At 71.9% G+C, this 42,042-nt stretch carries 37 protein-coding genes; 24 read left to right on the forward strand and 13 right to left on the reverse strand.

Features of this window, described 5'->3' with window-relative positions; all coding sequences use genetic code 11:
• Window positions 1-866: DUF2252 family protein (locus QYS60_RS18095; protein ID WP_371383832.1), on the reverse strand; the 866-nt coding region annotated here is incomplete at its 3' end.
• A gap of 32 nt (window positions 867-898) precedes the next feature.
• Between QYS60_RS18095 and QYS60_RS18100 the strand changes: the two genes are divergently transcribed.
• Complete coding sequence (locus tag QYS60_RS18100) at window positions 899-1,543, forward strand: alpha/beta hydrolase (RefSeq protein ID WP_371383833.1); 645 nt, start codon at window positions 899-901, stop codon at window positions 1,541-1,543.
• Between the two features lie 57 nt (window positions 1,544-1,600).
• Here the strand turns inward: QYS60_RS18100 and QYS60_RS18105 are convergent, their stop codons facing one another.
• The 4 genes from QYS60_RS18105 to QYS60_RS18120 form a co-directional block, all read right to left on the reverse strand.
• The gene (locus QYS60_RS18105; protein WP_371383834.1) at window positions 1,601-3,403 is read right to left on the reverse strand and encodes a long-chain fatty acid--CoA ligase; all 1,803 of its coding nucleotides are present in this window, start codon (window positions 3,401-3,403) and stop codon (window positions 1,601-1,603) included.
• 156 nt (window positions 3,404-3,559) lie between these two features.
• Entirely contained in the window at window positions 3,560-4,189 is a 630-nt protein-coding gene (locus QYS60_RS18110; RefSeq protein WP_003936142.1) for a phosphoribosyltransferase, read from the reverse strand.
• A 62-nt stretch (window positions 4,190-4,251) separates the two neighbouring features.
• The gene (locus tag QYS60_RS18115) at window positions 4,252-4,683 is read right to left on the reverse strand and encodes a hypothetical protein (protein ID WP_040781965.1); all 432 of its coding nucleotides are present in this window, start codon (window positions 4,681-4,683) and stop codon (window positions 4,252-4,254) included.
• A gap of 126 nt (window positions 4,684-4,809) precedes the next feature.
• Complete coding sequence (locus QYS60_RS18120; RefSeq protein ID WP_371383835.1) at window positions 4,810-6,084, reverse strand: TrpB-like pyridoxal phosphate-dependent enzyme; 1,275 nt, start codon at window positions 6,082-6,084, stop codon at window positions 4,810-4,812.
• Between the two features lie 121 nt (window positions 6,085-6,205).
• Between QYS60_RS18120 and QYS60_RS18125 the strand changes: the two genes are divergently transcribed.
• The 3 genes from QYS60_RS18125 to QYS60_RS18135 all read left to right on the forward strand — a co-directional run bounded on the left by QYS60_RS18125 (window position 6,206) and on the right by QYS60_RS18135 (window position 9,799).
• On the forward strand, window positions 6,206-6,778 hold the full coding sequence (locus QYS60_RS18125; protein WP_258913667.1) for a TetR/AcrR family transcriptional regulator: 573 nt from the start codon (window positions 6,206-6,208) through the stop codon (window positions 6,776-6,778).
• A complete protein-coding gene (locus tag QYS60_RS18130; RefSeq protein ID WP_371383836.1) occupies window positions 6,775-7,815 on the forward strand; it encodes an SDR family oxidoreductase in 1,041 nt (346 codons plus the stop codon). Before QYS60_RS18125 ends, QYS60_RS18130 begins: the two co-directional genes overlap by 4 nt.
• 70 nt (window positions 7,816-7,885) lie before the next feature.
• Window positions 7,886-9,799 carry a DEAD/DEAH box helicase gene (locus QYS60_RS18135; RefSeq protein WP_289380609.1) on the forward strand — a complete coding sequence of 638 codons (1,914 nt, stop codon included), beginning with the start codon at window positions 7,886-7,888 and terminating at the stop codon, window positions 9,797-9,799.
• Window positions 9,800-9,845: 46 nt separating this feature from the next.
• Here QYS60_RS18135 and QYS60_RS18140 read toward each other — a convergent pair whose 3' ends face one another.
• From QYS60_RS18140 to QYS60_RS18150, 3 genes are all read right to left on the reverse strand, one after another.
• Window positions 9,846-10,649, reverse strand: a complete 804-nt coding sequence (locus QYS60_RS18140) for a DUF1206 domain-containing protein (RefSeq protein ID WP_371383837.1) — start codon at window positions 10,647-10,649, stop codon at window positions 9,846-9,848.
• Between the two features lie 109 nt (window positions 10,650-10,758).
• A complete protein-coding gene (locus QYS60_RS18145; RefSeq protein WP_371383838.1) occupies window positions 10,759-11,274 on the reverse strand; it encodes a DUF664 domain-containing protein in 516 nt (171 codons plus the stop codon).
• Entirely contained in the window at window positions 11,271-13,172 is a 1,902-nt protein-coding gene (locus QYS60_RS18150) for an ABC transporter ATP-binding protein (RefSeq protein ID WP_289380612.1), read from the reverse strand. Before QYS60_RS18150 ends, QYS60_RS18145 begins: the two co-directional genes overlap by 4 nt.
• Before the next feature lie 199 nt (window positions 13,173-13,371).
• Here QYS60_RS18150 and QYS60_RS18155 point away from each other — a divergent pair, with 199 nt between their 5' ends.
• A complete protein-coding gene (locus tag QYS60_RS18155; protein ID WP_289380613.1) occupies window positions 13,372-13,833 on the forward strand; it encodes a PPOX class F420-dependent oxidoreductase in 462 nt (153 codons plus the stop codon).
• A 9-nt stretch (window positions 13,834-13,842) separates the two neighbouring features.
• Here the strand turns inward: QYS60_RS18155 and QYS60_RS18160 are convergent, their stop codons facing one another.
• Both QYS60_RS18160 and QYS60_RS18165 read right to left on the reverse strand, forming a co-directional pair.
• Complete coding sequence (locus QYS60_RS18160) at window positions 13,843-14,451, reverse strand: hypothetical protein (protein ID WP_003936169.1); 609 nt, start codon at window positions 14,449-14,451, stop codon at window positions 13,843-13,845.
• Window positions 14,452-14,498: 47 nt separating this feature from the next.
• Entirely contained in the window at window positions 14,499-15,269 is a 771-nt protein-coding gene (locus tag QYS60_RS18165) for a deoxyribonuclease IV (protein WP_371383839.1), read from the reverse strand.
• A 127-nt stretch (window positions 15,270-15,396) separates the two neighbouring features.
• Between QYS60_RS18165 and QYS60_RS18170 the strand changes: the two genes are divergently transcribed.
• The 5 genes from QYS60_RS18170 to QYS60_RS18190 all read left to right on the forward strand — a co-directional run bounded on the left by QYS60_RS18170 (window position 15,397) and on the right by QYS60_RS18190 (window position 22,041).
• The gene (locus QYS60_RS18170; protein ID WP_003936171.1) at window positions 15,397-16,155 is read left to right on the forward strand and encodes an ABC transporter ATP-binding protein; all 759 of its coding nucleotides are present in this window, start codon (window positions 15,397-15,399) and stop codon (window positions 16,153-16,155) included.
• A 12-nt stretch (window positions 16,156-16,167) separates the two neighbouring features.
• Window positions 16,168-18,690, forward strand: a complete 2,523-nt coding sequence (locus QYS60_RS18175) for an ABC transporter permease (RefSeq protein WP_371383840.1) — start codon at window positions 16,168-16,170, stop codon at window positions 18,688-18,690.
• A 182-nt stretch (window positions 18,691-18,872) separates the two neighbouring features.
• A complete protein-coding gene (locus tag QYS60_RS18180; RefSeq protein ID WP_371383841.1) occupies window positions 18,873-20,456 on the forward strand; it encodes an alpha/beta hydrolase in 1,584 nt (527 codons plus the stop codon).
• On the forward strand, window positions 20,453-20,932 hold the full coding sequence (locus QYS60_RS18185) for a hypothetical protein (protein WP_371383842.1): 480 nt from the start codon (window positions 20,453-20,455) through the stop codon (window positions 20,930-20,932). Before QYS60_RS18180 ends, QYS60_RS18185 begins: the two co-directional genes overlap by 4 nt.
• Window positions 20,933-21,054: 122 nt before the next feature.
• Window positions 21,055-22,041, forward strand: a complete 987-nt coding sequence (locus QYS60_RS18190; RefSeq protein ID WP_371383843.1) for a hypothetical protein — start codon at window positions 21,055-21,057, stop codon at window positions 22,039-22,041.
• Between the two features lie 24 nt (window positions 22,042-22,065).
• On the opposite strand, the gene QYS60_RS18195 is transcribed toward QYS60_RS18190, so the two are convergent.
• Genes QYS60_RS18195 through QYS60_RS18205 form a run of 3 tightly spaced genes read right to left on the reverse strand, consistent with a single transcriptional unit; the run spans window position 22,066 to window position 25,201 of the window.
• The gene (locus QYS60_RS18195; RefSeq protein WP_371383844.1) at window positions 22,066-23,043 is read right to left on the reverse strand and encodes a glycerate kinase; all 978 of its coding nucleotides are present in this window, start codon (window positions 23,041-23,043) and stop codon (window positions 22,066-22,068) included.
• A complete protein-coding gene (locus QYS60_RS18200) occupies window positions 23,025-23,978 on the reverse strand; it encodes a hydroxymethylglutaryl-CoA lyase (RefSeq protein ID WP_371383845.1) in 954 nt (317 codons plus the stop codon). Before QYS60_RS18200 ends, QYS60_RS18195 begins: the two co-directional genes overlap by 19 nt.
• On the reverse strand, window positions 23,975-25,201 hold the full coding sequence (locus QYS60_RS18205) for a CaiB/BaiF CoA-transferase family protein (protein WP_003936178.1): 1,227 nt from the start codon (window positions 25,199-25,201) through the stop codon (window positions 23,975-23,977). The genes QYS60_RS18200 and QYS60_RS18205 overlap by 4 nt, the downstream gene beginning before the upstream one ends.
• 241 nt (window positions 25,202-25,442) lie before the next feature.
• Here QYS60_RS18205 and QYS60_RS18210 point away from each other — a divergent pair, with 241 nt between their 5' ends.
• The 14 genes from QYS60_RS18210 to QYS60_RS18275 all read left to right on the forward strand — a co-directional run bounded on the left by QYS60_RS18210 (window position 25,443) and on the right by QYS60_RS18275 (window position 41,994).
• Window positions 25,443-25,634 (forward strand): hypothetical protein, encoded by a 192-nt coding sequence (locus QYS60_RS18210; RefSeq protein ID WP_003936179.1) that lies wholly within the window; start codon window positions 25,443-25,445, stop codon window positions 25,632-25,634.
• Window positions 25,635-25,795: 161 nt separating this feature from the next.
• Window positions 25,796-26,038: a helix-turn-helix transcriptional regulator gene (locus QYS60_RS18215; RefSeq protein ID WP_371383846.1), complete on the forward strand. Its 243-nt coding sequence runs from the start codon at window positions 25,796-25,798 to the stop codon at window positions 26,036-26,038.
• Window positions 26,039-26,043: 5 nt separating this feature from the next.
• Window positions 26,044-27,279: a type II toxin-antitoxin system HipA family toxin gene (locus QYS60_RS18220; protein WP_371383847.1), complete on the forward strand. Its 1,236-nt coding sequence runs from the start codon at window positions 26,044-26,046 to the stop codon at window positions 27,277-27,279.
• Between the two features lie 105 nt (window positions 27,280-27,384).
• The gene (locus QYS60_RS18225) at window positions 27,385-29,469 is read left to right on the forward strand and encodes a hypothetical protein (protein ID WP_371383848.1); all 2,085 of its coding nucleotides are present in this window, start codon (window positions 27,385-27,387) and stop codon (window positions 29,467-29,469) included.
• 4 nt (window positions 29,470-29,473) lie between these two features.
• The gene (locus QYS60_RS18230) at window positions 29,474-31,129 is read left to right on the forward strand and encodes an NERD domain-containing protein (protein ID WP_371383849.1); all 1,656 of its coding nucleotides are present in this window, start codon (window positions 29,474-29,476) and stop codon (window positions 31,127-31,129) included.
• Window positions 31,126-31,749, forward strand: a complete 624-nt coding sequence (locus QYS60_RS18235; RefSeq protein WP_371383850.1) for a hypothetical protein — start codon at window positions 31,126-31,128, stop codon at window positions 31,747-31,749. Before QYS60_RS18230 ends, QYS60_RS18235 begins: the two co-directional genes overlap by 4 nt.
• A gap of 12 nt (window positions 31,750-31,761) precedes the next feature.
• The gene (locus QYS60_RS18240) at window positions 31,762-32,757 is read left to right on the forward strand and encodes a hypothetical protein (protein WP_371383851.1); all 996 of its coding nucleotides are present in this window, start codon (window positions 31,762-31,764) and stop codon (window positions 32,755-32,757) included.
• Between the two features lie 34 nt (window positions 32,758-32,791).
• Window positions 32,792-33,715 (forward strand): LysR substrate-binding domain-containing protein, encoded by a 924-nt coding sequence (locus tag QYS60_RS18245; RefSeq protein WP_289380454.1) that lies wholly within the window; start codon window positions 32,792-32,794, stop codon window positions 33,713-33,715.
• Window positions 33,716-34,036: 321 nt separating this feature from the next.
• Window positions 34,037-35,224, forward strand: coding sequence for an acyl-CoA dehydrogenase family protein (locus tag QYS60_RS18250; protein WP_371383852.1), 1,188 nt, complete (start codon window positions 34,037-34,039; stop codon window positions 35,222-35,224).
• The gene (locus QYS60_RS18255; protein WP_371383853.1) at window positions 35,221-36,474 is read left to right on the forward strand and encodes a CaiB/BaiF CoA transferase family protein; all 1,254 of its coding nucleotides are present in this window, start codon (window positions 35,221-35,223) and stop codon (window positions 36,472-36,474) included. The genes QYS60_RS18250 and QYS60_RS18255 overlap by 4 nt, the downstream gene beginning before the upstream one ends.
• Window positions 36,471-37,652 (forward strand): mandelate racemase/muconate lactonizing enzyme family protein, encoded by a 1,182-nt coding sequence (locus tag QYS60_RS18260; protein ID WP_371383854.1) that lies wholly within the window; start codon window positions 36,471-36,473, stop codon window positions 37,650-37,652. Before QYS60_RS18255 ends, QYS60_RS18260 begins: the two co-directional genes overlap by 4 nt.
• A gap of 71 nt (window positions 37,653-37,723) precedes the next feature.
• Window positions 37,724-38,863, forward strand: a complete 1,140-nt coding sequence (locus QYS60_RS18265) for a CaiB/BaiF CoA transferase family protein (protein ID WP_371383855.1) — start codon at window positions 37,724-37,726, stop codon at window positions 38,861-38,863.
• Window positions 38,864-39,156: 293 nt separating this feature from the next.
• Window positions 39,157-40,617 (forward strand): benzaldehyde dehydrogenase, encoded by a 1,461-nt coding sequence (locus QYS60_RS18270; protein WP_371383856.1) that lies wholly within the window; start codon window positions 39,157-39,159, stop codon window positions 40,615-40,617.
• Between the two features lie 51 nt (window positions 40,618-40,668).
• Window positions 40,669-41,994: an MFS transporter gene (locus QYS60_RS18275; RefSeq protein ID WP_371383857.1), complete on the forward strand. Its 1,326-nt coding sequence runs from the start codon at window positions 40,669-40,671 to the stop codon at window positions 41,992-41,994.
• The last annotated feature ends 48 nt before the right edge of the window (window positions 41,995-42,042 follow it).

Consider the following 42,042-nt stretch of genomic DNA (forward strand, 5'->3'; position numbering starts at 1 on the left):
CCCGCTGCTGCAGCGGCTTGACAGCAAACATAGGGACACCCCCCGATCCGCATCGCGAAATCCACGACGCGGTACTGGGAGAGCAGGAGCTGGACATCCGCCCGTACCGTCGCCCGGTAGGACGCGACGATCCCCTCGATGACCTCGAGCGGCCCGATGTCGAGGTGCCGGACGATCGGGGGTTGGTCGACGATGCGCGGAACGCCGTCGGCCGTGGTGACCGTCAGCTTCCTCAGGACCTGTTCGGAGGTGCGGCCCCGCGCCTTCTGCACGACGGCGCGTATCGCCTCCGGATTCCGCGACGCCTGCTCGATCTCGTCCGCGTCGACCTGGAAGTAGAACCGCTCGGTGGCCGTCAGGCCGGACAGGAACCGGATCGTCTCGCGGTACGAGCGCACCGTCGTGAGGGTCGCGTCCCGGCACTGCTGCTCGGTGCAACCGGTCTGACGGCCGGCCAACCACACCGACGCGGCCAGCCGTTTGACGTCCCATTCCCACGGCGCCGGATACGCCTCGTCGAAGTCGTTGAGGTCGAACAGGACTCGGCGCTCCGGGGAGGCGTACAGGCCGAAATTCGCCAGGTGCGCGTCGCCCGAGCCCACCACGTGCGGTCCCGTCACCGGCTCGGTGGACAGGTCCTTCGCCATCGCGGCGGCGCTGCCGCGGTAGTAGGCGAACGGGGACTCCGTCATCCGCTCGTACCGGATCGACACCAGTTCCGGCAGCCGGGTGCGGTTCTGCTGCTCGAAGATCGCGACCGGATCCCTTTCGGGACAACGGAATTCGCCGTGCGCACTGCGAGGCATGCGGGTGCGGGCGGCACGCCCCTCGGCTCGACTGCGCTCGGCGACGGTAGTCGGTGTCACCCCGTGATTGTGCACCGGCGCACAATGACCGCATGCCCTTTTTCGACGGCAGCACCGGCCGCATCCACTACCGGCACTGGTCCGTCGACGGCGCGACAGCCGCCGTCGTCTTCGCCCACGGGATGCGTCAGCACACCGGCCACTACCACCGCTTCGCCGCGGGTCTGGCGCCGCACGGCATCGCGGTGTGGGGGCTCGATCTCGCCGGGCACGGCCTGTCCGAGGGCAGCCCCGGTGAACCGGGTGCCGTCGACGACCTGGCCGCGGACCTGCTGCGCGTCGCCGAGGTGGCCGAGCGTGCCGAGCCGGGGATGCCGCTGGTGGTGATGGGGCATTCGCTGGGCGCGGCGACGGCACTCACCTTGTTACGCACCGACGCCGGCCGCTTCCGCGGCGCCGTGCTGTGCGGGACGCCCCGCTCGGCGGCCGTGCCTGCCACGGCCGAGATCCTCGAGCAGGCGCACATACCGCTGCTCGCGGTGCACGGCGCCGACGATCGGCTGGCCCCGATCGACCCCGTCCGGACCTGGGCCCGGGCGATCCCGGACCTGGAGCTGCGCGAGTACCCGGACGCGGGGCACGATCTGCTGCACGAGCCGGTGCACCGCGCGGTGACCCGTGACGTCGCCGAGTTCGTTCTGGCCGTGACGGACGTGCCGGCCCCTCGGCACGGGTGAGCGAGTGCATCCCTCCTGAGGAGAGGAGGGATGCACTCGCTCAGCCAGGGGGTGGCCCTACGAGTAGATGGCCTCGATCGCCGTGCCGTGCGCCTCGTGGATGACGTTGCGCTTGAGCTTGAGCGTCGGGGTCAGCTCGCCGGTCTCGATGGTGAAGTCCACCTCGAGGATCCGGTACTTCTTGATCTGCTCGGGGTTCGAGACCTTCTTGTTGCCCTCGGCCACCGCGGCGTCGATCTCCGCGATCAGGTCGGGGTGCTTGAGCAGCTCGGACACCGGAGCGTCGGCCGCGATGCCGTGGCGATCCTTCCAGCCGGGCAGGGCTTCCGGATCGAGGGTGATCAGCGCGCCGATGAACGGCTTCGCATCGCCGACGACGAGGACCTGACTGATCAGCGGGTGCGCCCGGAGCGCGTCCTCGAGCACGGCCGGGGCGACGTTCTTGCCGCCGGCGGTGACGATGAGTTCCTTCTTGCGGCCGGTGATGTGGACGAACCCGTCCTCGTCGATCGTGCCGATGTCACCGGTGTGGAACCAGCCGTCGACGATCGATTCGGCGGTGGCCTTCTCGTTCTTCCAGTAGCCGCCGAACACCGCGGGACCCTTGAGCAGCAGCTCGCCGTCCTCGGCGATCCGTGCGGCGTGCCCGTTGACGGGCCGGCCGACGCTGCCCACCCGCTGGTGCTCGGGGGTGTTGAGGGTGACGCCGCCCGTGGTCTCGGTCAGGCCGTAGCCCTCGTAGATCGGGATGCCGACGCCGCGGAAGAAGTGGCCGAGGCGCGCGCCGAGGGCGGCGCCGCCGGAGACCGCCTGCTCGCACTCGCCGCCGAGGGCCGCGCGCAGCTTGCTGTACACCAGCTTGTCGAAGACGAAGTGCTTGATCTTCAGGCCCAGGCCGGGCCCGCCCTTGTCCAGCGCCTCGCTGTACGCGATGGCGGTGTCGGAGGCCTTCTCGAAGATCTTGCCCTTGCCGCCGTCGTACGCCTTCTGCTTGGCCGAGTTGTAGACCTTCTCGAACACGCGCGGGACCGACAGGATGAAGTTCGGCTTGAACTCGCCGAGCTGGTCGAGCAGCGTGGTGAGGTCGGAGGTGTGCGCGACGGTCACGCCGTGCTCGAAGGCGCCGAACGAGATCTCGCGGGCGAACACGTGGGCGAGGGGCAGGAACAGCAGGGTCCGTTTGCCGCTCACCATGGAGTTCGGGAGGGCGAGCTTGACGGCGGCGGCCTCGGCCCACAGGTTGCTGTGGGTCAGCTGCACGCCCTTGGGGCGGCCCGTGGTGCCCGAGGTGTAGATCAGGGTGGCGGGGGACTCGGCCCGCACCTGGTGACGCCGCTCCTCGAGCTGCGCGTCGGTGATCGCCGCGCCCCGGGCGATCAGCTCGTCGACGGCGCTCTTGGCTCCCGGTGCGCCCTCGATCTGCAGGACCTCGCGCAGGGCCGGCGCGGCCTCGGCCACTGTCGCAACCGTGCGCGCGTGCTCGTCGTTCTCGACGATCAGCAGTGAGGTCCCCGAATCCTCGAGGATCCACTGGGCCTGGTCGGCCGACGAGGTCTCGTAGATGGCGACGGTGCAGCCACCGGCAGCCCAGATCGCGTAGTCGATCAGGACCCACTCGTAGCGTGTGCTCGACAGGATCGCGACCCGGTCGCCGAGCTCGATCCCGGAAGCCATCAGGCCCTTGGCGACCCCGCGGACCTGGGCGGCGAACTCGGCGGCGGTGACGCTGACCCACCGGCCGTCGATCCGGCGCTCGAACGGCACCCAGGTCGGCGATTCCTTCTCGTGCCGGAAGACGGCGTCCGCCATCGATGCGTCCTCGGGGATCGAGAACGACTGTGGCACGGCAAACTCTTTCACGGTGACCCCTCCATCAATTTTCCACTTGTGGATGTGCATTGCATCACACGAGGGTGGAAAATGCAGCAGCGGGGGTGTCCGATTTGTAGCCTTTCGCGCTGACCTGTGGGGATAGCTGTGAATGGGGGAAACGGGCACCGGCCGGCGCAGGGGTGCTCAGGCGGATCCGAGCAGGCGAGCGGCCTCGTCGTCGGAGAGCTGATGGAAGTCGTCGTACGCGGCGCCGACGCTGCCCAGGTCGGCCGGCGTGAACGGGCACACCACCTCGTCGGCCACCGCTCGGACGCGTCGCGCGGCCTCCGGGGAAGCGACGGGAACTGCGAGCACCACCCGCTCGGCGCCGGACTCGCGGGCGGCCAGGCAGGCGACAGCGGCGGTCGCACCGGTGGCCATGCCGTCGTCGACGAGGACGACCGTGCGTCCCGACAGCGACGTGCGCTCCTTGCCGCCGCGCAGCAGCCGGGCGCGACGGTCGAGTTCGGTGCGTTCTCGGGCCTCGATCCGTTCGATCGAGTCCTCGGCCACCCGGCCGATGCGGATGACGTCCTCGTTGAGCACGCGGAAGCCGCCCTCGGCGATGGCGCCCATCGCCAGTTCCGGCTGCCACGGCACGCCGAGTTTGCGGACGACGAGGACGTCGAGCGGGGCGTCGAGCGCGTGTGCCACCTCCCGCGCGACGGGGATCCCGCCACGCGGCAGCGCGAGCACCACGGGGTTCGCGTCGCGCAGGTGGGCAACCGAGCGGGCCAGCCGCCGCCCGGCCTCCGGACGGCCGGAATAACGCATACGTCGAGTATGCGCTCGGCCGTCGGGCGGCCGGGCGGGTTTGCGGCCGGATCCGGGCCGGGTCAGGCGACGCCGGACAGGGCCCGGGCCGGACGCAGGGCGTCGAGGAGGGGCTGCCAGACGGCCGGGTCGCCCCCGGCCCGCTGCCAGTCGTCGGCGAGGGTCGTGTCGTCCGTGCCGGCGAGGTCGTCGACGGTGTCGACCCCGTGGCGGTACAGGACGTCGGCGGCCAGTTCGACGGTGTCGGCGGCGATGGGCGCGTCCTCGGGACTGTAGCGACGACGGTAGTGCCCGACCTTGCCGGCCCACTGGGCGCTGCCGCCGGTCTCCTCGAAGGTCCGCAGGAGGGCGCGGATCCCGTCGTGGCCGGCGTCCGCGCCCTGCGCCGCCCGGTAGGCCCGGTAGCGATCGGTGACGATCCCGGGGTCCACCCCTCGGGTGCGGTGCACTGCGTCGAGCAGGCGCAGGGCCAGGTTGTCGGCTGCGTCGGGCATCGGGGCCTCCCGGTGGTGACTCGGAGCGGTTCCACAGGTGTATCGCCGATCACCGGGCGTGTGTTGCATCACAGAATTCCTCGGCGTGTCTTCCTCCCCACCACAGAAGGAAGACACGCCCGGGCGCTACCCGAGTTCGCCGTGCAGATAGGCGGCGTAGGCCGGCAGGTCGAGCTGCCCGTGCCCCGATAGCCCGATCACGATCACCTCGGGTTCGGTCACGGTCCGCGCGTACTCGGCGGCCGCCGCGATCGCGTGGGCCGACTCGGGGGCCGGCACGATGCCCTCGCTGCGGGCGAACTCGACGGCCGCCGCGAACGCGTCGGTCTGCGCCACCGCGGTGCCCTGCACGTAGCCCAGCTCGACGGTGTGGCTCAGCAGGGGCGCCATGCCGTGATAGCGCAGCCCGCCGGCGTGGATGGGATCGGGGATGAAGTCCTGGCCGAGGGTGTGCATCTTGAGCAGCGGGGTCAGGCCCACGATGTCGCCGTGGTCGTAGCGGTACTCGCCGCGCGTGATGGACGGGCACGCGGCCGGCTCGGCCGCCACCACGCGGGTGGTGGCACGGCCGTGCAGCACCTCGCGCAGGAACGGGAACGACAGGCCTGCGAGGTTGGAGCCGCCGCCGGCGCAGCCGAACACGACGTCGGCCTGTTCCTCGCCGGCGGCTCGCAGTTGCTCGACGGCCTCGAGGCCGATCACGGTCTGGTGCAGCACGACGTGGTTGAGCACGCTGCCGAGCGCGTACCGGGCGGCGGGGTCGCCGGCCGCGACCTCGACGGCCTCGGAGACGGCGATGCCCAGCGAGCCGGGGGTGTCCGGCTGCTCGTCGAGGACCTTGCGGCCGGACGCGGTGAGGTCCGACGGGCTCGAGTGCACGGTGCCGCCGTACACCTCGATGAGGTGCCTACGGTACGGCTTGGACTCGAACGAGGCACGCACCTGCCACACCTCGAGGTCGATGCCGAACTTGGCGCATGCGAACGACAGGGCGCTGCCCCACTGGCCGGCGCCGGTCTCGGTGGTGAGCTTCTTCACGCCGTCGACCGAGTTGTAGTACGCCTGTGCGAGAGCCGAATTCGTCTTGTGGCTGCCCACCGGGCTCACGCCCTCGTACTTGACGTAGATGCGGGCGGCGGTGCCGAGTGCCCGCTCGAAGGACCGGGCCCGCAGCAGCGGCGTGGTGCGGTAGGTCGCGTACGCCTCCCGGACGGGTTCGGGGATCGCGATGTCGGTCTCGGTGGACAGCTCCTGCTCGATCAGCCCCGCGGCGAACAGCGGTTCGAGATCGGCGACCGTGACCGGTTCCCTGGTGCCGGGATGCAGGTGCGGCGGCGGGGCGTCGGGCAGATCTCCCGCGATGTTGTACCAGTGGGTGGGAATGCTGACGGGCTCCGGCACCGGACGGTCCTTTCGTCTTACGAGAGTGGAACGAGTTCAGTGTGCCCTCCGTCGCATGCGGGCTGCCCCGCCAGGGCGGTCGGGGTCGACAGAAATATGTAGACCGGTCTATTATTTCGCTGTGACTACCAAGGGAGCGCGCACGAAAGCACGCATGATCGACACCACGCTGGAGCTGATCCAGTCCCGCGGCTACCACGGCACCGGTCTGGCCCGCATCACCGACGCCTCCGGAGCGCCGCGCGGCTCGGTGTACTTCCACTTTCCCGGCGGCAAGGACGAGCTCGTTGCGGCGGCGCTGGACCGGGTGGGGGAGGAGTTCGCCGGCCTCCTCGAAGGGCTGCTGGCCGAGGGGCGGACCGCCGCCGAGATCGTCGCCGCGGTGTTCGACGACCTCGCGGCCCGGCTCGAGGAGGCCGGGTTCGCGGCCGGCTGTGCCGTGGTCGCCGTCGCCGTCGACGCCGCCGCCGACAATCCCGTGCTGCAGCAGAGCTGCGCCCGCGTCTACGAATCGTGGCGGGTGATCCTCGAGCGCGTGCTCGCCCGCGACGGGATACCCGATGCCGCCCGGCTCGCCGGAGTGATCGTCAGCCTCGTCGAGGGCGCGACCACCGTCGCCCGGGCCCGGCACGACGTGGCCCCCCTCGCGGACGCCCGCGCGGTCGCACTCGGCCTCGTCGGAGCCGGCCGATGAGCGCCGCGGTGGTCTTCGGGGCGACGGGGTTCCTCGGCCGCGGGCTGCTGCGGGAACTGCTCACCGGCGACGACGGGGACGTCCTCGTCGTCGCCGCGGTGCGTTCGGCGGAGTCCGGGGCACGCCTGCGCGACCGGCTCGTCTCCGACGGGGTGCCGCTCGACCGGCTCTCGGTCCACGTGTTCGACCCGGACGCCGCCGAGCTCGCCCTCGATCCCGTGCCGGCGGACGTGCGTGACGTCTACAACCTGGCGGCCGCGTTCGCCTTCGGGATGACCTCGCATGCGGCGCGGGAGGTGAATGTCGTTCTGGCGGAGAAGATCACCCGATTCGCGGCGGGGATGGGCGCGCGCCGGCTCGTGCACGTCAGCGGGTATCGGGTCGCGGCGTACCCGGCCGTGCCGGCGCCGTGGCCCCAGCGGCACCGGCGCCGCACCTACCGCCGGTTCGGCGCGTACGAGGCGTCCAAGATCGAAGCCGACGCGGTGGTGCGTGCACTCGCCGACCGCCTCGGGGTTCCGCTCACGGTCGTCAACCCCGGGACGGTGATCGGCGACTCCCGAACCGGGGCGGCCGACCAGTTCCTCGGTCTCGCGGAGCTGGTCGTGCAGCTCGCCCGCGGGCGGCTGCGCGCCGTGCCCGGTTCCCGGCGCACCGTGCTGCCCGTCGTCACCGTCGATCATCTCGCGCGTTTCCTGGCGCTGGTCCCGCGCGACCCGGAGACGGTGAGGCAGGCCTACTGGGTGCTCGACGAGACCACCCCGCCGCTGCCCGAGCTCGTCGCCCTGGTCGCCGACGAACTCGGCGTTCGTGCACCGCGCCGGCGGATCCCCGTGGCCGTCCTGCGGGCGCTGCCGTCCCGCCTGACCGGTGCGGAGAAGGAGACCCTGAGCTTCCTCAGTGCCGACACCTACCCGACGGCGTCCGCCACCGCCCTCGCCCGCCGGCACGGACTCGAGTACCCGCCGGTGCGGCCGGCGCTGCGGCTGTGGGCCCGCCATCTGGCGGCGACGGCGCCGGATCCGGCGGACGGCTAGGGTGGTCGGGGACCCTCGCCCGGGCGCCGTGGAGGGGCCATGACCGTCCATCCGATAAACTGCAGGTCAAATGAGTGATACTGTGCAAGACCCCGAAGCCGACACCGCCACCCCCACGTTCGCCGATCTCGACATCGACGCCCGTGTGCTGCAGGCGCTTTCGGATGTGGGCTACGAGACCCCGTCGCCGATCCAGGCGGCCACCATCCCGCCGCTGCTGGAGGGACGCGACGTCGTCGGTCTCGCGCAGACCGGTACCGGCAAGACCGCCGCGTTCGCGGTGCCGATCCTGTCGCGGATCGACACCACGGTGAAGCGGCCCCAGGCGCTGATCCTGGCCCCCACCCGCGAGCTCGCCCTGCAGGTCGCGGAGGCTTTCGGCAAGTATTCGGCGCACATCCCGGGGCTGCACGTGCTGCCCATCTACGGCGGCCAGAGCTACGGCGTGCAGCTGTCCGGGCTGCGCCGGGGCGCGCAGGTCATCGTGGGCACGCCCGGACGTGTGATCGATCACCTCGCCAAGGGCACCCTCGACATCTCCGAACTCGAGTTCCTCGTACTCGACGAGGCCGACGAGATGCTCACCATGGGCTTCCAGGAGGACGTCGAGCGGATCCTCGCCGACACCCCCGAGAGCAAGCAGGTCGCGCTGTTCTCGGCGACCATGCCGGGCGCGATCCGCCGGTTGTCCAAGCAGTATCTGCACGACCCGGTCGAGATCACGGTCAAGTCGAAGACGACGACCTCGGCGAACATCACCCAGCGCTGGGTGCTCGTGTCGCACCAGCGCAAGCTCGACGCCCTGACCCGGATCCTCGAGGTCGAGCAGTTCGAGGCGATGATCATCTTCGTCCGGACGAAGCAGGCCACCGAGGACCTCGCGGAGCGGCTGCGGGCCCGGGGCTTCTCGGCGTCCGCGATCAACGGCGACATCGTCCAGGCCCAGCGCGAACGCACCATCGGACAGCTCAAGAGCGGTGCGCTGGACATCCTCGTCGCGACGGACGTGGCGGCCCGCGGCCTGGACGTCGACCGCATCAGCCACGTCGTGAACTACGACATCCCACACGACACCGAGTCCTACGTGCACCGCATCGGCCGCACCGGCCGTGCCGGGCGCAGCGGTGACGCGCTCCTGTTCGTCGCCCCCCGCGAACGGCACCTGCTCAAGGCGATCGAGCGGGCCACCCGGCAGCCGCTCACCGAGATCCAGCTGCCGTCGGTGGAGGATGTCAACGCCCAGCGCGTCGAGAAGTTCAACGACTCGATCACCGAGGCGCTGGCATCCGACCACCTGGCGTTGTTCCGCCGATTCGTCGAGGACTACGAGCGCGAGCACGACGTGCCCCTCGCCGACATCGCGGCAGCGCTCGCGGTGCTCTCCCGCGACGGGGAGTCGTTCCTCATGGAGGCCGAACCCGAGCCCGTGGCACCGCCGCGGCGCGACCGCGAGCCGCGGGAGCGGCCGCCGCGCCGATTCGACGACGACGGTGCGTCCCGCGTCGGGCGCGACGGGCAGGAACTGGTCACCTACCGCATCGCCGTGGGCAAGCGCCACCGCGTGGTGCCCGGCGCGATCGTCGGCGCCATCGCCAACGAGGGCGGCCTGCGCCGCAGCGATTTCGGGCACATCAGCATCCGCCCGGATCACAGCCTCGTCGAGCTGCCGAAGGACCTGTCGCCGGAGACGCTCGAGGCGTTGCGGGGCACCCGCATCTCGGGTGTGCTGATCCAGCTGCAGCCCGACAGCGGGGCACCGTCGGGCCGACCGTCGTCCTATCGTCCGCGCGACGACCGGGGGGAGCGCCGCCACGGTGAGCGCCGGGAGTACGGCGGCAAGAAGGACTGGGGCGACCGGGGCGGCCGCGGCAAGGACTTCGGTGGGCGTGGCGACAAGCCGCACCGCGGCTTCCGCGAACGGTCCGGCGAGCGCGGGCAGTCCGGTGGACACGGTTCCGGTGGCGGGTATCGCGGGCGCGACTGAGCGCGCCGGTGGCGATCGCGGGCGCGCCTGAGCGCGCCCGCGGCACTCACATCTTCCCGTACCGCGCGAGGACGAAGCAGTACACGCCGTACGCGGCGATGCCGAGGCCGGCCGCGACGAGCAGGAACTGACCGAACGGGGCGGTGCCCAGCGTCTTGAGGGCACCGTCCAGTCCCGTCGCCTTGGACGGGTCGGCGGTGAACGTCGCGACGAGGACCAGGACGCCGGCGCCGGCGATCGCCAGGCCCTTCGCGACGTACCCGACGACACCGAGCGGCTCGGCGTAGCGGGGCAGTCGCCCACGGTGCAGGTCGTCGAGGAACTTCTTCGCCGCGCCCTTGTAGACGTGGTAGGCGCCGATGCCGATGATCACCAGACCGGCCGCGACGAGCAGGAACTTGCCGCCGCCGGACTGCATCAACCGGGCGCTTATTCCGGCGTTCTGCTCACTGCTCGACTTGCCGCTGCCCCGCGCGAACTGGAACGCGGTCAGAGCCAGCGCCAGGTAGGCCACGGCGACACCGAGGGTCTTGACCCGGTCCAGCGCCGAGGGCTGCTCGACCTCCGAGCGTTTGCCTACCGCGGCCTCCACCAGTCGCCACAGCGCCAGGGCGGTGAGCGTCACGGCCAGGACCCACAGGACGATCCTGCCGCCGGGCTGGGCGGCGAGTTCGCGGAGCGCGCCGGACTGGTCGGCAGTGGCCGGATCACCGAACGCGACCTGGATCACCACGTACGCGATCAGCAGGTGCACGACGCCGCTCGCCGCCTGCCCGACCCGCGCCACCTTCTCGAACATCGGGTGCTGCGCGGCGCCCGCAGGTCCCGTGCTGGTCTGTTGTCCGGTCACGCGACGGCCTCCAGGATCTCGCGGCGACGGCGCCGGGGGCGCCCGGGCATTGGTGCCTACGGGGAGCCTATCGCGGCTGCGGTGTGCCGTCCGGGTTCGCCGATCCCGGTTACCAGGCCCCGCCCGCCAGGACGTCGGCGGTGGCGCCGTCGACGGATTCGCGGATGATGTCGGCGTGGCCGGCGTGCCGGGCCCATTCCTCGATCTGGTGCAGGACCAGGAAGCGGACGCTGAGCGGCACGCCCTGGTCCAGCCATCGGGCGATGCTCTCGGGCAGGTCCACCACCCGGTCGAGATCCGGCTCCGCCCGCAGCACGTCGGCGAAGCGGGCCGCGACGGTGTCGAGCCGGGCGAGCTGGTCCGCGACGGTCTCGTGGTCGCGCACCGCCCACCCGGCCGTCCACGCCGCGACGGGGTCGGGGTCGCGGGACTCGGTTCCCGAGATCCGGTCGGCGGCCGCGACCTCGCCGTCGATCACATGGTTCAGCAGGGAGGCGAGGCTCATCGCCGAGGCGCTGGGCGTACTGCGGGCCTGGTCCTCGGTCAGGCCGGACAGCGCATTGCGGAACGCGGTGCGCTGAGTGTCGAGCAGCAGGAGCAGCAGGTCGGTCTCGTTCGTCGTCATGAGCCCAGTGTGGGCGCCATTGCGGACACCTTCGGTCCTGAATCGGCGAACTGGGTGCGGTACAACTCTCCGTAGCGGCCGTCGGCGGCGAGCAGTTCGGTATGGGTGCCGCGCTCGACGATGCGGCCGTTCTCGACCACGAGGATGAGGTCCGCCGCGCGGACGGTGGACAACCGGTGCGCGATCACCACCGCGGTCCGGCCGGCCAGCGCCTCGGTGAGCGCCTCCTGCACGGCGGCCTCCGAGGTCGAGTCCAGGTGCGCGGTGGCCTCGTCGAGGATCACCACCCGCGGATGGGCGAGCAGCAGCCGCGCGATGGTCAGCCGCTGGCGCTCACCCCCGGAGAGCCGGTAGCCGCGCTCGCCGACGACGGTGTCCAGGCCGTCGGGGAGGGAGCGGATCAGCTCGGTGAGCCGGGCCCGGCGCAGTACGTCCCACAACTCGTCCTCGGTCGCCTCCGGGCGGGCCAGGAGCAGGTTGGCCCGCACGGTGTCGTGGAACAGGTGCCCGTCCTGGGTCACCATGCCGACGGCGCCGCGGATCGAGGCGGTCGTCAGCCGGCGCACGTCGACGTCGCCGAGCAGTACGGAGCCGGCGTCGGTGTCGTAGAGCCGCGGCACCAGCTGCGCGATCGTGGACTTGCCGGCGCCGGAGGAGCCCACCAGAGCCACCATCTGCCCGGGCTCGGCCCGGAAGCTCACGTCGTGCAGGACCGGTGCGCCGCCACGGGTGTCGAGGGTGGCCACCTCCTCGAGCGACGCCAGCGAGACCTTGTCGGCGGAGGGGTACGCGAAGTCCACGTGCCGGAACTCGACGGCGACCGGACCGTCGGGGACGGGGCGGGCGTCGGGCGCCTCCTCGATCAGCGGCCGCAGGTCGAGCACCTCGAAGACCCGCTCGAAGCTCACCATCGCGCTCATCACGTCGACGCGGGCGCTCGCGAGTGCCGTCAGCGGCGAGTACAGCCGCGTGAGCAGCATCGCCATCGCCACGACGGCGCCCGGCTCGAGTTGCCCGCGCAGTGCGTAGAAGCCGCCGAGTCCGTAGACCAGGGCCAGAGCCAGAGCGGACACGAGAGTCAGGGCGGTGACGAACACCGACTGCAGCATCGCCGTCTTCACCCCGATGTCGCGCACTCGGCGGGCCCGGACGGCGAACTCCGACGACTCCTGCGACGGGCGCCCGAACAGCTTCACCAGCGTTGCGCCGGGCGCGGAGAACCGCTCCGTCATCTGGGTACTCATCACCGAATTATGGTTGGCCGCTTCACGATTCAGTCGGGCCAGTCGCACGCCCATGTGCCGGGCGGGGACCACGAAGATCGGCAGCAGCAGCAGCGCGAGCAGCGTGATCTGCCACGAGATGCCGACCATCACCACCAGCGTGATCGCAAGGGTGACGAGGTTGCCGACCACCCCGGACAGGGTGTCGCTGAACGCCCGCTGGGCGCCGATCACGTCGCTGTTGAGTCGGCTGACCAGAGCGCCGGTGCGGGTGCGGGTGAAGAAGGCGACCGGCATGCGCTGCACGTGGTCGAACACGGTGGTGCGCAGGTCGAGGATCAGGTCCTCGCCGATGCTCGCGGACAGCCAGCGGTTCAGGATGCCCAGGCCGGCCTCGACGAGCGCGATCGCGGCGATCAGCACCGCCAGCCAGGTGATCACCGAGAGGTCGGCGCGGTCGACGATCGCATCGATCACGCGGCCGGCGAGCACCGGGGTGGCCACCCCGAGCGCGGCGATCACGACGCTCAGCAGCAGATACATGCCGATGTTGCGGCGGTGGGGGCGGGCGAATTCGGCGATGCGGCGCAGACTCGCGCGCGAGAACGGGCGCCGGTCGCTCTGCGCGTGCATCGCGTTGTACATCGCGTTCCACGCGGTCACTTCCATGCTCATTCGGGAGCCTCCTGAAGTCGGTCGCCCGACCGTAGAACCTCGAGTGGACTCGAGGTCAAGGGTAGGTCGCGCAGCGTCACGCGGCCGTGTCGTCACCACCGGATCCGTCGGCGCGGTCGCGTCCCGCCGGCGAATTCTGCCCGGCCACTCCGACAGGAATGTTCGTCGCCGTCACGGCCGTGCACGTAGGGTCGGGAACATGGCACCGAAGATCGCAACCGCAGACCGCGTGGACCGCGACCGGTTGCTCGAATTCGTCCGTCCCCGCCACCGCGGCACCCTGGTGACCGTGCGGTCCGACGGGCGGCTGCAGATGTCTCCGGTCACGTGCGGGCTCGACGACGCCGGCCGCATCGTCGTCGCGACCTACCCGGAACGCGCCAAGGTCGTGAACATCCGCCGCCACCCGGCTGTGTCGATCCTGATCCACTCCGACGACTGGAACGGCCCCTACGTCCAGATCGACGGCACCGCCGAGGTGATCGACCTGCCGGATTCGGTCGAGCCCCTGGTCGAGTACTTCCGCGCGGTCGCCGGGGAACACTCCGACTGGGACGAGTACCGGGAGGCGATGCGCAAGCAGGGCAAGTCGCTGATCCGCATCACCGTCGACGACTGGGGTCCCGTGGCGACGGGCGGCTTCCCGCCCGGCCGGGTCTGAGCCGCGCGGTCAGCGAGCGACGTCGACGACCAGCCGCGTCGGGTTCGTCAGTGCGTACACGTCGAACGGTGTGTTCGGCTCCGCGACGCCGACGAACGACTGGGTCACGCCCTCGAAGACACCGGAGCCGGTGACCTCGACGACCGATCCGCCCGGCTGCGCGAGCACCGGGTCGGGCCCGGAGTAGGGCTCGACACCGCTGTCGAACGGGTACGCCGATCCGTCGATGAGCACCTGCAGGATCGCGCCGCCCGCGACGGTCACGTCGTTGCCGCTGCCGTCCTGCACCGCCCGGTCGACGTAGCCGACGCGCCACCCCGGGGTGCCGGTTCCACCCATCTCGTACACGACCCGGTCGAAGTTCTCGTGCCGGCCGGTGCGGATGTCGGTGACGGTCAGCTTCGCGTCCGCCGAGGCGGGTGACGTCTTGTCCGACGCGTCGGTGGGGGCGGGCTCGTCGCCCGGCGAGTCCGACGAACCCGACGACCCCGACGAGGACCCGGACGGGACGGACGAGGTGGCGGTGCTCGCCGACGCGGACGGAGCAGGACTGTCGGAGTCCGAGCAGCCCGCGAGGACCAAGGCGAGGGCGACGACGGCGATCCGGGCGTGCTTCATGGGCAAGATGTTACGGCTGTGACGGAGCGGTGTGCGGGAGGCGTGCGTCAACCGAGCAGTTCGCGCAGGTAGGCGATGTCGTCGGCAATTCCCTCCGCGGGGGTTTCGAGGACGACCGGCGCGTCCGCCGCCCGGCACACCGCCACCAGCAGGTCGGGGTCGATCGTGCCGGAGGTGATGCCGGCGTGGCGGTCCCGGCCGGAACCGAAGCCGTCGCGGGAATTGTTCAGGTGGACCAGGTCGATCCTGCCGGTCGCGGCCCGTACCCGTTCGACGACGTCGACGAGGTCCTCGCCGCCCGCCCACGCGTGGCAGGTGTCCAGGCAGAAACCCACGTCGTAGTCGCCGACGGCGTCCCACAACCGCGCGATCGCGGCCACGTGCCGCGCCATCGCGAAGTCGCCACCCGCGGTGTTCTCGATCAGGACGGGTACCGCGAACCCGCCCTTGTCCTCCTGCCGCTCGAACAGCTTGCGCCAGTTCTCCACGCCCGCCGCGACCTCCTCCCCGGACCGGACGTGACCGCCGTGCACGACCAGACCGAAGGCGCCGAGTCGGGCGGCCGCCTCCGCGTGCTCGGCCACGGCCTTGCGCGACGGCATCCGCAGCCGGTTGTTCGTGCTGGCGACGTTGATCACGTAGGGGGCGTGCACCACCACCGCGACGTCGGACGCACGGATCTGCTCCTGCCGGGGGTGCGTGCCCGGTCTCGTCCACCCCTGGGGATCGCCGAGGAACAGTTGCACCAGGTCTGCGCCGTATCGTTCGCCGCAGCCGATCGGATCGTCGTCCTGCCGGACGTGTGCTCCTATCCGCATGATCTCGACGGTAGCGCCCGGCGGTGCCTCGCCGGCGCCTCGCCGCGCGTCACCCTGAGATCCGGCCGCGAGGAATCCGGGACGTCCCCGATGGTGCCCCGTCGGAAAAGTCAGGAAGATGGTGGGCATGCCAGCCCACACCGCCACCGCCGCGCGCGCTATCGACCTGATCAAGATCTACGGAACCGGTGAGACCGCTGTCCACGCCCTCGACGGCGTGAACGCGGAGTTCGCGGCGGGGGAGTTCACCGCCATCATGGGCCCCTCGGGTTCGGGGAAGTCGACACTCATGCACTGCCTCGCCGGCCTCGACACCGCCACGTCCGGTGCAGTGGTCCTCGGTGACACCGATCTGACGGACCTGTCCGACAAGCAGATGACCCAGTTGCGCCGCGACCGGATCGGCTTCGTCTTCCAGGCGTTCAACCTGGTGCCCACGCTCACCGCCCTCGAGAACATCACGCTGCCCGTCGACATCGCCGGACGCAAGGTCGACCGGGAATGGCTGGACACCGTCGTGACCCGTCTCGGGCTCGGCGACCGGCTCGATCACCGGCCGGGGGAGCTGTCCGGCGGTCAGCAGCAGCGGGTGGCCTGCGCTCGCGCACTCGCCGGCCGGCCCGACATCATCTTCGGTGACGAGCCCACCGGAAACCTCGACTCCCGCTCCTCGGGGGAGGTGATGTCGATCCTGCGGGCCGCGGTCGACGAGTTCGGGCAGACCGTCGTGATCGTCACCCACGACCCCCGGGCGGCCAGCTACGCGGACCGCGTGGTGTTCCTCGCGGACGGGCGCATCGTCGACGAGATGCGCGATCCGACCGCAGAGTCGGTCCTCGACCGGATGAAGCAGTTCGACGCCGTCGCCGTTCCCACGGCGAAGTAGGGCGAGCCGACCATGAGCGCGAATCCCGTCCGCAGGGTTGCCCTGCGCAACCTCGCCGCCCACAAGGTGCGGCTGCTGCTGACCGTTCTGTCCGTGGTGCTCGGCACGGCGTTCGTCACCGGCTCCTTCGTCTTCACCGACACGCTGCAGCGCACGTTCGACGGCCTCTTCGCCGACGCCGCCCAGGGCGTCGACGTCCGCGTCAGCAGCGAACAGCAGGGCTCGAGCGGCGTCCCCGACTCCGACGTCGCGGTCGTCTCCGCGGTCCCCGGTGTGCGGACCGTGGTGCCGGCGTTCGGGGGGCCGGTCATCGTCCTCGACTCCGAGGGGGCGGCCATCCAGACCGGCGGTGCCCCCAGCGAGGGGACCGCCTACCTGCCGCCCGACCAGCAGCTCGGTGATCCGACCGAGTTCGTTGCCGGGCAGCCGCCCACCGCCGACGGCCAGATCGCGCTCAACTCGAGCGCCGCCGAACGTGCCGGTCTGTCCGTCGGTGACTCGACGAAGGTCCTCGCCGCGTCGGCCGGGATCCTTCCGGTCACGGTCAGCGGCATCTACGACGTCGAGACCGACACCGGCGGATACGTCGGGGCGATGTTCACCGAGAACCAGGCCCGTGCCCTGTTCACCGACGGCACCCACGTGCAGTACATCGACGTCGCCGGGGACGGGGTCCCCGCCGACGAGCTGCGGGACCGGATCGCCGTCGCCGTGCCCGACCAGAAGGTCCAGACCGGCGCCGAGGTGAGCGAGGAGATCAAGTCCGAGATCGAGGAGGCGCTGAGCTTCCTGAACTACTTCCTGCTCGCGTTCGGCGCGATCGCGCTGCTGGTGGGCACCTTCATCATCTACAACACCTTCTCGATGATCGTCGCGCAGCGCCTGCGGGAGCTCGCGCTGCTCCGGGCGATCGGCGCGAGCCGCGGCCAGGTGGGCCGGTCGGTGACCCTCGAGGCGCTGGTCGTCGGGGTCGTGGGCAGTGCCCTCGGCATCGTCGGCGGCGTGGCCCTCGCCTACGGGCTGCGCGCCGCGCTCAACGCGTTCGACGTCGGCCTGCCCTCGGGTCCCCTGCAGCTCGCGCCGCGCACCGTGCTCGTGGCCCTGCTCATCGGCATCGTCGTCACCGTCGTCAGCGCCTACGCCCCGGCCCGTCGGGCGAGCAAGGTCCCGCCGGTCGCGGCCATGCGGGAGGAGTCGACCGCGACCGTCGAGTCGCTGCGCCTGCGCACCGTCGTCGGGGCGGTCGCCGCCGTGGTCGGTGCCGCTGTCGTCGTCGTCGGCGCCCAGGGCACCGGCGGGGGCGCGGCCTCCACCGTCGGCATCGGGGCGTTCGCCCTGATCATCGCGGTCCTGCTCGCGGCGCCCGCGCTGTCGCGGCCCTTCGTCGCGGGGCTCGGCGCGGTCGTCGCCCGCCCGTTCGGAGCCGTGGGCCGGCTCGCCCGCACCAATGCGGTGCGCAATCCCCGCCGCACCGCCGCGACCGCGTTCGCCCTGACCCTGGGCCTGATGCTGGTGTCCGTGATCGGGGTGTTCGGCGCGTCCGCCAAGGCGAGCGTCAATTCGCTCGTCGACACCGGCGTCAAGTCCGACTTCATGCTCACCGGACCGCAGATGATCGGCGTGCCCGTGGGGGCGGCTGCGGCGGCCGCCCGCGCCGAGGGCGTGGAGGAGACCGTCGCGATGCACGGTGTCCCGGCGCGCATCGGCGACGAGGACACGTTCGGCGTCGCGCTGTCCGGGCCCGTCGCCGACGTGCTCGAGGTCGACGTCGTCGAGGGACGCGAGGACGTCGCCGGTACCGACCTGCTCGTGTCGCAGACCACGGCCACGGAGAAGGGCTGGCGGGTCGGCGATGCGGTCACCCTCACCAGCCGCGACGGTGAGGACGTCGCCACGACGGTGAGCGGCATCTTCGCCGACAACCAGTTGCTCGGCTCGTGGGTCGTCTCCGAGGAGGTCTACCAGCAGTTCACCGCACCGGCATCCCGCGCGGACTTCGTGGTGTTCGTCAACACCGCGGCCGACAGCGACCCGGAGACGATCCGCACGGCCCTCGAGGACGCCACCAAGCAGTTCGTCGTGGTCCAGGTGCTCGACCGGGAACAGTTCAAGGGTCAGCAGGCCGCCCAGATCGACACCCTGCTCGCCGTGCTCTACGGGCTCCTCGCGCTGGCGGTGGTCATCGCGGTCCTGGGCATCGTCAACACTCTCGCGCTGTCCGTCGTGGAACGCCGCCGGGAGATCGGCATGCTCCGCGCGGTGGGCATGCAGCGGGTCCAGGTCCGCCGCACCATCTACCTCGAGTCGATGCTCATCGCGGTGTTCGGGGCGGTCGTCGGCCTGGTGCTGGGTCTGGCGTTCGGCTGGGGCTTCGTCCGGACCCTGGCCGATCAGGGCCTCGATCAGATCGCCGTCCCGTGGGGGCAGGTGCTCGGCATGCTCGTCGGCTCCGCCGTGGTCGGGGTGCTCGCCGCCCTGTGGCCGGGCGTGCGCGCCGCACGCACCCCGCCGCTCGAGGCGATCTCGGACATCTGACGCGGCAGTCCGCGACATCCGCCCCCGGTGCCACGCGCCGGGGGCGGACCGCGTCCAGCCCCTCGTCCCGGTCACGAGTTGTCCACAACCGGCCCGTTTCTCCACAGGTCGGCACCCACAGCGTCGCATCGTGCCGCGGCGGGCGCCCAGCCGGTTACGCTGCCGCGCCAGGGGGTGGGTCGATGGATCTTCGGCAGTTGCAGCGTTGGGACCCGGATGCGCTGGACGGTCTCGGCACGGTGCTGGACCGGCACGCGGAGGAACTCGAGCGGATCGGCGCGCAGATCACCGGGCGGTTCGGCGGTCGGTGGTCGGGCATCGCGCATGCCGCCGCCGAGCGGCGGATCGGTGACGTCGCCGAGCAGATCGCGCGACGGTCCGACGCGTATCGGGGGGTGAGCCGCTGCGCGACCCGGTGCGCGCCGCGGCTGCGGGCGCTGCGCGCGGAACTCGACGACGCGACCCGCTGGGCCCGGGAGCGGGCGCTGACCGTGCGGGACGACGGAACCGTCACCGCCGGCCCGGCCCCGGGCGCCGACCTGCACCGCTCCGAGGCCCAGGCCCGCATTCGTGCGGTCCTCGACCGGGCCGAGGCGCTGGATCGGTGGGCCGCGGCCGATCTCGGTCGGACGGTGTACGACCCGGCTGCGCGTCCGCTCGGTTTCGGGGGTGTGCGCGCTGCGCCCGCACCCACGGCGGCGGTGCCGCCGGCCGGGGCGGCTGCGGCGGAGGTGGCGGCATGGTGGGCCGGACTCGACGACGGCGAGCGCACGTGGATCGTCACCTCGGCGCCGGAGCTGATCGGCAACCTCGACGGGGTGCCCGCCGCGGTGCGGGACCGTGCCAACCGCGCGCAGCTGGCGGCCGAACGGCGCCGGCTCGAGGCGGTCGCCGCCCGCCTGCAGGCCCAGCTCGACGCCGCTCCGCTCGGCGGACTGGCGAGCAACGCCGACGCCGGGCTCACCCAGACCCGCAACAAGATCGCCGCGCTCGACGCCCTCGGAGTGACGCTGGTCCGCCCGGCACGACAGCTGCTGAATCTCGATCTCTCGGGCCGCGAAGCGATGGCTGCCGTGGCGGTCGGAGATGTCGACACCGCCGACCACGTCACCGTCTTCACTCCGGGCGCCGGGTCCACGGTGCAGGGCAATCTCGCCGGATACGACAGCCGGATGGCGGCGCTGAAGGACGAGGCCGAGCGCCAGCTGCAGGCAGCGGGCCGGGGCGCCGAATCGGTCGCCGCCGTGACCTGGCTGAACTATCAGGTGCCGCAATGGGGCTGGGGCCTCGCCCGCACCGAGTCGAGTCCGGTCTCCGACCTCGCCGCGGTCCGTGCCGCCCCGCGGCTCGCCGGTTTTCTCGACGGCCTGCACGCCGAGCGGGATCCGCACGTGACCGCCGTCGGTCACTCCTACGGCGCGCTCGCCACCGGACTGGCGCTGCAGCAGGGCGGCGGCGTGGACGCCGCGGTGTTCCTCGGCGCCCCGGGAATCGGCACCGACGACGTCGCCGAACTCGGGGTACCGCCGGGCGCGGCCTACCTCGTCGAGGCCGACCGCGATCCGGTCGGGGACCTCGGCACGTTCGACGGCGATCCGAGCTTCCTCGACGGGGTGACCCAGCTGTCGAGCGACGCCGGGCCGGACGCGGCCGGACGGCCGCGTCTCGGCTCGACCGGGCACAGCGAGTACCTGAACGACGGCACGATGAGCCTGTACAACGTCGCCGCGGTCGCCGGCGGACTCACGGATCGAGTGGTGCGATGAGGCGGCTCGGCGTGCCGATGCTGACGCTGGCGGTCGCCGGGTGCGCGGGCGCACCGTTCCCCGTCGCCGTGCCCGAGCCGGTGGCCGCGGACCGCGCCGGTGCCGTCGAGTACTACACCCGGATCCGGCACGACGCGACCGCCGCCCTCTCCCGCGAGTTCCCGGAGATGCAGTTCCGGCAGTCGAGTCGGGGGACGACGGGTTACTGCGAACTGCCCGACGGCTCGGCGGGCACCACGGTGTTCCTCCCCACCCAGCTCTCCGATCGGCCCGTGCCGGCCGGGCAACCGGAGCGGGCGGCACGGGTGTTCGAGGAATCGCTGGCGGGCAGCGGTTTCCACGGCTCCCGGTCCATACCGGTCGGCACCGGGCTCGAGATCCGGATGTTCGCGGCGGACGGTTCCGTCATCTCGTTCGGCAGTTATGTCGCCGCGACCGTGGGGCTGACGGTGGGCTGCTACCCCGAGCCGCCGTAGTCCGGGGTCCGCCGGCGCCGAGTGCACGAGTGCTCGACCGCGGCGTGTCTGTTCCCGCTCGCCGTGTCCTCGCCTCGCCGTGCGTTACGCTCGGGCCTCGTCCCGTCGGCGAAAGGGCAGTGATGCGTGCGGTGCTCGGCGTCGCGGTCGATGCCGGTGAGGTCTGTGCGGTGCTCGTGGATGCCGACGTCCCGGCCCTCGGCCCGTTCGACACGCAACGCTGGCCCGTGGGGGACCGCACCGAGGCGGAGGCGGTGGGCCACGCGTTCACGGCGATGACCGGGCGCGCCGCGCGGGCGGAGGTGCGCTTCACCCGGGCCGGACTGGTGGCGGCCGGGACTACCGTGCCGGACTCCGTGCTGGACTCCGGGGCGACCGAGGTGCGGATTGTGGGGACCGACGAGGCCCGGCTGGCCTTCCTCGCCGCGGCCCCGGAGCTCGACGGTGTGCGGACGGTGGTCCTGATCGGCCGCGACGATGCCACCGGCCGTGTGTCGGTCGCCGACATCCGCTCGGGTGCGGTGCTCGCGTCGGTTGCCGTGGCGGAGGACGACTTCGGTCAGATCGCGCCCGCCCTCCCGGGGGCCGCCGACGAGGCCGTGGCGCTCGCCGGTGTCGGTCCGGAGGCCCTGGTGTTCCCGGACCTGCGCCCCGGCGACGTCGCCGTCGCCCGTGCACTGGCGGCGGCGCTCGACGTGCCGTTCGTGACCCCGCACGGCGGGCCGTGGCACCGGGCCACCGGAGCCGCGCTCGTGGCCGCACGCACCGAACCGTTACCGGCGGTGCCGTCGCCGTCGTCGTCCCGGCGGGTCGCGCTGCTGGTGGCGGTCGTCGTCGCGCTGGCCGTCCTGCTCGGCGGCGGGCTGGCCGTCGCCATCGGTGGGGCCGGCCCGTCCGAACCGCCGCGCCCGGCCGACGCCGCCCGGTCCGTGCCCGTCCCCCCGGCCGGCCCCACGCCGGACACCGGGGCGCCGACCGCGGTTCCGTGCCCGGAGCGCGACACTCCGCAGGTCCGGCCCGCGGGCTGGTCGATGCGGGCGTCCGACCCCGATCCCGGCCCCCACCCCGACCCGACGCCGCCGTCCGTCACCGCACCGCCGTGCGAATGACGTCCCTTCCTGTCCGCGACCGGGTCAGCCGAGACGTGCGAGCCGGGCGCCGGCCGCGCGCAGGGCGTCGAGATCGGTGGCGACCATGATCTCCGCGAACCGGTCGCGGTAGTCGCCGAGATCGTCGCCCACGGATCCCACCACCGCCACGACCGGCGCCGCGTGGACCCGGGCGAGGATCGCCGAGACGATCTTTCCCGAGCGGGACTGCCCGTCGAGGCGTCCTTCGCCGACGACGACGAGGTCGGCTCCGGCGAGTGCGGCGTCGAACCCGAGCGCGTCGAGCACGAAGTCGGCCCCCGAGCGCAGGTCCGCACCGAACTGCGCCCACATGCCGCCGGCGAAACCTCCGGCCGCGCCGGTCCCGTCGACCTCCCGCGGATCACGCGGCAACGTCACGGCCGCGTCCTCGAGGCGGCGGGTGAGCCGTCCCACGGTCGTCTCGTCCGCGCCCTTCTGCGGGCCGAACACCCGAGCGGCGTCGGTGTAGCGGGTGGTCACGTCCGTCAGCACCGTGACGGTGGCGGTGCCCAGGCCGCCGGCGTCCACGACGGCGGCGATCGCCCCGAGCCCGCCGTCGGTCGTGGCCGATCCTCCCGCCGCGACGACGACGTGCGTGGCGCCGCGCCGCACGGCCTCGGCCATCGCCAGGCCGGTGCCGTAGGTGTCCGCCGTCATCGGATCGCGGAAACCCTTGTGCGGGGTGGTGATTCCGCTGAAGGTGGCGAGTTCGACGACCGCGGTGCCGTCCTCGCCGAGCCCGAACGAACCCGAACACGGGGCGCGCCAGGGATTGACGGAGTCGATCTCGATCAGCTCGAGACCGAGCGGACCGGTGAGCACCTCGAGGGTGCCGTCGCCGCCGTCGGCGACCGGCATCCGGATCGTCTCGAGCCCAGCCGATTCCGCGCCGTCCGCCACGGCGTCGGCCACCTCGGCGGCGCGGTACGTGCCCTTGAAACTGTCCGGGGCGATCAGCACCCTCACCGCTGCACCACCCATTCGAACGCGGCGGCCTCGGATCGGGCGCCCTGCGCGGCGCGGGAGCGGTTCGGCTCGCCCAGCTCGGCGACGACGGACTCGCCCAACCGGACCAGGTCGGCGAACACCGGCGGCGTCAGCCACGCGGGCCGGGTGGCGAAGAGCAGGTCCTCGCTCGCGGTGTTGCCACTCGCGCCGGGCGCGAAGGGGCAGCCACCGAGTCCGCCGAGCGACCCGTCCACCACTGCGGCGCCCGCGCCGATCGCAGCGAGGCTGTTGGCGACGCCCAGCCCCCACGTGTCGTGGCCGTGGAAGACGATGCGGCGGGCGGGGGACTGCTCGCGTACCCGGGCGACCAGCGCCGCGACCTGCGCTGGCACGGCCTGGCCGAGGGTATCGGCGAGAACGATGTCGGCGGCGCCGTCGGCGCGCGGGTCGCACGCGATCTCGAGCACCCGGTCGGGGTCGACGGGCCCGTCGAACGGGCAGGTGAACGCGGTGGCGAGGCAGAGCTGGATGGTGCCGCCCGCGGTGCGGGCATGTTCCACCGCGGCGGGCATCGCGGCGAGGCTTGCGTCGGTGTCCCGGCCGATGTTGGCGCGGTTGTGGGCATCCGACACCGACAGGCAGTACTGGAAGTGCTGGGCGCCGGCGGCGGCCGCCTTCTCCACGTGCCGCGGCGTGGCCACCCAGATGTAGCAGCGGTCGAGCTCTTCGGGGGTGAGCATCCCGATCAGCTCGACCGTGCCGGCCATCGGTGGGACCAGGTCGGGCCGGGCCATCGAGCCGATCTCGAGTTGCGGCACGCCCGCGGCCAGCAGCGCACGGACGATCTGCGCCTTCCGCTCCGTGGGCAGCACCTTGCCGGTCAGTTGCAGCCCGTCGCGCAGGGTCACGTCGCGCAGCTGCGGTGCCGCGGCACCTACGACGTCACCGCTTGCCACACCACCGCTCACGACACGACCTCCAGTAGTTCGTCGATCTCGGCTTCGGTCCGGCCGAGCAGGCCCCCGAGCACCTCGCGGGTGTGTTCACCCAGATCCGGTCCGACGTTGCGGATGGGCAGTGACCGCCCGCCGAGCACGGGCACGATGCCGGGGAACCCGACCTGCTTCGGCTCGTCCTCGCCGACGTCGACGGCGAAGTGCTGGATCATGTTCCGGGCCCGGTACTGCTCGTCGTCGACGATGTCGGCCGCCGTGTAGATCGGCCCGCACGGCACGCCCGCGGCGTCGAGGATCTCGAGCACCTCCCCGCGCGGCCGTCGCCGGGTCCAGTCGGCGATCGCGGCGTCGAGTTCCTCCCGGCGGGCCCAGCGGCCGGCGTTGGTGGCGAGATCGGGATCGTCGGCGAGATCGGGTCGCTCGATGGTGCGCATGTAGCGCTGGAAGATGGCGTCCGCGTTCCCGGCGATGATCACGGAGGTGCCGTCCGAGCAGGGATAGGCGTTGGAGGGGGCGATGCCCTCCATGCGGCCGCCCACCCGTTCCCGCCGGACGCCGTAGGCGAGGTAGTCGGGAATCAGCGACTCCATCATCGACAGCATCGACTCGTTCAGTGCGACGTCGACGACCCGGTTCGCCGGCGGCAGCGACCCGATCAGCTGGCGCTGCAGCAGCGCCGTGACCGAGCCGAAGGCCGCGTACAGCCCGGCGATGGAGTCGCCGATCGACACCCCGACCCGCACCGGCGGCCGGTCCGGATCTCCGACGAGTTCCCGGAACCCGCCCACGGCCTCGGCGACGGCCGCGAATCCGGGACGCTCCGCGAGGGGGCCGGTCTGGCCGAACGCGGAGATCCGGGTGACCACCAGGTCCGGCTTGATCTGCGCGAGCACCTCGGGCCCCATTCCCCACTTCTCCAGGGTGCCGGGCCGGAAGTTCTCGAGCAGCACGTCGCAGTGACGCACCAGATCCAGGATCACGGCCCGGCCCGCCTCGGTGCGCAGGTCCACCACGATGGACTTCTTGTTGCGGTTCACCGTGCGGTACAGCATCGACGTGTCCCCGGCGTACAGGCGCCAGTTGCGCAGTTCGTCGCCGGTGCGGGGCCGTTCGACCTTGATGACCTCCGCGCCGAAGTCGGCGAGCAGCCGGCCCGCGGTGGGTGCGGCGATGTAGTTGCCGAGTTCGAGGACGCGGATGCCTTCGAGAGGGCGCAGGATCTCCTCCGAGTTCATGGGCAACAGTGTGCCCTGTGCTGCGCCGCAGCGGTGTGCCCTGTGCTGCGCCGCAGCGGTGTGCCGTGTGCTGCGCCGCAGCGGTGTGCCGTGTGCTGCGCCGCAGCGGTGTGCCCTGTGCTGCGCCGCAGCGCGAGCGAGGCGTTCCCGGTGGTGGACACGCCGCGACCTTCCCGTGCTCGTGTGACGTGGCGCACTATCCTTCCTCTCGGGCAGGGGGCCTCGGGAAGGTGCTTGGGTCATGGTGGTCGCGAAAGTCGTTCTGTGGTGTGCGCTGCTGGTGGGTCTGGTCGGTGCCGGGATCGCCGTCAATGCGCTGCATGTGCACGGCGCCGTCGGGTCGCTGATCGTGGCGTCCGTCGCGGGTCTGGTGCTGCTGCGGCTGCGGCCTGCCGCTCAGCTCGAGGTCGAACCGGATCACGCCACGCCCTGACTCTTGGGCTTGCGAGGGCATGCCGAAGCTGCGGACGCGTCGCGAGAGGCGAACCTCTGCGTCCTTGAGCTTGTCATCACAGGCATAACCCTGGACAACCGGGCGCAGCGCGGGCACACTCGGATCAATGCCTGCCGTCGCAAGCACAGAGAGGAGCCGCTGTGGCCACGCCCCGCCGTCGCGCCCGCACGGAACGCGGCGGTCTCGGCGAACACTTCGTGGACCGTCGGCACCGGCTCGGCCTCACCCAGTCCGAGCTCGCCGATCTCGCGGGGGTATCGCGCTCGAGCGTGCAGTCGCTCGAGTCCGGCCGCGCCACCGTGCAACTCGACCTCGTCGTGGCGATCGCCGACGCACTGGGCTGCGACCTGGAGCTCACCCCGCGCGGCGACCGGACCGGGTGAGCCCGGTGGTCGAACGCCTCGTCGCCGTCGACAGCGCCGACGTGTACAAGGGCGACCGTCTGGCCGGCCACCTCACCCGGGACGGTCACGACGTCGTGTTCCGATACGAGCCGGACTACCTCGACGATCCGGCCGCGCCCGCGCTCGCGTGGACGGTGCCCAAGACGGGGGAGGAGCTCCGCGCCGGCGGCGGCAGCGTCCCGCCGTTCTTCGCGGGTCTGCTGCCGGAGGGCATCCGGCTCCGCGGCGCCGTCGCCGCCACCAAGACCTCCGAGGACGACCACCTCACCATCCTCATGGCCGTGGGCGCGGACACCATCGGCGACGTGCGGGTGTTCCCCGCCGGCGCCCGGCCTCCGACGTCGACGCTTCTGCTCGACCCGGAGGCCGTCCGAAGCGAGGACCTGCACGAGCTGTTCGACCGGATCTCCGGCCACGAGTCCGTCGCTCTCGATCCCACCTCTCTGCCAGGGGTGCAGGCGAAGGTGTCGGCCCGGATGTACTCCGCTCCCGTCGCGACGGTGCAGGGTCCCGCCATCCTCAAACTCGCCCCGCCGCGCGGCTACCCGCGGCTGGTCGAGAACGAGCACTTCTTCATGGGTCTCGCGTCCGCCTGCGGTCTGGCCGTCGCCGGACACCAGCTCGTCTACGACCGCCGGGGCAATGCGGGACTGCTCGTCGCACGCTTCGACCGGTGGGTCGGCCCCGGCCACACCCTCCACCGCACCGCCCAGGAGGACGCCTGCCAGGTCCTCGGCGTCTACCCGGCCGCCAAGTACCGGCTGAAGACCGAACGGGTCGTCGAGGCGCTGGCCGGGGCGTGCGAGCGCGGCGGTGGATCGGCCCGCGTAGCCACCCTCGAGCTGCTGCGCCTGGTGGCCTACTCCTATGCCGTCGGCAACGGCGACCTGCACGGGAAGAACTTCTCGATCCGCCTCACCGAAGCCGGGCTGTGGGCCGTCACCCCGGCCTACGACCTGCTGTGCACCCAGCCCTACCTCGGGTGGCGCGACCCGATGGCCCTCGACCTGTACGGCAAGGCGAACAAGCTCACCCGCCGCCACCTCGTCGAGTCCGGTGGCCGGCTGGGGGTACCCGAGCGTGCCGTCACCCGGATGCTCGACGGGATCCGGCGGGGGATCGCCGGGGGCCTGGACCGCCTCGCCGAGATCGGGTTCGGCGAGCGGGACACGGCGCGCCTGCGGGACCTGCTGGTCCGGCGCGCCGACGAACTCGGCTGATCCGGTCGTCGTACGACGGCCGGACCCCCGGCCGGTAGAGTCCCCGGCGGGCGTCCCGCACGAGACCGCGGTCGCCAGTCGCGCATCGAAGAGGAGCACCGGGTCGTGTCGCTGTGGTCGACTGCACTGTCTCCCGGGATGCTCAGCGAGTACGTCTGGGTCGACCTGATGCCGTGGCTCGACCGGTACGGCTCGGCCCGCAACGCGCAACTGGCCGCCCTCGCGCCCGACGAGCGCTGGTGGGAACGCCGGTCCCCGGCGGAGACCGCCGCCTCCGCCGACGTCGTGGCGATCTGCGGGGAACTGGCCCGCATCTACGTCACCGAGCATCCCGACCTGGTGTTCTCCGCGGGCATCGCCGACACCGTCGACGTCCCCGTCGCCGCACTCGGTCTCGGCACCCGGGCCGCCGCGACCGTCGCGCGGCTGCCCCGCGCGGCGACCACCGCCGGTCTGCTCGGCTACACGCCCGCCGCCCTCTTCTCCGTGCGCGGCGCGGGCCCGGAGACCGTGCACCAGATCGTGCAGGCCGTCCTCGTCCTCGCCATCCTGCGGGATCCGGCGTCGCTGCGGGTGGCCACCGACGCCCCCACCCTTCCGCCCGCGCTGTCCCTGCTGCTCGACGACCTCGTCGCACTCGCGCGGTGGCGCGGGCTGCGCGCCGACCCGGACCGGCCGCTGGTGCGGGTCGAACTCGAGGACGGCGCTCCCGAGGAGATCCAGCAGGTCGCCGCGCGCATCGCCGCCCTGACCGCACGGGACCTGCCCCTGCCCGCGCCGCCGCGTGCCCTCGACGAACTCGCCGCGTACGTGGCCGGGCTGGCCGCACCCGAGCGAGACGCGATCCGCCGCCGGGTGCTCGGCGACGAACCGCCGGACCCGGACGCTCCGTCGACCTTCGCGTTCGGCACCGCCGTCGGCGATCTGCTCGCGGCGCTGCGCGTCGACGTCCGTCCCGTCGCCGCCCTCGAGCGGATCCTGGCGTCGCGACCGGAGCTGGCCCAGCCCGTCCCGGGGCTCGACGTGCCGCTGTGGCGGGCTCTCGCGCGCCTCGACGATCGCTTCGAGGTGGTCGACGGGTGGGTCGCGGTCCCGGGCATCGCCGAAGCCGAGCGCCGGACCCATGCATTGCTCGCCGAGTTCGAATCCCCGAACGGGGTCGTCGAACCCGCAGCCGTCGCCGTCGTGTGGAACCTGCCCGCCGCGGAATTCGCCGCGTGGCTGCGCCGGTGCGGAGTCCCGATGTTCGAGGGCCGCGCGCTGACGCGGCGGTCCGCGTTCGCCGATCACGCCGCCGCCGTGCTCGAGGTGATCGGGGATCCGCTCACGGCCGCGGAACTCGTCGACCGCATGGGCACCCCCGCGGGTCCCGCCGCTGTGATCGACGCGATGGGCGCCGACGAGCGGTTCTCGCTCGCCGAGGACGACCGGTGGGCGCTCACCGAATGGGAGACCGACGAGGAGAACGCGGTGCGCGGCCGCATCGCCCGGATCGTCGACGCCGACGGCGGAGCCGCGGACCTCGGCCGCGTCGTCGACCGGCTGGTCGAACGCTTCGGGGTGTCGCCGACCAGCGCCCGGATCTTCGCCGGCAGTGGTGACTTCGAGATCGTCGACGGCCGGGTGCGCCGGCGCCGGCGCACCCACGTGAGCATCAAGCCCCCGCACCGCACCCGTCGTCTCTACCGTCTCGGGGACGTGTGGCGGCTGCGGGTCACCGCCACGCGGGACCACTTGCGCGGCGCCGATTTCCCGGTGCCGTCCGCGGTCGCGGGCGTCGTCGGCTGCGTCCCGGGACGCGAGGTCGCCCTGTCGTCCCGGCTGGGCACCCAAGTCGTGCGCTGGACGGGTGCGTCCCCGCATCTCGGCAGCGTGCGACGGTTCCTCGAGGATCTCGGAGTCGACGAGGGCAACGAGATGTTCCTCGAGTTCCACCCCGGCGGACGGTTCGACGTGCTGCCGCTGCGCACCGTCGCCGACAACGCCGAGCCGCTGCGCAAGGCACTGGCCCTCATCGGCCATTCGGCCCCGGAGATCGTGCCGGAGGACGGCGTCGCGCCGGCCTTCGCGGCCGCCGTCGGTCTGGGCGACGAGACCCGCCCGCGCCGGGTGCTCAGTGCCTACCGGGCCCGGCACGAGGCCGAAGTGACCGCATTGCTCGAGCAGGCGTGGGTGCGCGTGCCAAGCTGAGCGCATGCCGATCCGCAGACCCGAGCGTCCGCTGCTGGCGAACGACGCCGAACGCCTCGTCTGGGAGGCCCTCGTCCGGCAGCTCGGCGACGGGGACCTCGTCGCCGCGGGCCTGCGCGTCACCGACCACCTCAAGGACCACGAGATCGACTTCGTCGTCGCGCTCGAGGGCCACGGCGTCGTGTGCCTCGAGGTCAAGGGCGGTCAGGTGTGGCACGACGGCTTCCAGTGGGTGCAGGCCCGGCAGGGCAAGGACCGCGAGATCGATCCGGTCCGGCAGGTGCTGCAGTCCTGCTACGCGCTGCGCCGCTACGTCGAGGCCGATCCTCGCTGGACGCAGGGCCGGCTGCGCTGGGACCACTTCGTCGTCCTGCCCCACACCGAGGTCCGCGCCGACTTCGCCCTGCCCGAGTGCCCTCGCTGGAAGGTGATCGACCGCAACGACCTCGGCAGCATCGCCGAACGGCTGCGCGCGGTGCTCGACAAGCAGGAACTCGACCGGCCGGCCCTCACCGCCGACGGCGTCGACCGGTTCGCCGAGGTGCTCGCGGGCCGTGGCCTGCCGCAGCGCGACGTGGTCTCGCGCGCCGTCGCCAACGAGGATGCCGCGGACCGGCTCACCGAGCAGCAGGCCGTCATCCTCGACGCGACGCGCCTGCTCCGCCGCGTCGAAGTGCGAGGCGGCGCCGGCACCGGGAAGACGTTCCTCGCGCTCGAACAGGCCCGGCGCCTCGCCGAGCAGCAGCAGCGGGTCGCGCTGATCTGCTATTCGCACGGCCTCGCGTCGTACCTGCAGCGGATCACCGAGACATGGAACCGGAAGAAGCGGCCCGCCTACGTCGGCGAGTTCCACGCCCTCGGCCGGCTGTGGGGTGCGGCCGAAGGCCCCGACGAGGCGCTGCGCACCGCCGACACCGTGCGCTTCTGGGAACACGACCTGCCCGCTCAGATGACGGAACTGGCCCGGTCCCTGCCGGAGGGGCAGCGTTTCGACGCGGTCGTCGTCGACGAGGCGCAGGACTTCGCCGACGCCTGGTGGGATCCGATCATGGCCGCCCTGCGCGACGAGGAGACCAGCGGCATCTACGTGTTCACCGACGAGGCGCAGCGGGTGTTCGACCGGGAAGGCCGGCCCCCGGTGCCGCTGGTCCCGCTGGTGCTCGACCACAACCTGCGCAACACCCGGCAGATCGCGGGGGCCTTCGGTCCCCTCGTCGGGCAGCGCATGCGGCTGCTCGGCGGGGAGGGACCCGACGTGCAGTTCGTCGCGTGCCGCGGCGACGAGGCGCTCGCCGTGGCCGACGACCGGATCGACGCCCTGCTCGACGAGGGCTGGCGGCCCGGCGACGTCGCGCTGCTCGCCACCGGCAGCCGGCACCCGGAGCAGGTGGCGCGGCAGGCCGAGGGCAACGCGGCGTACTGGGACAGTTTCTGGGACACCGAACAGGTCTTCTACGGACATGTTCTCGGCTTCAAGGGTCTCGAGCGCCGGGCGGTGGTGCTCGCGGTGAACGAGACGCAGCCGCAGGAGCGTTCCCGAGAGCGGCTGTACGTCGGGCTGTCCCGGGCCCGCGACCAGCTGGTGGTGTGCGGGGACCCGGACTTCGTCCGGCAGGTCGGCGGACCGGAACTGGCGGTCCGGCTGGGGCTGGGCCGATGAGCCTGCTGCGGGACTGGACGGTGTCGGCGACGGTGGGGGAGTTCGCCGGCTTCCTCGTGCCCGCCGTCGTCGGGGCCGTGCTGTTCGACAGCGCCGCCGCGTTGCCGGCGTTGATGGCCGCCGGTGTCGTCGAGGGCTCGGTGCTGGGATGGTCGCAGGCGCGGGTGCTGCGGCACCGGCTGCCGGCGATGTCGGTGCGGCGCTGGGTGCTGGGCACGGGCGTCGCCGCGGCGTGCGCCTACTTCCTGGGGATGTCGCCCTCGGCGTTCTACGAGACGTGGTCCGCGTGGCCGGTGGCGCTCCCGGTCGCGCTCGGAGTCGTCTTCGGCGTGGCGCTGCTGGCGTCGATCGGGTTCGCGCAGTGGCTCGAGCTGCGTCGGCACGTCCCCCGCGCGGGCCGCTGGATCGCGTGGACCGCCGCCGCGTGGCTGGCCGGCCTCACCGTGTTCCTCCTGGTGTGCACCCCGCTGTGGCAACCCGGTCAGCCGTGGTGGCTCGTCGCGGTGATCGGGGCGCTCGGCGGCCTGCTGATGGCGCTCGTCACCGCCCTCGTCACCGGCTACGGTATCCGTCAGCTGCTCACCGCGAAGGATCCTGCTGCGTCCGTCCCGCGCACGTAGCACCATGGAGCCATGACCGACGACGTGCACCTCGAGGAACCGGCTCCCGCCGACGACGCCGTCGCCCGCGCCCTGCGGGAGGCGATCGTCTCGGTGGAGGCCGCCGTCGCGCGCGTGCACGAGCTCTCCGCGGAGATCTTCGAGCTGGTCGGTGCGCCCGAGGGTGGCGACGCCGTCGACCACCACAACGCGCTGACCCGGGTGGCGGGGATCCTCGACGGCACCGGCCGGCTGCGCGGCGCCGACTGGGAATCGGTGCGCGGGCTCGGCGACGTCCTCGCCGATCGAGGCGAGCGGCTCCGCGCCCACGCCGGGCGGGTGCTCGACGGGCTCGCCGTCGACGCACCCGCGCAGGACCGGGTGGCCTGCCTGCAGCAGGCCGTGGAGACCGACCGGCTCGGGGAGACGGTGCAGCTGCTCGTCCTCGTCGAGGACTCGCTGAACCTGTGGCAGCGGCTGCGGCTCGAGCAGGTACGTGCCACCGAACCGGACCGGCTCGAGGACGCACGCGCGGCAATCGGCGCGTCGCTCGCCGGGCGGGTGGAGCGGGACGTTGCGCTGCTGCTGCGCGCCCGCGCGCGGCTGGCGAGCTACGCGGTGCACACGCCGTTCGAACTGGTGCGGTGGCTGTCGTCCGCCCGGGTGAAGCGGGACATCGCCCGGCTCCGCGCGGACCTGGACGATGTCGCCGCGGCGTTCGGCAGCGCCGCGCAGCGCGCTCTCGAGGCCGAGGACCCGGCGGTGGCCGAGAACCTGGCGGAGCTGGGCAATCCGGTCCGGGCCGTGGGCGGGGCCCTCGGCGAGAGTGCCCGCACCCTGGGTGACAGTGCCCGCACTCTGGGCGAGAGTGCCCGCACCTTGAGCAACAGTGCCCGCACCCTCGGCGGCCGGGCGGTCGGGGCGGGCACCACCGGGGTGGGCAAGCTGGGGCGGGGGTTGCACCGGGTTGCTGAGCCCCGCCGGCGGCCCGACGGCGACGTGCCGCTGACGGCCGCCCCCGACGCCTGAAATCCCTGGTGCCGGCCGCCCATATGATCGATCGATGAGCAGCGACCGGGCGCCGGCCTTCACCATGCGGCAACTGGTCGCCTTCGTTGCGGTCGCCGAGACCGGCACGATCAGCGCGGCCGCCGACCGGCTGCTGGTCTCGCAGTCGGCCGTGTCGCTGGCGGTCACCGAACTCGAGAAGGCCCTCTCGACACAGCTGTGCGTGCGCCGCCGCGCCCACGGCGTCCAGCTCACGCCGGCCGGGGAGTCGCTGCTGGCCCGGGCGCGGGCACTGCTGCAGCAGGCGAGCGAGATCGAGGACGAGATGCTCGGTGCGGGCGGCGAGCTCGCCGGCCGTCTCGCCGTCGGGTGCTACACGACGGTCGGGCCGACGATCCTGCCGCCGCTGCTGTCCGAGTTCACCGACCTGCATCCGCGGGTGTCGCTCGAGTTCCGGGAGGCGATGGCCGACGAGCTGGCCGAGCGGCTCGAAGGCGGGGCGCTGGACGCGGTGATCACCTACGACCTGGAGCTGCCGCCGGCGTGGCGCACCGCCACGCTGATGACGAGGCGACCGGCCCTGGTCGTCCCGGCGGGCCACCGGCTGGCGACGACGCCCGGCCCGGTGGAGCTGGCGGCGGTGCGGGACGAACCGATGGTGCTGCTCGATGCGGCCCCGGCGTCGACACACGCGCTGCAGGTGTGCGCGCGAGCCGGGTTCACGCCCCGGATCGAGTACCGGTCGGCGAACTACGAGACCGTGCGGGCGTACGTCGGACGGGGCCTGGGCTGGACGATCATGCTGCACCAGCCGCAGCTCAACCGCACCTACGGCGGACTGAAGATCGTGCTGTTGCCGATCGACGTCCCCGAACTCGATCCCGTGCGGCTGGTCATCGCCTGGCGCCCCGACGTGGTGCTCAGCCGGGTCGTGCGTGAGTTCATCACGTTCGCGACCGCTCGCGTGGGCCGGCTCTAACGGCACTGTCGGCCGCACGCGAGCGGGAGGATGTCGCGGCCACCGGGCGGTCTCTGCGCCATCCGTCGAGTGACGCCCACGGCAACCTCCCGCTGGACCCGTAAAGCTCCCGCTCGGACGGGGCCACGACCGGCAGGTCGGGGCAGAGCGCCCCTGCTTCCTGAGTTTTTCTCATATCGATCAGCAGATTCCTGTTCTTTTCTGAGGTTGTGACTGCGGACATACTGGGTTCCGACGCGCTGATCGGCAGCGCGCGGCCCGGGTCTTCTGTCCGGCGCCGACGACAAGCGCTGATTCACAACCACTTCGAGGAGATCGATCATGTCTGCCACGGACGCCCTGCACCCACCGGTCCTCTTCGCGCCGGAATACGAGGAATTCGCCCAGTGGGTCCGCGAGTTCGCGGCACCGCACGCCGAGAGCTACCTCGAACGCGCCCACCGCGAGGAGTTCCCGTGGGATCTCGCCGAGAAGATGGCCGCGCAGGGCCTGCTCGGGCTGGGCGTCTCCGAGGAGAACGGCGGCCAGGGCCGCATCGGCGAGGTGCTCACCAAGACCCACCTCGGCATCGCCCACGAGGAACTGGCCTACTCGAACTTCTACCTCACCCAGCTCGCCTACACGAACAACCTCACCGGCCCGCTGCTCGAACGCTTCCTCGCCCCCGAGGTCGCGAAGGACTGGGTGCGCGGCATCGTCGAGGGCCGGCACGTCGTCGCCCTCGGCCTGACCGAGCCGGGCAGCGGCTCGGACGCGATGGCCATGCGCGCCAAGGCGGAGAAGGTCGACGGCGGTTGGAAGCTCAACGGCGAGAAGACCTCCATCACCTTCGCCCCGCACGCCAAGGCGATGATCACGTTCGTCAAGGCCCGCGGCGCCACCCCGGAGGAATCCGGCGTCACCGCCTTCCTCGTGCCCCTCGACGCCGAGGGCGTGAGCATGCAGAAGTTCCCGGACGCCGGCTGGAAGCCGCTCGGCCGGGCCGGGGTGTTCCTCGACGACGTGTTCGTCCCGGACGAGTACGTCATCGGTGGTGTCGGCAACGGATTCCGGCTCGTCATGAGCGAATTCGACTACACCCGCTCGGTCATCGGCCTGATGTCGACCGGCGTCGCCCGCAAGGCCCTCGACATCACCATCGACTACGTCAAGTCCCGCAAGGCATTCGGCAAGCCGGTGTCCTCGTTCCAGGGCGTGTCCTTCCCGATCGCCGAGAACGCCACCAAGCTCGAGGCGGCCCGCTGGCTCACCTACCGCGCCCTCTCGCTCGCCGACGCCGGCAAGCCTTTCACCAAGGAGGCCGCGATGACCAAGCTCTACGCCACCGAGGTTTCGCTGCAGACCATCCGGGACTGCATCGTCGCCCACGGCCACAGCGGCTTCGCCGAGGAGCTGCCGCTGCAGGCCATGCTGCGCGACGTCTCCGGCCTCGAGATCGGCGAGGGCACCCCGCAGATCCAGAAGGTCGTCATCGGCCGCGCGCTGCTCGGGCGGGAGGCCACCGCATGAACACCGCTGCCCGCCGCGCCCTCGACGGGGTGCGGGTCGTCGACCTGACCCAGGCTCTGGCCGGCCCGTTCTGCACGTCGCTGCTCGCCGACCAGGGCGCCGACGTGATCAAGGTGGAGCCGCCGCGTGGCGACTTCCTCCGCTACGCCGGCCCGTTCGCCTCCGACGACGAACCCCGCGACTACGGCGGGGTGTTCCAGTCCGCCAACCGCAACAAGCGGTCGCTCGTGCTGGACCTGAAGAAGCCCGAGGCGCGCGAGGTGCTGCTGCGCCTGATCGACGACGCCGACATCGTCGTCGAGAACTTCAGCGCCGGGGTCATGGACCGCTTCGGTCTCGACTACGACACCCTCGCGGCCCGCAATCCCCGCCTGGTCTACGCCTCGATCCGCGGCTTCGGCGACAAGACGGGCGGGCACAGCCCCTACCGGGACTGGCCGGCGTTCGACATCGTCGCGCAGGCCATGGGCGGTCTCATGTCCATCACCGGCACCGACGCCGCGCACCCCGTCCGAGTGGGATCCGGTGTGGGAGACACCGTTCCGGGACTGTTTGCCGCGTTCGGGATCCTCGCCGCGCTGCGGGACGCCGAACGCACCGGGCAGGGCCAGTACGTCGACGTCGCCATGGCCGACGCCGTGCTCGCGGTCTCCGAGGTCGTGGTCAACACCTACGGCCACACCGGTCAGGTGCCCGGCCCGCTCGGCAACCAGCTGCAGGGCTTCGCGCCGTTCGACACGGTGCAGGCGAAGGACGGGGTCCTCGCGCTCGGCGCCCCGCACAATCCGCAGTGGGCCAAGCTCGCCGCCGTCATGGGTCAGCCGGAACTCGTCGACGACCCCCGGTTCGCCACCGACCACGACCGGTGGCTCAACCGCGAGGCCGTCTACGAGGTGGTCAACGCCTGGACCCGCACCCACACCGTCGCCGAGCTCGTCGAGGTGCTCGGCGGGAAGGTGCCGCTCGGCCCGATCCTCGACGCCGCGGACATCTTCGCGGACCCCCACTTCCGGGCCCGCGACATGCTGCCGACCGTCACGCACCCGCACAACGGCCGCGCGGTCACCGTCCCCGGCATTCCCGCCAAGCTCTCCAACACCCCCGGCACGGTCGAGCGCCGCGCCCCGCTCGTCGGCGAGCACACCGTCGAGATCCTCCGCGAGGCCGGTCTCCACACCGCAGAACTCACGGCTCTGGCCGACGCCGGCGCCACCGTCATTCCTTCGTCCGCTCAGGAGCACGTCGCATGATCATCACCAAGGTCGAACTGATCCCGGTCTCCACCCCGCTCGTCAAGCCGTTCATCATGCCGGGAACCCGGATCACCCACATCCACTCCGTCCTGCTGAAGCTGCACACCGACGAGGGGATCGTCGGCTACGGCGACAGCGGCGACACCTCCACCTGGTACCGGGGCGAGACCCAGGAATCGATGACGGCGATGATCGCGAACCACATCGCCCCGGCGTTCCTGATCGGCCAGGACCCGCTCGCCATCGAGAAGATCGTCGGGCAGATGGACACTTTCGTCCGCGACAACAACCAGGCCAAGGCGCTCGTCGACTTCGCGCTGCACGACCTCAAGGGCAAAGCGCTGGGCGTGCCGGTGTACCAGCTGCTCGGCGGCAAAAACGCCGAGGCCTCCGTCCAGGGCTGGGTCGCGTCCGCCGGACCGGTCGACCAGGTGGTCGCCGAGGCCGTCCAGGCCCACGAGAACGGCTTCTGCCTGATCAAGCTCAAGTCCGACGGCAACTCCGACCACGACGTGGACAATGTCCGCGAGGTCCGGGCCGCCCTCGGCGACTCGGCGCGGATCGTGGTCGACGCCAACGGATTCTGGAACTACGACCAGGCCCTGAAGACGATGCGCCGGCTCGACCGGTACGGCATGGAGTGCATCGAGCAGCCGGTTCCGCACTGGGACATCGAGGGCATGGCGCGCCTGCGCACCCGCATCGAGACGCCGATCTTCGCCGACGAGTCCGCGCAGGAGCTGCACAACATCCGGGAGATCATCGAACGTCGCGCCGCCGACGGGTTGTTCATCAAGATGCAGAAGGCCGGTGGCCTGCTCAAGGCGCAGCGCTGGCTGACGATGGCCCGCCTCGCCGACATGGCCGTCATGAGCGGGTGCATGATCGGCTCCGGCCTCGAGGCCAGCCCGTCGGCGCACCTGATGATCGCGAACAACTGGGCGTCGCAGTTCACCCACGAGAACCTCGGCCCGCTGATCATCAACAACCAGTGGGAGAACGCCGAGCAGAAGATCACGCAGGACATCGCCCTGAACGTCCCGGTCTTCGCCGACGGCAAGCTCTACCCGAACGAGGGGCCCGGCTTCGGGATCGAGCTGAACGAGGAGTTCATCGCCACCCACATCACCGAGGGCAAGCAGACCGTCACCGTCGGCGAACTCGTCGGCGTCTAGACGGCAACGGACCCCGGCCGGCGGCCGTCTCGTGCCGCCGGCCGCGCCACCACCCGTAGGAGAAGATCACGATGACCGAATCCCGACAGGGCCCCCTGGCCGGACTGAAGGTCGTGGAACTGGCGGGACTCGGTCCGGCGCCGTTCGCCGCGATGTTCCTCGCCGACCAGGGCGCCGACGTCGTGCGCGTCGAGCGCACCGGAGCCGGGTTCACCATGCCCATCGACCCGCGGCTGGACACCCTCCAACGCGGCAAACGGATGATCGCCGCCGACCTGAAGGACCCCGACGGGCTCGCCACCGTGCTCGCGCTGGTCGAGAAGGCCGACGTGCTCATCGAGGGCTACCGGCCCGGCGTCACCGAACGCCTGGGTCTGGGCCCCGAGGACTGCTGGGCGCGCAACCCGGAACTGGTCTACGGCCGGATGACCGGCTGGGGGCAGGACGGGCCGCTCGCACAGCGTGCCGGGCACGACCCCACCTATCAGGCCCTGGTCGGATCGCTGCACGCGATCGGCCGGGCCGGGGGACCGCCGCAGCTTCCGCTCAGCCTGGTCGGTGACTTCGGCGGCGGCGCAATGTATCTCGTGTCCGGCATTCTCGCCGCCCTGTGGGAGGCGCAGCGCTCCGGGCGCGGTCAGGTCGTCGATGCCGCGATCGTCGACGGCGTCGCGCACCTGATGGCCAACCCGTACTCGATGCTCGCCGGGGGCGCGTGGAACGACGAGCGCGGCACCAACCTCATCGACTCCGGGGCACCGTTCGTCGACGTGTACGAGACCTCCGACGGCGGGCACGTCGCGGTCGCGGCCCTCGAACCACCGTTCTACGCGCAGCTTCTCGCGGGACTCGGCCTCGACGCGGACGACGCGCTGCCGGGGCAGTGGGACCGCCGGCGCTGGCCGGAACTGCGCGCGCGGATCGCCGGCGTGTTCGCCACCCGCCCCCGTGACGAGTGGGGGGCGATCTTCCGGGACACCGATGCGTGCGTCGCGCCGATCCTCTCGATGAGCGAGGCGCCCGCGGACGCCCACCTCACCGCCCGGGGCACCTTCCTGTACCGGGACGGTCACCCCGAACCTGCTCCGGCGCCCCGCTTCTCGCGTACACCGGCGGGCCGGCCCACGGCCCCGCCCGTGCCCGGGCAGGACGATCCGGACGAGATCCTGCGCACGTGGGGCGTTCTCGGCGCGGCCGTGCCGCACCACTGACCTGCTGCGCTGTCCGCGGGCGGCGACCGGCTCCGGCGCCGCCCGGGTCCCACATGCCGCCATTGTTGAGCAGACCTGTGGAATATCACCGGCTAATTCTGCTTTTCACGCGAATGTGACGTGACCCATACTTCAGGGGCCGAACGGAGGGCCCACTCCACAGAGCGAGCGCCCAGCCCGCACCGCGCGGCCCGCACTGTCCGGCCGTCTCGGCCGTCCCTTCACCCGATCGCGCTCGCCGCGACCCGCTTCGCCCGCCGGCCGGTCCGGCACCCGTACACAAGGAGTTCGTGATGGCACTTCTCGACGAATCCATCTGGCAGGGAAAGATCTTCACCGGGGACTGGACCCCCGGCGGGGCCGGTGAGATCAAGGTCGTCGAACCGGCGACCGGCGCGACACTCGGCAGCGTCGGCCTCGCTGACGAGGGCGACCTCGGGCGCGCCGTCGACCGTGCCGTCGCGGCCCAGCGCGACTGGGCGGCCCGCCCGCACACCGAGCGTGCCGCGGTCATGCGCCGCGCCGGCGACCTGTGGCAGCAGCACGCCGACGAGATCGAGCGCTGGATCATGCGCGAGTCCGGGTCCCTGCGTCCCAAGGCGCAGCTCGAGACGCACGTCGCGGCGCAGGAGTGCTACGAGGGTGCCGCCCTCCCCTCCCATGCGCTCGGCGAGATCCTGCCCAGCGAGGCGCCGCGCCTGAGCATGTCGAAGCGGGTCCCGGTCGGGGTCGTCGGGGTCATCGCGCCGTTCAACTTCCCGTTGATCCTCGCGATCCGTTCCGTCGCGCCGGCGCTGGCCCTCGGCAACGCCGTGATCCTCAAGCCCGACCCGCGTACCGCGGTCTGCGGCGGCGTGGCCCTCGCCCGCATCTTCGAGCAGGCGGGTCTGCCCGCCGGGGTGCTGTCCGTGCTGCCCGCCGGCGCGGACGTCGGCGCCGCCCTCGTCGACGACCCGCGGGTGCCGGTGATCTCCTTCACCGGCTCCACCCCGGCCGGCCGGGCCGTCGGCGCCGCCGCCTCCCGCAACCTCAAGAAGGTCCACCTCGAACTCGGCGGCAACTCCGCGATCGTCGTCCTCGACGACGCCGACCTCGCCGCCACCGTCTCGGCCGGTGCCGCCGGATCCTTCCTGCACCAGGGCCAGGTGTGCATGACCACCGGCCGGCACATCGTGCACGAGTCCGTCTACGACGAGTACGTCGCCCAGCTCGCCGCCAAGGCCGAGGCGCTGCCCGTCGGAGACCCGGTCACCGAGCAGGTCGCGCTCGGCCCGATCATCGACCGGGGCCAGCTCGAGAAGATCCACGCCCTGGTCACCGCGTCGGTCGACGCCGGCGCCCGGCTCGTCGCCGGTGGCACCTACGAGGGCCTGTTCTACCGGCCCACCGTCCTCGCCGACGTCCCCGCCGGCGCGCCCGCCTACGCCCAGGAGGTGTTCGGGCCCGTCGCTCCTGTCGTGAAGTTCTCGACCCTCGACGAGGCGGTGGCGCTGGCCACCGACACCGAGTACGGGCTCTCGCTCGGCATCTTCACCCGCGACGTCGGCAAGGGCCTCGCGCTCGCGGACCGGATCCCCACCGGCATCGCCCACATCAACGACCAGACCGTCGGCGACGAAGCCAACATCCCCTTCGGCGGTCTCGGCGCCTCCGGCAACGGGGCCCGCTTCGGCGGTGCCGCCAACAGCATCGAAGCGTTCACCGAGTCGCGCTGGATCACCGTCAGCCGCGACGTGCCCGCCTACCCCTTCTGAGCGGCCCCGCCGACCGGATCTAGCATCGTCCTCGCAAAGTAAGGACCCACCATGACCCTCGCAGACCCAGAACGCACGGCCGTCGCCGCACCGGCGGAGCGGAACAAGGACATCCGTCGCGTCGTCTTCTCGAGCTACCTCGGGAGCACCGTCGAGTTCTACGACTTCATCCTCTACGCGACCGCCTCCGCGCTCGTGTTCGGCCCAGTGTTCTTCGCGAACCTCAGCCCCGGCCTCGCGCTGATCGCCTCGTACGCGACGTTCGCCATCGGGTACCTGTCCCGTCCGCTCGGCGGCATCGTCTTCGGCCACTTCGGCGACCGCGTCGGCCGCAAGAAGATGCTCATGCTGTCGATGACGATCATGGGTGTCGCCTCCTTCCTCATCGGTCTCGTCCCGGCGATCCCCACCTGGGGCGCGGTGATGCTGATCCTGCTGCGTGCCGTGCAGGGCATCGCGATCGGCGGCGAATGGGGCGGGGCGGCCCTGATGTCGCTCGAACACGTCAAGGGCCGCAACCGCGGTTTCGCGGCGGCGTTCACCAACGCCGGCGGCCCCACCGGCGCCGTGCTCGGCACGGTCGCCCTCTCGCTCGCCGCCCAGCTGCCGGAGGACGACTTCCTCTCGTGGGGCTGGCGCGTCCCGTTCCTGTTCTCCGCGGTCCTGCTCGCCGTCGGCCTGTTCGTCCGGGCCCGGATCGCCGAGAGCCCGGTCTTCGAGGAGGCACTGCGCGCCGCCGAGGAGAAGAAGTCCCGGACCAAGGAACCCATTCCGCTGCTGACGATCGTGCGGGCCCCCCGCACTCTGATCCTCGCGGGACTGGTGTGCACCGCACCGTTCGTGATCCAGGCGTTGTTCTCGACGTTCGTCATCAGCTACGCCGCCGAGAACGGCGTGTCGCGCTCGGCCGGCCTCAACGCCTTCGCGATCTGCCAGTTCGTCGCGATCTTCGGCATCCTCGGCGCCGCCCGGCTGTCGGACATCTACGGACGCAAGCCCGTCATGATGACCGGCTTCGTCGGCATGGTCGTCCTGGCGTGGCCGCTGTTCCAGCTCGCCTCGTCCGGCAACTTCCTGCTGGTCGTGCTGGCCTTCGTGATCGCCTGCTCGGTCCTGCAGTCGCTGACGTTCGGTCCCATGCCGGCGTTCCTCGCCGAGCAGTTCGGCACCCGCGCCCGCTACACCGGTGCGTCGCTCGGCTACCAGATCGGCAGCCTGCTCGGCGCCGGCTTCACCCCGGTCATCGTCGCCTCGCTGTACGCCGGTTCCGGCTCCATCGGCAACGTGATCGTCTATCTGGTCGCCGGGTGCGCCCTCAGCGCCGTGGTCCTGGCGCTGTTCGTCAAGGAGAGCAAGGACGTCGACCTGACCGCCTGATCCGCGTCACCGGTGGGGCCGGGCCCCCCACAGGTGCCCGGCCCCACC

It is taken from the genome of Rhodococcus sp. GXMU-t2271 (assembly GCF_041414735.1).
Taxonomy (GTDB): Bacteria; Actinomycetota; Actinomycetes; order Mycobacteriales; family Mycobacteriaceae; genus Rhodococcus; species Rhodococcus indonesiensis.

Coding starts and splice junctions, on each gene's coding strand:
- QYS60_RS18100 (WP_371383833.1), top strand. CDS start 899: ATGCCCTTTTTCGACGGCAGCACCGGCCGCATCCACTACCGGCACTGG.
- QYS60_RS18110 (WP_003936142.1), bottom strand. CDS start 4,189: ATGCGTTATTCCGGCCGTCCGGAGGCCGGGCGGCGGCTGGCCCGCTCG.
- QYS60_RS18115 (WP_040781965.1), bottom strand. CDS start 4,683: ATGCCCGACGCAGCCGACAACCTGGCCCTGCGCCTGCTCGACGCAGTG.
- QYS60_RS18130 (WP_371383836.1), top strand. CDS start 6,775: ATGAGCGCCGCGGTGGTCTTCGGGGCGACGGGGTTCCTCGGCCGCGGG.
- QYS60_RS18135 (WP_289380609.1), top strand. CDS start 7,886: ATGAGTGATACTGTGCAAGACCCCGAAGCCGACACCGCCACCCCCACG.
- QYS60_RS18145 (WP_371383838.1), bottom strand. CDS start 11,274: ATGACGACGAACGAGACCGACCTGCTGCTCCTGCTGCTCGACACTCAG.
- QYS60_RS18150 (WP_289380612.1), bottom strand. CDS start 13,172: ATGAGCATGGAAGTGACCGCGTGGAACGCGATGTACAACGCGATGCAC.
- QYS60_RS18155 (WP_289380613.1), top strand. CDS start 13,372: ATGGCACCGAAGATCGCAACCGCAGACCGCGTGGACCGCGACCGGTTG.
- QYS60_RS18160 (WP_003936169.1), bottom strand. CDS start 14,451: ATGAAGCACGCCCGGATCGCCGTCGTCGCCCTCGCCTTGGTCCTCGCG.
- QYS60_RS18165 (WP_371383839.1), bottom strand. CDS start 15,269: ATGCGGATAGGAGCACACGTCCGGCAGGACGACGATCCGATCGGCTGC.
- QYS60_RS18170 (WP_003936171.1), top strand. CDS start 15,397: ATGCCAGCCCACACCGCCACCGCCGCGCGCGCTATCGACCTGATCAAG.
- QYS60_RS18175 (WP_371383840.1), top strand. CDS start 16,168: ATGAGCGCGAATCCCGTCCGCAGGGTTGCCCTGCGCAACCTCGCCGCC.
- QYS60_RS18180 (WP_371383841.1), top strand. CDS start 18,873: ATGGATCTTCGGCAGTTGCAGCGTTGGGACCCGGATGCGCTGGACGGT.
- QYS60_RS18185 (WP_371383842.1), top strand. CDS start 20,453: ATGAGGCGGCTCGGCGTGCCGATGCTGACGCTGGCGGTCGCCGGGTGC.
- QYS60_RS18190 (WP_371383843.1), top strand. CDS start 21,055: ATGCGTGCGGTGCTCGGCGTCGCGGTCGATGCCGGTGAGGTCTGTGCG.
- QYS60_RS18195 (WP_371383844.1), bottom strand. CDS start 23,043: ATGGGTGGTGCAGCGGTGAGGGTGCTGATCGCCCCGGACAGTTTCAAG.
- QYS60_RS18205 (WP_003936178.1), bottom strand. CDS start 25,201: ATGAACTCGGAGGAGATCCTGCGCCCTCTCGAAGGCATCCGCGTCCTC.
- QYS60_RS18210 (WP_003936179.1), top strand. CDS start 25,443: ATGGTGGTCGCGAAAGTCGTTCTGTGGTGTGCGCTGCTGGTGGGTCTG.
- QYS60_RS18230 (WP_371383849.1), top strand. CDS start 29,474: ATGCCGATCCGCAGACCCGAGCGTCCGCTGCTGGCGAACGACGCCGAA.
- QYS60_RS18235 (WP_371383850.1), top strand. CDS start 31,126: ATGAGCCTGCTGCGGGACTGGACGGTGTCGGCGACGGTGGGGGAGTTC.
- QYS60_RS18240 (WP_371383851.1), top strand. CDS start 31,762: ATGACCGACGACGTGCACCTCGAGGAACCGGCTCCCGCCGACGACGCC.
- QYS60_RS18245 (WP_289380454.1), top strand. CDS start 32,792: ATGAGCAGCGACCGGGCGCCGGCCTTCACCATGCGGCAACTGGTCGCC.
- QYS60_RS18250 (WP_371383852.1), top strand. CDS start 34,037: ATGTCTGCCACGGACGCCCTGCACCCACCGGTCCTCTTCGCGCCGGAA.
- QYS60_RS18255 (WP_371383853.1), top strand. CDS start 35,221: ATGAACACCGCTGCCCGCCGCGCCCTCGACGGGGTGCGGGTCGTCGAC.
- QYS60_RS18260 (WP_371383854.1), top strand. CDS start 36,471: ATGATCATCACCAAGGTCGAACTGATCCCGGTCTCCACCCCGCTCGTC.
- QYS60_RS18265 (WP_371383855.1), top strand. CDS start 37,724: ATGACCGAATCCCGACAGGGCCCCCTGGCCGGACTGAAGGTCGTGGAA.
- QYS60_RS18270 (WP_371383856.1), top strand. CDS start 39,157: ATGGCACTTCTCGACGAATCCATCTGGCAGGGAAAGATCTTCACCGGG.
- QYS60_RS18275 (WP_371383857.1), top strand. CDS start 40,669: ATGACCCTCGCAGACCCAGAACGCACGGCCGTCGCCGCACCGGCGGAG.